Genomic DNA, 55,054 nt, shown 5'->3' with positions numbered 1-55,054 from the left:
TGCACACACTGGGCGGGCTTGGCAGCCTTGGCTTGCCTCTGCTCGATTCGCTCGTGCCGCTGGGCAAGCCGCGCCAGGCCGTGGCAGCCGACGCCGCCTTGCTCGACGCGCTGGTTGGCGACTACGCACTCGATGGCGGCATGACCATGCACCTCAGTCGCAAGGGGCAGGCGCTGGTGATCCAGGCGCAGGGCCAGCCTGCGTTCGAGATGGGCCACGACGACGCCGGCGATTTCTACCCGTTGCTGTTCGATGCATCGTTGACCCCGCAACGGCGCGCCGACGGCAGCTACGGGTTCCTCTGGCAACAGGCAGGCAGCGCGGCAAGTGCGCGCCGTCTCGATGCCGCGCCGGTACCGGAGCTGTCGAACGACGCGTTGCGTGCGTACGCCGGGGAGTACCCGTTGATGCCGTCGTTCGCGCTGACCGTCAGCGAGCGCGAGGGCAAGCTGTTCGGCCAGGCGACCGGGCAGGGCGCGTTCGAGCTGACACCGGCCGCGAAGGACGTCTTCGAGGCCGCGGCGTTCGGCATCGAGGTCCGCTTCGAGCGTGGCGACGACGACCGGGTCGTCGCGTTGCGCCTGCTGCAGGGGGGCAACACCCTGCGTGGCGAGCGTCGCTGAGCGATGGCGTAACGCGCTGTCGCAACGCGCGCTGTCGCCAGGGTCAGCGGCAACTGTCCGGCAGGGCTCCTGCGATCGTGCGGGTGGCAGCGCGCTGTCGTCGCCCGCACCGTGCAGGCGGGTGGGCGGCGTTGACCGGGTGTGCGCTGCGCGTTTGATCTGGCCGAGCGCGGAAGTCCGTTACCTCACGCCGCGCCGAACAGATCGACAGCCAACGCCCCTTCCAGCTCCAGCAGGAAGCGCTTGGTCGGCAGACCGCCGCCAAACCCGGTCAGGCTGCCGTCGGCGCCGATCACGCGATGGCAGGGCAGCACGATCGGTAGCGGGTTGCGCCCGTTGGCGGCACCGACCGCACGCATTGCACTGGGCCGTCCGACACGTGACGCCAACTGCGCGTAGCTCAGCGTTTCGCCGTACGCAATCGTGGTCAACGTGCGCCAGACCTCCCGCTGGAACGGCGTGCCGCGCGGCGCCAGCGGCAGGTCGAAAACGCGCCTGCCTTCATTGAAGTACTCGTCGAGTTGTTCGCGCGCGCGTTGCAGTACTTCGTGATCGCCGTGGCGCCAGTCGGCACCGCGGGGATAGGGGTGGCGCGGCGAAGTGAACTCGATCAGGTGCAGGCCGTCGTCGCTGGCGGCCAGCAGCAATGGCCCGACCGGGCTGGCGATGTGGGTGTGGATCATCGATCGTCTCCGCTGGGGCGCACGCGGCGCAAGGCGCACTTGTGGGGAGGGTGGCGACTCATGTCGCCGCCTTCGGCAAGGGCATGGAGTCGCGCCACAGGTGGATCACGGCGTACCCACGCCACGGACGCCAGGCCTGGGCGCGTTCGCGCAATGCCTTGGCCGTCAGTCGGCCGCCGTCTTCGGCGGCAGCGCGCTGCAGCACCAGGTCCTCGGCCGGGAACGCATCGGGATGGCCGAGCGCACGCAGGGCAATGTACTGCGCCGTCCAGGGGCCGATCCCGGGCAAGGCGACCCAGCGTGCGGCGAAGTCGTCGAGCGTGCGCTCCGGGGCGAAATCGACGGTGCCATCGAGCAATGCCCGCGCCACCGTCCGAACCGTGTCGGCGCGTGCCCGGGTCAGGCCAATCGTGGTGAGGTCGGCATCGGCCAGCGCCGCTGGCGTCGGGAACAGGTGCTCGAGTCCGGGCGCGAACGGGGTCGGCAGTGTCTCGCCAAAGCGTTGCGCGGTGCGGGTCGCCAGCGTGCGTGCGGCCGCCACGCTGACCTGCTGCCCGAGGATGGCGCGAACCGCGATCTCGAAGCCGTCCCAACCGCTGGGCAGGCGCAGGCCCGGGCGTGCGGCCACCAGCGCGGACAATTGCCGGTCGCCGGCGAAGCCTGCTGCAATGGCCTGCGGGTCGGCGTCCAGGTCGAACATGCGCCGAACGCGGTTGACGATCTCCAGCAGCCGCGACGCCGCGACCCCGTGCAGTTCGAGCTTCAGCGCCGCGTCTCCCGTGCCCCAGGCACTGACGCGCAACCAACCCGGCGCGGCCTGCGGGTGCCGTGCGTCCGGCCCGATCACGCGGGCGTAAGAACACGCATCGACCACTTCCACGCCCGGCAAGGCACGGCCGCGCAGGAAGGCCAGCATCGAATCGAAATCGTAGGGGGGCCGGTACCCCAGGCGCAGCGCCAGCACCTGCGCGTCGTCCACGCGCGGGCGTTTGCGCAGGTCGCGCGGTGCCATCCGGTACGCCTCGCGGAACGTGGTGTTGAAGCGGCGCAGGCTGCCGAATCCTGCCGCATGCGCGACTTCGGTGATCGGCAGCGCGGTTTCGGTCAGCAACTGCTTGGCGAACAGCAGCCGACGCGTGCCGTGCACTCCCAGTGGCGCTGCGCCCAGGCGCTCGACGAACAATCGCCGCAGCTGCCGTTCGCCAACGCCCACGCGCTCGGCCAGTGCCGCCAGCGGCTGCTCGGCCAGCGCACCGGCATCGATGAGTTTCAGCGCGCGTGCCACCACGGCATCGCCGCGTCGCCACGTGCCGTCGCCGGGCGCGAGCTCCGGTCGGCAGCGCAGGCAGGGGCGGAAGCCGGCGACCTCGGCCGCGGCCGCGTTCGGGTAATAGACGATGTTCTTGGGCTTCGGCGCGGGTGCTGGGCACACCGGCCGGCAATAGATGCCGGTGCTGGTGACGGCGGTGAAGAACAGCCCGTCGAAGCGCGCGTCGCGGCTCAGCCGTGCCTGTTCGCAGACCTGGATATCGGGATGGGTGCTGGCGGCGTCTGGCGTGTTCATGGCCGCAGGCTAGCACCGCGGCGAAGGTCGGACTCGCCGAATTCGGACATCAATGCGGCGCCCTTGTGGGAGGCCGTTCCGACGCGGCGCTCAATGCTCGGCGGCAGCTTCCCGCAGCGCCGGAAGCAACGCGGCCGCATCGCCATCGTTCGGCGACGGGTCGATGCCCAGCAGGCGCGCGAGCAATGGATACACGTCGACATTGTCGATCGGAGGCAGCACCGCGCCGCGTCGGATTGACGGGCCACGCGCGACGAACAGGGCGCGCATCCTCGGTGACGCCGGATCGAAACCGTGCGATCCAGTGACTGCGCGCGGTGTGCGTTGTTGCAGCTTCTGGCGTGGCACCGCGTCCCAGCCTTCGTCCATCTGGCAGACGATGGGCGGGACGCGGTCGTGTGTTCCGTACTGCCAGCGCGGCGGAAGGTCCTGCTTGCGCCAGCATTCGTAATGCTCGTGCCGTCCAAGCAGGCGGCTCTCGGCCGCTGCGGCGCGCCCGGGCAACGGCGCGAAGCCAATCGATTGCCCGTCCGACACCAGCGCGGCATCCGCGGCATCGACCATGCCCTCGGTCTCGATCGCGTTTCGCACCGTTGCCATGCCATGGTCGGACACCACCACCAGGTTCGTGTGCTCGAGCAGGCCGCGCGCGGCCAGACCCGCGCGCAGGCGGCCGATCGCAGCGTCGAGTTCGGCGATGGCGGCATCGACCTCGGGCGAATCCGGGCCGTGGTCGTGGCCCGCACGGTCGAGGGTTTCGAAGTACAGCGCGACCAGTCGCGGCCGCGTCGGTGCTGGCGCGTCGAGCCATTGCAGTGCGAGGTCGACACGCGCGGCGGGCGGAATCGTGTCGTCCCATGGCAGCCATCGGGTCGGTCGCACGCCGTTGATCGCCGCCTCGCCGCCGGGCCAGAAGATCACCGCGCTGGGCAATCCGACGGACTCCGCGCCGACCCAGATCGGCGTGCCACCCCACCAACGGCCATCGGACTTGGCCTGTGTGTCGGCCACGCGAAACCTGCCGAGCGCCTCGTCGCGCATCGTGTTGTGCACCACGCCGTGGTGGTCCGGCCGTAAGCCGGTCACCAGGGAGTAGTGGTTCGGAAACGTCAGCGCCGGATACGACGGCGTCATCCATTGCGCGCGCACGCCTTCGTCGGCGAGCCGCTGCAGGTTGGGGCTGACGCCGCGCTGCAGGTAGTCGGCGCGGAAGCCGTCGAGCGACAGCAGCACCAGCGTGGGCGGCTGCGCGGTCGACGGTTCGCCGGTGCTGCGGGTGTCCGGCGGGCGGGGCAGATGGTGGCAGGCGGTCGCGGCAAACAGCAGTGCGGTTGCGAGCAAGGCGTGCAGGAAAGTGTGGCGTGTCGGCATCGGGCGAATGATAGCCAGCGATGGTGTCGGTTCCGCGCATGACTTTTGTCGCTGGCGATGCGCCGCGCCGCGGTCGATAGTGCTGCGTGCCCCCAGGGAGCAAGCGCCATGCCGAACCATGCGAATGCCGCGCCCGTCCAAACCCACTCTCCGCATGCTCGATCCCCGCAGGCCCGCTCGCCGGCCGGGCGGCCGGCCTTGCGTGTGCTCATCGGCAGTGCTCTGGCGATGTCGCTGTCGGCAGCGCTTGCGGCAGAGGCGCCACCGCCCGCGCCGCAGGTGGTGCTCAGCGCGGACGAATGCGCGGTCTGGACGCGTGAGCTCGGCTTTGCCCGCTCGGTCGCCGAGAACGACGCGACGGCCTTTGCCGAGCATTTGCATGCGGACGCAACGTTCGGTGCCAGTCAGCCCGAGCCGACCCGAGGGCGTGACGCGGTTGCCAAGCGCTGGGCGCGCATCGTCGAAGGCAAGCGCGGGAAGTTGTCGTGGTACCCGACCCGGGTCACGATCGCGGGCAACGCCGGCGCGGTGGGCGAGATCGCGTGGTCGAGCGGCCCGTCGCTGTACGAGGATCTCACCGAAGGCGCCGACCCGCGTTACGCGATCGGTGCATTCCATTCGGTCTGGGTGCACGACGCCGACGGCGTTTGGCGCGTGTTGTTCGACGATGGCGTGGAGCAAGTACGGGCCAGCGAAGCCGACGTCGCCGCGTTTCACGCCGGCCGTCGCGAGACCTGCCCGTCTGGCTGACGTTGACATGAATGGGGGCGCGGCCCGTGATGCCCGGCCCAGCGCCTGGGCGTATGGTGAAGCTGCGGCCGTGCCCGCCGCGCCATCAGGTGAAGCCATGACTACCAAGCCTTTCCAGCGCCTGCGTCTGCATGGCGCAATCCTGCTGGGTCTGCTGCTCGCAGCCGGCCCGCTTGCTGCGCAGACGGCACCTCCCGCCGAGCCGGAGCTCGCTGCTCAGGCCGCGAACGAAGCACCCGTTGCCGACGCCAGCACCACCGGCGAAGGCGATGCGACTGCCAAGCCAGAAGTCGATCGCAACTGCCTGCGTCACACCGGTTCGCGCCTCATCCAGCGCGAGCAGAAGAAGGGCAAGCGCGGTTGCGCGCCGATGAACGGCCGCGTGTACACGAGAGAGGACATCGACCGCACCGGACGCACCGATATCGCCGACGCATTGCGCGTGCTGGATCCGGCGATCCACTGACGCCACCACCCGCGCGCTGTTTCGCACAACCGACGCCCGGCCTCGTGCCGGGCGTCGGCCGTTCTGGCGGACCGAATCGAACCAGGGCGGAAATCGCATCGCAGCATGCAAGTGCGCGCCTTGGCGGCGATGCGAATCCACGCGCCGTCGCGCGCGACGTCAGCAGCGCAGTCCGTCCAGCAGCCGTCCCAGCGACGCGTCGTAGAACGTGCGGAACGCCGCCTCGTCGTAGCTGAAACGGCCGGCGCGGTACAGCGAGATCAAGCCGTGCGTGTGGGCCCACAGTGTCATCGCCACGTCCCAGACGTCATCGCGGCGCAGCGCGCCTGCGTCCATCGCGTCGGCGACCGCATCGGCCACCACGTTGAGCGTCAGCGAGCGACGGTCGCGGAAATCCTCGGGGAACCGGCGTGCCTCATTTCGTTTGCTGGAGAACGCGTGGTCGAACAGGTGCGGGTGCGCCAGCGCGTAGTCCAGGTAGATGCGGTTCACGGCCATCAGCCGCGCGATTACGTCCTGTCCCTGGCTGCGGGCGGACCAGTGGTGGGCGATCTCGTGGAAGCTGTCGTCGCTGATGCGGCGCAGCAGGGCCTCGCGATTCTGGAAATGGCGATAGATCGCCATCGGCGTGATCCCGACCGCCTCGGCGACCCGACGCATGCTGACCGCATCCGCGCCGTCGCGCTCGAACAGGGACCGGGCAGCGCGCAGAATCCGGTCGGCAGTGGAGGTGGTCATGTGTACAGCGTATACGCCGAGACCCGATAGCGGGCAATCGCGCCACCAAACGCGTCTCCATCGACCGTAACCCACCGGTTCGCGCTGGCTGGAGGCAAAACCGCAGCGCGATAATTTCCCATCGCCCCGTCCTGTGCCAGGTAGCCGCCCATGTCCACCCGCATCGATCCGTCCCGCGTCATCCGCGCCCCGCGTGGCAACCAGCTCAACTGCAAGTCGTGGTTGAGCGAAGCCGCCTACCGGATGATCCAGAACAACCTCGACGCCGAAGTGGCCGAGGACCCGACCGCGCTGGTGGTGTACGGCGGCATCGGCCGTGCCGCGCGCGACTGGGAGAGTTTCGACGCAATTCTCAAGGCGTTGCGCGAGCTCGACGACAACGAAACGTTGCTGGTGCAGTCGGGCAAGCCGGTCGGCGTGTTTCCCACGCATGCCGATGCGCCGCGCGTGCTGATCGCAAACTCCAACCTGGTCCCGCACTGGGCGAACTGGGAGCACTTCAACGAGCTCGATAAGAAGGGCCTGATGATGTACGGCCAGATGACGGCCGGCTCGTGGATCTACATCGGCTCGCAGGGCATCGTGCAGGGCACGTACGAGACCTTCGTCGAAATGGGCCGTCAGCATTACGCCGGCAACCTCACGGGCAAGTGGATCCTGACCGCGGGCCTGGGCGGCATGGGCGGCGCGCAGCCGCTGGCCGCCACGCTGGCGGGCGCGTGCTCGCTGACCATCGAGTGCCAGCAGAAGAGCATCGACATGCGCCTGCGCACGCGCTACGTCGACGAGCAGGCCACCGACCTCGACGACGCGCTCGCGCGCATCGACAAGTACACCGAAGCCGGCGAGGCCAAGTCCATCGCGCTGCTGGGCAACGCTGCCGAGATCCTGCCCGAGCTGGTGCGTCGCGGTGTGCGTCCGGACGCGGTCACCGACCAGACCAGCGCGCACGACCCGGTGCACGGCTACCTGCCGATCGGCTGGACCGTCGAGCAGTGGCTGACCGAGCAGAAGCACAACCCCGAGCACGTGCGCGACATGGCCAAGAAGTCGATGCGCACGCACGTCGAGGCGATGCTGGCGTTCGAGGACATGGGCATCCCGACCTTCGACTACGGCAACAACATTCGCCAGATGGCGTTCGACGAAGGCTGCAAGAACGCGTTCGACTTCCCCGGTTTCGTGCCGGCGTACGTGCGCCCGCTGTTCTGTCGCGGCGTGGGCCCGTTCCGCTGGGTCGCACTGAGCGGTGACCCGGAGGACATCGCCAAGACCGACGCCAAGGTCAAGGAGCTGATCCCCGACGACAAGCACCTGCACCGCTGGCTGGACATGGCGGCCGAGCGCATCAGCTTCCAGGGCCTGCCCGCGCGCATCTGCTGGGTTGGCCTGGGGCTGCGCCACAAGCTGGGTCTGGCGTTCAACGAGATGGTGCGCAACGGCGAGCTCAAGGCGCCGATCGTGATCGGCCGCGACCACCTCGACAGTGGCAGCGTCGCCTCGCCCAACCGCGAAACCGAATCGATGCGCGACGGCTCCGACGCCGTGTCCGACTGGCCGCTGCTCAACGCGATGTTGAACGTTGCCGGCGGCGCCACCTGGGTGTCGCTGCACCATGGCGGCGGCGTTGGCATGGGGTACTCGCAGCACTCGGGCGTGGTCATCGTCTGCGACGGCACCCAGGAAGCTGACAAGCGCATTGCCCGCGTGCTGTGGAACGACCCCGGCACCGGCGTCATGCGCCACGCCGATGCGGGCTACGAGATTGCCAAGCAGTGCGCCCGCGAGCAGGGCCTGAAGTTGCCGATGCTGTGATCGCGGCGTACTACGCTTGAAGCACGAACGGCCCGGCATCCCCGGGCCGTTCTGCTTTCCGCCCGCACGACGATCGGACCTCATCAACGCGCACCGCATCGATCGCACGCAGCGCACGCAAATCATCGACGTTGTGGTGTGACGCGAACGGAGCGCTCCGCTACGCTGGCGCTCTCTCCGATTCGCACCGCACACGCGTCCCGATGCTCACCACCCTGGCGATCGCCAACTACCGCTCGTTGCGTGACCTCGCCGTGCCGATGGGATCGCTGAACCTGGTGACCGGGGCAAACGGCAGCGGCAAGTCGAACCTCTATCGCGCGCTGCGGTTGCTGGCCGAGACCGCGCAGGGCGGGGTGGTGCCCGCGCTGGCGCGCGAAGGCGGCCTGCAATCGACGCTGTGGGCGGGGCCGGAGAACATCACCCGGCGCATGCGCAGTGGCGAGGTTCCGGTGGAAGGCGGCGCGCGCCAGGAGGTGGTATCGCTGCGCCTGGGGTTCGCCGGCGAGGACTTCGGCTATGCGATCGATCTGGGGCTGCCATCGCCGCCGCGCGGCCTCCCGTCGGCGTTTTCGCTGGACCCGGAGATCAAGCGGTGATCTGGGGTGGACCGTTTCTGCGGTCGAGCAATGCGCTCATCGATCGCCGCGGACCGATGGTGCGTGCGCGCGATGGCCGCAGTTGGCGCGTCGTCTCCGAGCACCTGGCCACGTTCGATAGCATCTTCGGCCAGATCGCCGATCCGCGGGGCGCGCCGGAAGTGCTGATGCTGCGCGAGACGATCCGCGGCTGGCGCTTCTACGATCACTTCCGCTCCGACACCGATGCACCTGCGCGCCTGCCGCAGCTGGGCACCCGCACGCCGGTGCTGAGCCACGACGGCCGCGACCTGGCCGCGGCCTGGCAGACCATCGTCGAGATCGGCGACCCGCAGGCACTGCATGAGGCGGTCGTCGATGCGTTTCCGGGCGCGCAGGTCGATGTCGTCGGCAGATTGCTGCGCTCGAACAGCACGCGCACTGCAACACGATCCACCTCGAGAAACATCTCAGCCAGACATCGATCGCCGGCCAGGGCATGCTCGACGCACCCGCGTGGCACTGGCCTGTGCGATGAGGCGCGCGGCGCCTGCCCGGGCTACGATGAAGTCTGCGCTTGGAACCGACCGATAGAGCAATGAGCCACGCTTTGGACAACCCGGTATGGGAATCGTTGATCAGCCGACATGCCGCGCTGGCGCGACGCGCCGGCAACGCGGCGCGCTACCCGTCCGATACCGCGCCGTTCGTCGCGGTCGGCATTGCGGACAGTGCGGCGGCCGAGGAACTGGCGTCGCTGGTCGAGGTGGGCGAGTCGGTGCTGTTCGTTGGAATGACGCCGCCGTTGGGCACGGGCTGGAGCGTCGAGCCGGAGGTGCTGATCGCGCAGATGACGTGCGACGCGCGGCTGTCGGTCAATGACGGCCCGCCGATCGTCGAACTGCTTCCCGATCGTGTGGACGACATGCTGGCGCTGACCGCGCTGGTGTATCCGTTCTATTTCCGTCCGCGCACGGTGACGATGGGCCGCTATTTCGGCATCTACGACGGCGACACCCTGGCGGCAATGGCGGGCGAGCGCATGCGCTTTGATGGCCATCAGGAGATCAGCGCTGTCTGCACGCATCCCGACTACACCGGGCGCGGCCATGCGCAGCGGCTGGTGGCTGCGTTGACCAACGATATCCTGGACAGCGGACGGGTGCCGTTCCTGCACGTGGCCCACCAGAATGTCCGCGCGAAGGCGCTGTACGAACGGCTCGGCTACACGATGCGCGCGGAGATCCCGCTGGTGGCGGTGACGCGCCTGGGCGAAGGCGAGGGCTGAGGTCGTCGGAGGCCGTTCTGGCTCCACCGTGCGTCCATCTTCGTGCGACCCCGCGGTCGCCGCGTGATCTCGATTGACGCTGCGGCGGCGGGCGCGAAAGCAAAGGTGTTGCGAGCGCCCGTTTGTTGCGCCGCAGCGGCCGTCGTAACCTCAGCGCCGTGTCCGCACGGAGGCCGGCATGGCCAGAGTGGTGCTCGCATCGGCGTTGTCGCGCTGGTTGCCGCAGGCGGCGGGCCAGCCCACGGGCGAGGTCGAACTCGACATCGCGGGCGCAAACCTCGGCGACGTGCTCGAGGGCTTGTTCGCGCTGCATCCCAACCTGCGCGGGTATGTCGTCGACGAACACGGCGCAGTGCGCCATCACGTGGCGGTGTTCGTCGATGGCGATGTGATCCGCGACAAGCGCAACCTCACCCAGGTGCTCGGCGAACGCGCCGAGGTCTACGTCATGCAGGCGTTGTCCGGCGGGTGACCCGCGCGGGCGATCGAGGCGTCACAAGCGGCGGCGACGCAGCCAGCGCGAGCAGTCACCGCACGATCGATGGAAGCCACAGGAGTCCGACCATGTCCGAGCCGTCGCTGGTGGTATCGACCCGCAAGGGCCTGTTCGTGCTTGAGCACGGCCATGGTGCGTGGCGCATCGCGCGCACGGCCTTTCTCGGCGACAACGTCGCCCTGTCGCTGGCCGATCCGCGCGACGGCAGCTGGTACGCGGTGCTCGACCTGGGGCATTTCGGCAACAAGCTGCAACGATCGATCGACCAGGGCCGCACCTGGAACGAATGCGCGGTGCCAGCCTATGCCGAGGGCGACGAGGTCAGCACGGGAGATGGCAAGCCACCACAGGCGGCTACCTTGAAGCTGATCTGGTCGCTGGAGGCCGGTGGCGCGTCCGAGCCCGGGCGACTGTGGGCCGGCACGGTCCCCGGCGGGCTGTTCCGATCCGACGACCACGGCGCCAGCTGGCAGATCGTGCGTGCGCTGTGGGAGCACCCGACGCGGCGCGACTGGTTTGGTGGCGGCTACGATTTCCCGGGTATCCATTCGATCTGCATCGACCCGCGGGATCCGCGTTGCCTGCGCGTGGCGATCTCGACCGCAGGCGTCTGGCGCAGCGACGATGCCGGCGAGTCGTGGCGGCAGATCGCCGACGGCATGTTCGCCGAGTACATGCCCGACGATCAGCGACGCGATCCCAACGTCCAGGACGTGCATCGCCTCGTGCAATGCCGGGAGGTGCCCGACGCGCTGTGGGTGCAGCATCACAACGGCGTGTTCCGCAGCGTCGCCGGCGGTGGCGACTGGCAGGAAGTGGGCAACGTCCAGCCGTCGGTATTCGGTTTCGCGGTGGCGGTGCATCCGCGTGATCCGCAGCTGGCGTGGTTTGTGCCGGCGATCAAGGACGAGCGTCGCTACCCGGTAGACGGACAGCTGGTGGTTGCCCGCACGCGCGATGGTGGCGCGAGTTTCGACGTGCTGCGCAACGGCCTGCCGCAACACGATGCCTACGATCTCGTCTACCGCCACGGCCTGGCCGTCGACGGCAGCGGCGACCGGCTCGCGTTCGGGTCCACGACCGGTGGGTTGTGGACCAGCGACGACCAGGGCGATCGGTGGCTGGCGTTGAATGCGCGGTTACCACCGATCCATGCGGTGGCGTTTGCAGACCAGTGACGCCCCGGGGCGTCGTACGGCCCGCGTGAAGACCGCCAGGAACCGGGAGGCGTAAGGTGCGCAAACGGGGCCGATGTGGGTGGTTCGCGGGGGTGCGGGGGCTGTTTGAAGTTCGTGGGGCGGAGTTCTGACGCACGCAGGCGAGGCTGGCCGGGCGAGGCGCCGGACTACGTACGCTGGGAACGGCTGTGAATCTCTGGATACTGTCGCGGGGCTGCATGGCCGGTTCTCGGTCAACAGAACACTCGCAACACCAATAGGGGGAAATACTCATGACTCGCAACACCACCAAGTCGATCGCGCTGATCCTGGCCGGTCTCGTGCTGCTCGCCTTCAACGTCGGCGCCTTCGCACAGGCCACCCGCACCTGGGTCTCGGGTGTCGGTGACGACGTCAATCCGTGCAGTCGCACGGCACCTTGCAAGACCTTTGCCGGCGCCATCTCCAAGACCGCTGCCGGCGGTGTCATCAACACGCTTGATCCGGGTGGCTTTGGTGCCGTGACGATCACCAAGTCGATCACCATCTCGGGCGGTGGCGTGGCAGGCGGCGGTATCCTGGCCGCGGGCACCAACGGCATTACCGTCAACGCCGGCGCCACCGACGTGGTGGTAATCCGCAACCTGATGATCGATGGCGCCAAGACCGGCATCAACGGCATCCGCTTCCTCGCCGGTGGCAGCCTGCATGTCGAAAACGTCGAGATCATGGGCTTCACCAACCGCGGTATCGACTTCACACCCAGTGGGAACAGCCAGCTGTTCGTGACCAACAGCGACGTGCACAACAACGTCAGCGCGGCCTCCGGCACCGGCGGCATTCTCATTGCCCCGACGGGCACGGGTATCGCCACCGTGTCGATCGACAGCAGCCGTCTCAACGACAACGGCTTTGGCCTGCGCGTCAACACCCGCGCCATCGTGACGATCAGCGACAGCGTGGCATCGGGCAACTCCAATTTCGGCGTGGCTTCGGTCGCTGCGTCGGACTTCTCGGATATCTCGGTGGAAGACTGCCAGATCGCCAACAACGGCGCGGGCGCGTCCGTCGGTGCCGGCCTCCAGGCGGACGGCGCGAACGCAACGCTGCGCATCTCGGGCAATTTCGTCACCAACAACGAGAACGGCCTGCGCGCGGTGAACTCCGGCAAGATCCTCTCGTTCGGCAACAACGAAGTCACCGACAACGTCACCGACGGCAACCCCACCGGGCCGTTGACGACGCGCTGATTTCGCTTCGCTCCGCTACCACCCGTCACGGCCAGCCTCGCTGGCCGTGACTTTTTCCGGGCCGGCACGTACCGGCGATCGTTCTGCATTCGAATCGTCAACGCGACGGCCAGCGCAACGTGTAGCGTGTGCAGGTGATGCGGAGCCGGGATGCTTCGCGCCTGGAGAACGCCATGAGCGCAAACGAATCAACCACTCCGCGCGAGGCGGTGGTCCTGGCCCCCGGCGAGGGGCGGTCGTACCCGATGGGCCGCATCCAGGCGATCTTCAAGGCCGATGGCGACGAGACCGCATCGGGCTATTCGATTTCGGAATGGTGGCTGGAGCCCAACACGCAGGGCCCGGGTCCGCATTCGCACCCGGAAGATGACATCTTCTATGTCATCGAAGGCACCATGAGCGTGCTGGTCGGCGACGTGTGGACGCATGCCAGCAAGGGCGCTTTCATTCTCGTGCCCGGCGGTGTCATCCACGATTTCGAGAACCGCGGCAGTGTCCGCGCCGGTGTGCTCAACCTGTTCGTGCCCGGTACGTTCGAATCGCACATGCCGGCGATCGCGCAGTGGTATGCGCAGCATCCGGCCGGCGATGTCACCGTCGCCGCCACCGCGACGACGGCGTAGCACTCACCACGGCGAAACCCGCCGGTCCGACGGGTTCATCGGCTACGTCGGTCGCGCGAGACGCCCTGGTTGTGGTGGCCACTAGCGAGTGTCTGGACGCTCTGACGGTCGATCTGGGGGGCTGGCCGACCGGCAGCTGGCGCGAAACGGCGTGTACGCGCACCATCGGCACGTGCCCAGGCACGTCCCATCCGTCCGACCCAGGAGCGCATCGATGAAGCAGGCCCGTTACGGACGCCGCGGTCCGGTGCCGCAGGAACTCATCGAGGCCGTGCCGTTCGAGGCGCCGCCGTTGGCGGCGGGGCAAGTGCTGGTCGAAGTGCTGGCCGCACCGATCAACCCGTCCGACCTGCTTACCCTGACGGGCGATTACGGCATCCTGCCGCCGCTACCGGCAGTGGGCGGTAACGAAGGCGTCGGTCGCGTGGCGCAGGTCGGGCGCGATGTCGCGGACCTGGCGGTGGGGCAGACGGTGCTGCTGCCGATCGGCTCGGGAACCTGGGCGACGCACCTCGTCGCCGACGCCAGGGCCCTGATGCCGCTGCCCGATGGCGCCGACCCGAAGCAGTTGTCGATGCTCACCGTGAACCCGCCGACGGCTCGCCTGCTGCTGTCGGAGTTCGTCGATCTCGAGCCCGGTGCCTGGGTGATCCAGAACGCGGCGAACTCCGCTGTGGGCGGCTACCTGGTGCAGTTGGCCAAGGCGCGCGGGCTGCACACGGTCAATGTGGTGAGGCGCCAATCCGCGTTGGCGTCGGTGCTGGCGTTCGGCGGTGACCTGACGCTGGTCGACGGTGACGACCTGGCCGCGCGCGTGCGCGAGATCACCGACGGCGCGACGATCGCGTTGGGCATCGATGCGGTTGGCGGTCCGGCTACCGAACGCCTGGCGCAGGCGCTGTCGCCGGGCGGCACGATCGTCACTTACGGTGCGATGAGCGGCGAGCCGTGCACGGTGTCGCCGGCGTCGCTGATCTTTCGAGGCATCAGCCTGCGCGGCTTCTGGTTGGCGCAATGGTTCAAGACCGCTTCGCCGCAGACACGCGCAGCGTTGTTCGGCGAACTGGTCACGCTGATCGCAACGGACAGGCTGCACGCGCAGATTCAGGCGACCTACGGCATCGACCAGATCCGCGAGGCCGTCGCCGCGGCATCGATGGGCGAGCGGTCGGGCAAGATCGTGCTGCTGCCCAACGGTGAATGACCGGGTCGATCCCCGCTGCGCGCCGTCGACGCTGCGGTCGTGCTGTCGTGTCTTTCACTTGTGATGTAGGCCCGTCATGCCCGGTCCCACGAGATACCGCTTCGTCAACGCATTGCTTGCGGGGTTGTTCACGGCCCTGTTGGCCACGCTGCTCAAGGGGTTCCTGATCGGCCTGGAGCAGACCGACGCCGGCTGGGGCTGGCTGTCGGTGCCGATCGCCACGATCTCCGCGGTGCCGTTGTTGGTGCCGGACGTGTTGATGCTGGCGAACGGTCAGTACGCCAGCCTGGTCGTGCTGCCCTGGACCGTGTGGGGCCTGCTGATTGGCACCGTGATCGGTTACTTCGATCGCGGCGAAGGCGGGTTCGGCTGACCGGGCAGCGCCCGCAGCCACGGCACGTCAGCGCACGCTGGCCCGCGCCGGCGGCACATGGTCACCGGCGAGGGCGTGTTGCGGCGCCGCGGCCGCTCAGACGTCGACGAAGACCTTGAAGCCGCCCCAGATCATGCGCTTGGCGTCGAACGGCATGGCCTTGGGGTCCATCATGGCGGCCACCCTGGGGTCGGCCATGGCCTTCTTGTTGACGCTGTCACGATGTGCGCGCGACTTGTAGGCGATCCACGAAAAGACCACCGTCTCGCCGGCCTTGAGCTTGACGCTCTGCGGGAACGAGGTGTGCTTGCCGGGCTTGACGTCGTCTGCGACGCACTCCCGATACTCGAGCGCGCCGTGCTCGCGCCAGACCTTGCCCGCCTTGCGCGACATGCGGCGATAGGCCGCGAGTTGCTCGGTGGGAACCGGCACCACAAAACCATCGACGTAACTCATACGGCCTCCTTGGCGAGTGTCTAGGGCGTGTTAGCACGCGACCGCGCTGGCCCTCGATGCTATCAGCCCTCGGGAGCGTCGATGTGTGCCGCAACGCGCTGCGTTTCGCACTGTCGCGCCGTCGGGCCATTGCCCCGTCAGCCCGAACGGGAAGCAACCGCGCCACGCGTATGCTCGTCCGCGATTCGGCTGAACAACAAGGTTGGATGGAATGCCCAAGGCCGCCCGTGCGATGAAAAACGCGACGACCGCGATGCGAAGCCCTCATGCGAACGGCGCGCCGTTGCGAGCGCGCCGTGACGGCGACCGCCGCCTGCGGGCCTGCTCGACTGCCGTGGTGACGGCGCTGTTGCTCGCCGGGCCGGCGGGTATCGCGTGTGCCGGGGATGCCGAGACGCGCGGCTTCGACGTGCTGCACTACGACGCCCGCGTGCGGCCCGACATTGCCGCCGGCACCGTGGACGGCCGCGTGCAACTGCAGGTGCGGGCCAGCCGGGAAGCACTGGACGCCATCGAACTGGATCGCGATGGCCTGGTCATCGATGCGATCGACCTGGAGGGCAAGCCCCTTCGGTTCGAACAGATTGATCGCCGGGTGATCGTGCGCCTGCCCGAGCCGGTGACACGCGGCGAGGTGTTCCGGCTCGAACTGCACTACCACGGCGCGCCGCGATTCGGCATGCAGTTCCACCCACAGCGCGGCCAGGTGTACACGATCTTCTCGACCAGCCAATGGCTGCCGGTGGTGGACGCGCCCGACGAACGCGCAACGCTGGACCTGGCGGTGGAGCTGCCGGCGGATCTGCACGCGATCGGCAACGGCAGCCTGCGCGACTCGTCCGCGGGCGAGGCACGGAGTGCAGGACAACGCACCTGGCGGTGGCGCCTTGAAACGCCAATGCCGTCGTACACCTATGGCTTTGCCGCCGGGCGCTTCAACGAGGTGTTGTCACCGCACGCGGGTGTGCCGGAAGCGGACGCGGCACCGCGGCCACTGCTGCGCTACGTCGGCGACGGCTGGAGCGACGAGGAACTGCGCGGCGTGTTTGCCGACAGCGCGGGCATGCTGGCCTATTTCGCGCGGCGTGCGGGGGTGGCCTATCCCGGCACAGAGTACAGCCAGGGGTTGGTCGCCGAGACGATCGGGCAGGAACTGGCCGGACTGTCGCTGGTGTCGGACGCCTACGGCCGGGAGGTGCTGGCCGCCCAGGAGCGGCAAACCTTGATCGCACACGAGGCGGCACACCAGTGGTGGGGCAATCTGGTTACCTGTCGGGACTGGACGCACTTCTGGCTCAACGAAGGTTTCGCCACGTTCCTTGCCGCGACCTGGATGCAGCAGCGCTTTGGCGACCGGGCGTACGAGGAAGCCGTGGCACGCTGGCGTGCACGCGTGGAGAAGCTCGATGCCGACGGGCGCGATCGCGCGCTGGTGTTTGCGGACTGGAGTGCGCCCACCGGCGACGATCGCGCGGTGGTCTACACCAAGGGCGCGTACGTGCTGCACCTGCTGCGCACGGAGCTGGGCGAGGCGGCGTTCTGGAAAGGCATCGGCGACTACACCCGCAAGCACCAGGGCGGTTCGGTGGTCACCCGCGATTTCCAGCAGGCGATGGAGGCGTCGAGCGGTCGCGACCTCTCCGCCTTCTTCGAGCGCTGGGTCTACCGGGGCGGTGGCCTTCACGCGGAAGGCGCGCGTGGCGTGGCGTTGGGACGGTCTGCGCCGTGACCTCGCGCGCGACGGCGCGCATCGCCACCTAGGTCTGCAACTGTTCGAGGACGCGGCGGGCCTGGTTTGCCAATGCATCGCGCAAGGCGGCTGGCTCGCGTATGCGAAAGCCGATGGACAGGCGCATCAATTCGCGCGCAAACCAGTCCAGGTCGTCGACCTGGGCGTGCAGCACCACGCCATCGCCGGTCTGCTCGAACAATCCGACACCGGCAAACAACGCCGCGCGCGCCGTGGCCAGATCGGTGAGCAGCAGCACCTGGATCGCGTGCGCACGCGGCAAGGTCGCCATCGAGGAGGCGACGTGGGCGAGGGCATCGAAGTCGTCGGGCCGTGCGTAGCTTTCCGGCAGCTCCTGCACGGCCAGCACGCGGTCGAGACGGAACGAACGCAGCCCGCCGCGCAGGTGGCAATGGCCGACCGCGTACCAGCGTCCGCCGCGGTAGGCCAGGCCCCAGGTGTCGAACGCACGTTCGCTGTCTTCCTGCAGGGCCGAGCGGTATCGCAGGCGCACGCGTTGCCTGGCGCGGGCGGCCGCACTGAGCGCGACGAGGGTGGCGTTGTCGTTGGCGGGCGCGGCACGTGAAAGATCCAGCGTCACCGTTTCGTCCACTGCGCGCACGCGCCTGCGCAGCGACGCGGGCATCACGCGTTCCAGCTTGGACAGCGCGCTGGCGACGGCCGATTGCGCCTCGGCCAGGCCAAGGCTGCGCGCGGCCATCAGGCCCAACGCCAGGGCCAGCGCCTCGTCGTCGCTGAACATCATCGGTGGCAGCTTGAAGCCGGCCACCAGCGCGTAGCCGCCGTAGCGGCCGCGCTCGGTGGTGATCGGAATGCCGATGTCTTCCAGTCGCGCGATGTAGCGGCGCAGCGTCCGGTTGTCGACGCCGAGCCTCTGCGCGAGCTCGGTGCCCGACAGGCGGCCGTGCGCCTGCAGCAGCTCAAGCACGGCCAGTACGCGCGTGGTGGGGTGGTACATGCGGCCAGTGTAGGCCGATACAGGGCGAATTTTGACCTGATTGATCGCGAGGCTGGCGCCATCCACCACCCTCCGCCATCCCGGGATAGCGCTATGCACCGAGTCCAATCGCCGAATCGTCGCCACCTGTCCGGACCCGCCGGGCGGGGTGCGGCCCTGCTGTCGTGCCTGTTCGCCGCCACCGCGCCGCTGGCCGGTCACGCCCAGGACGCCTCCCACCCAACGCCGTCCGGAACGCCCGCCGCCATGATCAGCAGTCCAACCACGACCCGTCACGACGGCGCCCGCGAATTCGATTTCGTCGCCGGCCGCTGGTACGCCCACAGCAAGCGCCTGGTGAACCCGCTGGGCGGGGCACCACAGTGGGAGGAGTTCGATTCGATCCACGACGGCGTGGTGCTGCCCGGCGGCATCGGATCGGCCGACGACTACCGCATCGTCGGGCGGCCGGAGTTCCATGGCCTGGCGCTGCAGTTGCACGATCCCACGACCGGGCAATGGCGCCTGTACTGGTACCGGAAGGGCGTGCTGACGGCGCCGCTATTGGGACGGTTCGACAACGGCGTGGGCGTGTTCGAGGGCGACGACGAGCACGAAGGTCGACCGATCCGCACGCGCTATACCTGGTCCGGCATCAGCGCCGAATCCGCGCGCTGGGAGCAGGCGTTCTCGGCCGATGGCGGGGCCACCTGGGAGACCAACTGGGTGATGGATTACCGGCGCAGCGCGCCGCCCTCGGGGAAATGAGGCGATGGACTACGCGACGCAACTCTGGTTGTTCTTCGCACTGGTGTTTGCGGTGGTGATCCTGCCCGGTCTCGACATGGCCTTCGTGTTGGCCAGTGCGCTGACCGGTGGGCGGCGTAGCGGCCTGGCCGCGGTTGCCGGGCTGGTGGCGGCCGGCGGATGCCACGTGCTGGCCGGTGCGCTGGGCATCGGCATGCTGATGAAGGTGATGCCGGCGGCGTTCAACGCCGTGCTGTTGGTCGGGGCGGTGTACGTGGCGTGGATCGGCTGGTCGCTGCTGCGCAGCCGTGGCGGATTCGGGGCGGTCGACGACATCGCCTCGCGCAGCCTGTGGGCGACGTTCCGACAGGCGGCGCTGACCAACCTGCTCAACCCGAAGGCCTACATGTTCATGCTGGCGGTATTCCCGCAGTTCCTGCGCACCGAGTTCGGCGCAATCGCGCCCCAGGCGGTGGTCCTGGGCGTGATCATCGCCGCGACGCAGGCCGGCGTGTACGGCGCGATCGCACTGGTGGCCGCCGATGCGCGTGGCTGGTTGCAGTCGCGTCCGGCGGCCGGGCTGGTGGTCAACCGCGGTGTCGGCGTGGTGCTGATCGCCGCGGCGGCAATCACTGGCCTGCAGGGCTGGCGGATGCTCTGACCGTGACGTGCGCGGTGGCCATCAGCCCACGGCGACGACGTGGATCTCGATGCCGTCGAGCGTCACCACCTGGCCTGCGTGGATCTTGCAGGTCTTGCGCAGTTCCAGCGCGCCATCGACCGCGACGGCGCCGCTGGCCACGATCGCCTTGCCGGCGCCGCCGCTGTCACACAGCCCCACCAGTTTCAGCAACTGGTTGAGTTCGACGAAATCGCGGTCGAGTTCGAATTCGAGGGTCTGCATGGCGAGGGCGGCGCGAAAGGGCGGGCAGGATCGCAGCGCCGGGTGGCTCAGGCAAGGGCGAGGGCAACCGGGGCGTAGTCCGTGCCCTGGGCGGCCAGCGCGCGCTTCTTTGCCGGTGTCAGCTGCTTGATCGCATACTCGGCGCGGCTGGCAGCGGCGCGGTCGGCGTATTCGAACTGGGCGAGCAGGCGCACCGGCGGGTGCGAGCGCGTGTATCGGGCGCCCTTGCCAGCCACGTGCTGGTCGTAGCGGCGTTGCACGTCGGTGCTGATGCCGGTGTAGACGCTGCCGTCGCGGCATTCGATCAGATAGAGGAACCAGGGTCGCATCGGCGCCAGCCTAGCCCAGGCATGGCCATTTCTGCGCGTGATGATGCCGCCCCATGGGAGGGTGGGCGGCGCCGGTGTCCTGTTCACGTTCACGCGCTGGTGCCGCGCGCAGGCGCAGCATTTACCGGGCAATGGAGACCAGGTGACGCCGCGAGGCCCTCTCAGGCTGCAACTTGTTCCGGGCGGCCAAATCCCGCTGGAAACGCCACGATGCGATGCAGCAAGCGTTTCAGCCCAACGGCGTGACGGATTTGTGAACCCGTCGCTTCCATACGCATGCGAACGTCATTGCGGTGCCGCGGGTCGACTCCGACAATGCTCCCGTCCTTCCGGAGATGTGCCTTGAGTTCTGTCGAACAACCAAAGAAGACCGTCAGCACTGCGCGCCACCTCGCCGCCCAGTTCGCCAAGCCGCATTTCGGCCGCGCGTTGTGGCAGGTGATCAACACGATGCTGCCGTTCGCGCTGCTGTGGGTGCTGATGGCATGGAGCGTGGTGGGTGAGTGGGGTTACGGCTGGACGCTGCTGCTGGCGCTGCCGACCGCGGGCCTGTACGTGCGCGCCTTCATCATCCAGCACGACTGCGGGCACGGTTCGTTCTTCGCCGACCAGCGCCTCAACGACCTGGTGGGCCGCTGCCTCGGCGTCGTCACCCTGTTTCCGTATGGCTACTGGAAGAAGACCCACGCGATCCACCACGGCACCTCGGGCAACCTCGACCGCCGCGAGATGGGCGACATCGAAACCCTGACCGTCGCCGAGTACCAGTCGCGCTCGTGGCTCGGCCGGTTTGGCTACCGCCTGTACCGCAGCACCCCGGTGCTGCTGGGCGTCGGCCCGCTGTACCAGTTCGTGCTCAAGCACCGCTTCCCGTTCGACCTGCCCTTCACCTGGAAGAAGGAATGGGCCAGCGTCCTGCTCAACAACCTCGTGCTGCTGATCGCCGGCGGCCTGCTCGCCTGGGCGATCGGCTGGCACACGGTGCTGATGGTGCACCTGCCGATCGTGCTGATCGCCGGCGCCGTCGGCGTTTGGCTGTTCTACGTGCAGCACACGTTCGAGACCGCGTACTGGGTCCGCAAGGAGCAGTGGGATTCCAACCAGGCCGCCGTTGCCGGCAGCTCGTACTTCGACCTGCCGCGCGTGATCCACTGGTTCACCGGCAACATCGGTTACCACCACATCCACCATCTCGCCAGCCGCATTCCCAACTACCGGCTGCGCGAGGCGTTCGAATCCAGCCCGGTGCTGCAGGCCGCACCGCGCCTGACGTTCTGGACCAGCCTCAAGAGCGCACGCCTGAAGCTGTGGGATGAAGACCTGCAGCGCATGGTCGGCTTTCCCAAGCGCGCACGCGTCTGATCTGCCGCTTGAGTTGATGTGAAGAAAGCGGGCTTCGGCCCGCTTTCTGTTTGTGTGGGGCGGAAGAGTGGGCGCGTGCGATCACTGCATGCCGCGTCGTGCGGAAGGACGGTTGCGTAGGTCGATGCACTATCGCGGGCCGCGACGACTCGCGAAGAGAATCGGATGCGCCCGGGCCCGTCATTCCTTCTCGAACTGCCGGATCTCGTCGAGCACGCGCGAGAACCTGCGGATGCCGCCGCCGCTGAGGCTGTCATCGAGGCGACGCGCCAGGTGCGGGCGATCGGGATGGCGCGACCAGCGATGGAACCACCAGGTCCCCAGCAGGCCGGCGATACCGATCGCGGTGCCGGTACCCAGAAACGACACGACCCAGGCCTGTCCCTGTGCGTTGCCGCCGAGCACGGCCAGCACCAGCACCGGCAGCATCCACAGCAGCCACCACGGCAGGCCGGTGACCATGCCGCTGATGACATGAAAGCGCCGCAGCCGAGCCAGTTGCTTCTGGATCTCCAGTACCGGTGCGGCGTAGTCGATCCGCTGGATGTGCCCGAGCACGATGCCCGCCATGACGATGGTCAACACGCCATAGGCGTGGAGGATCAGTCCGGCCGCCAGCAGGATCGGCACGTCACGGTGTTGGGGCCAGATCGACACACCCATCAGCACGAACAGCAGGCCGAACAGCATCTGCGCGATCTGTCCCCAGAACAGCGGGCGCAGGCCGGCGCGGGCCTTGTCGAGCTTGCCGTCGATGTAGAGACGCAGGTTGAGCGCGTTGTGCCGTTCGAGCCGGCGGTCGAGCGTCTTCCAGGCCGCCTTGACGTCGTCGAGTTCCATGGTTGTTCCTTCGTGATCGGGGGCAGGGCAGGACGCGGGCGCCGGGTCAGGCCAGTTCCTGTCGGATGCGCTGCTTGAGGCGGCTGATCTTGGTGGCGACGTTGGTTTCGCTGATGCCCAGGATTTCGGCGATCTCGCGATAGCTGTGTTCTTCGAGGTAGAGCAGCAAAAGCGCACGGTTGAAGTGGTCGAGCGCGGCGATGAAGCGCTGCAACGCGCGCACCTGGTCGTCGACCTCGAAGCCGTCGCCATCGTCGCCGACCGGCTCGTGCACGGCGTCGTCCAACGGCACCGCATGGCGGCGACGCCGCCCATCGCCGCGCGCATGCGAGATCGCCACGTTCAGCGCGATCCGGTACATCCAGGTTGGAAATGCGCGTTGCGGGTCGTAGCCCGGGTACGCACGCCACAGCTGCGTGGCGATTTCCTGTGCCAGTTCGTCGCGGTCGTCCGGGTTTCGGCAATAGGTGTTGGCGACCTTGAACACGATCCCGCGGTGCGCTTCCAGCAGCGCGCCGAAACGTTGCCGGGTGGCCCGTGCCTGTTGCGCCGTGCTGTCCAAGGCCAGCTGCTCCATGTCCCGCCCGTTCCGGTTGTCGTAGTCGAACACATGATTCGCAGGCAGGGGCGGATCGTCACACGCGGGCGTCAGGGGTCGGTTGCACTGCCTGGGTTTGGTTGTTGACACAAGCTAATTAAGCAATTAACAATATTGTTAATTAAAAAGTGCCCATCAACCAACGGAGCAATCACATGAACCTGCAGATCAGCTACATCGCGTACCTGGCAATCTCGATCGCGATGACCATCTGGGTGGCACGCACCCTGTCGCGCACGGGCGAGGTGTTCCTGGTCAAGTGCTTCGGACAGGACGAGCACCTGGCGAAGTCGACCAACCACCTGCTGGTGGTGGGCTTCTATCTGATCAACATCGGCTTCATCGCCGTGCGCCTCGACGGTTGGAACCTCATTGGCGCGACGCAGAATGCCCTGCCGTACGTGGGCAGCAAGATCGGCGTGTCGGTGCTGGTGCTTGGCGCGATGCACTTCTTCAACATGATGATGATCGCGCGCTACGGCCGGACGGTGTCGGGCTGGGTCAACGACGCGACCCGCGACGCGGCGATTCCGCCGCTGCCGCGCCATTGAGGGCGCGACGGTGCTGATTCGAACCCTGTGGGCAAGCATCGCGGCGGTGCTGTCGGTGGTGTTGGTGATGGTGGTGCTGTGGGTTGGGGCGGGCGCGGTAGCCGGCCCCGCGAGCTTGCCCAGTGCCGATGCGTGGCGCAGCCTGTTCGCCTTCAGCCTGATCGTAGCGGTGGTGGCAGCAGCGGGCGTGGTGCTGCTGGGGGTTCCGGTGTTTGCCGTGCTGTGGCGATTCCGCCGCGCCCACGGCTGGCGCCTGGCCGCTGCCGGCTACCTCTCCGGTACGTTGCCCGTGCTGGTGATGGCGGTGCTGAATGCCCCGATCGGCAGCGGCACCACCTACACGACGGGTTGGCATGGCATGGAGGTCACCCTGCTCGAGCGTGGCACCCCGACGGTCTGGTGGTGGCTGCAGAACATCGAGTCGGCCAGCTTCGCCGGTGCGCTGGCCACCGTGGCGGCGCTGGTGTTCGGCTTCGCCTGGCATCGGCTGCCGGGGCGGCGCGGAGGCTATGATGATTGACACCCACACTCGCCGCGCAAGCGCCAAGCCGTTCCGACGATGAAGCAGGACAAGATCTTCGAAGCACTGGCATCGGGGCCGCGCCGGCAGATCCTGGCGTACCTGTCCGAGCAGGAACTGCCGGCGGGCGATATCGCCGCGCGTTTCGCGATGAGCGCGCCGGCGGTATCGCGGCACCTGACGGTCCTGGTCAACGCGGGCCTGATCAGCAGCGAGCGCCGCGGTCAGTTCGTGGTCTACAAGCTGGTGCCCGACAACCTGGTCAACACCCTGACCCAGTTCGCGTTCGAGATCTGCCCGGTGGGGGCTCCGCTCAAGCGCGAAAGCCGCACGGCCAAGAAGGCCGCCGCCAAGCCCCGCGGCTGAGGCGACAAACCCTTTGCGGCCCGTTGGCCGCTTGCGGGCTTCAGCTCCGAAGAGCGCCGCCAGGGAGTGCCACCGCCAGGGCAACCAGTTCCCGGCAATCCCAGTGGCTGCGTCCCGGTTCGACGCGCAAGGCCCGCGGGTTCACGCCCGTGCGGCGATTGCTGCGATCATGTCGCATGACCGAGAACACCCCAGACACCGCCGCAGCCGCCACGGCCGACCTTTCCTTTGCTTCGCTGAACCTGCCGCCGGCCCTGTTGCAGGGCATCGACGCGCTGGGCTATCAGCGGCTCACGCCGGTGCAGGCGCGGGCGTTGCCGCTGGTGTTGGCCGGGCGCGACCTGATCGCGCAGGCCCCCACCGGGAGCGGCAAGACGGCCGCGTTCGGACTCGGCCTGCTGCAACGCCTCGACCCGCTGCTGATCAAGACCCAGGCGCTGGTGCTGTGCCCGACGCGCGAGCTGGCCGACCAGGTCGGCAAGCAGTTGCGCAAGCTTGCCGTCGGCATCCCCAACCTCAAGATCTCCGTGCTGTGCGGCGGCATGCCGCTGGGGCCGCAGCTGGCGTCGCTGGAGACGCACGACCCGCAGGTCGTGGTCGGCACGCCCGGCCGCATCCAGGAGTTGCTGCGCAAGAAGGCGCTGCACTTGAGCGGCGTGCGCACGCTGGTGCTCGACGAGGCAGACCGCATGCTCGACATGGGGTTCGAGGAGCCCATCCGCGAGATCATCGGCAAGACCCCGAAGACCCGCCAGGGCCTGCTTTTCTCGGCGACGTTCCCCGACGCCATCCGGAAGATCGGCAACGACATGCTGCGCGATCCGGCCGAAGTGACCGTGGAGGCCGCGGCCGGGCAGTTGCCGGTCGAGCAGCTGTTCTTCGAGGTCGAGCCCAATCGCAAGGCGCCGCTGCTGGCAGCGCTGCTGCTGGAGTACCGGCCGGAATCGTGCGTGGTGTTCTGCAACATGCGCCGCGACACCGAGGAGCTGGTTGGCTCGCTCGAACACTACGGCTTCAGCGCGCTGGCCCTGCATGGCGACATGGAACAGCGCGACCGGGACGAGGTGCTGGTGCGCTTTGCCAACCGCAGTTGCACCGTGCTGGTGGCCAGCGACGTGGCCGCGCGCGGCCTCGACGTCGCCGACCTCGCCGCGGTGGTCAACTTCGAACTGCCTACCGATCCGGACGTGTACGTGCACCGCATCGGACGCACCGGCCGCGCCGGGAAGGGCGGCGTGGTGCTGAGCCTGGTGGCGCCGCGCGAGGTGTCGCGCGCGCAGCAGATCGAGACCGAGCAGGGCGGGCGCCTGTTGTGGAAGCGCGCCACGCCACTGGCGGGCAAGGGCGGCAACGTGCCCGTGGCGGCGATGGTGACCCTGCGCATCGACGCCGGCAAGACCGACAAGCTGCGCCCCGGCGACATCGTCGGTGCGCTGACCGGCGACGCCGGGCTCAAGGTCGAGGCGATCGGCAAGATCGACGTGTTCGCGACGCGCTCGTATGTCGCGATCGCGCGCGGCCAGGCAAACGCCGCGCTCGCGCGCCTGCGCGAAGGCCGCATCAAGGGTCGCAAGTTCCGGGTCAACCGGATCTAGCGGGTCGCCCCGGCCGTCCGGAGCCGGCCCGCACGCCGTGCCGCGGCGGCGGCTCAGCGTCCGTTGGCGCTGTACTTGCCCGGGCCAAGCAGGGCGATGGCGACGGCGGTCACCAGGAACATCGCCTGCAGTTCGATCGCCCAACCGCCCTGGCCGTTGAACCGGCCCAGTTCGCCCATGTGCACCAGCGCGATCGCCACCAGCATGTTGATCGCGATCGCCACGCCGCCGATGCGCGCGTGGTAGCCGGCCAACAGCATCAGCGGAGCGATCACCTCGCCGATCACCACGCCGTAGGCGAGCCAGCCGGGAAGTCCGTGCGCCTGCACCATGCCCTCGATGCCGGCGATGCCGCCGCGCAGCTTGGCCACGCCGTGCAGCAGGATCAGCGCGCCCAGGACGATGCGCAGGAACAGTTTGGCGAGGTCCTGCTGGACGCTGGAATCCATGGTGTCTCCGGGTGGTCGATGGCGGCAACGAGCCGGAAGGATAGGCCGCCGGAACGGGCTTGTCTGCCGGCGCGGTGAAAGGTCGATCGAGGGCTGGGCGTCGATCCAGCATTCGGCGCAATGCGCTTCGCTTATTGGCGTCCTGCGAGTGCGCCGTGCGGCCTTGCCGCGCGGTTCCGCTGTGCGCCGCGCGCATCCGGTGGGCCAGGGCCCACCCTACGGTCACAGGATTACGTTGGTGCGTAGGTCGGGCGGCTGTAGGTCGGGCTCAAGCCCGACGCCATTTGCCCGGGTACGGCCGTAGCAACCCGCCGAGAGATCACGCCTAGTCGGCCACGCCCTTGGCCTCCGAGGTGCCCAGCACCTCGGGATGCTGCAGTGGTCGCGGGTTGCCGATCAGCGGGTACACGAACACCGCTGCGAGGATGATCGCCACGCCCACGTAGAACTGCGGCGTCAGCTCGCGCTGCTCGCCCAGCAGGGCGATGGCCAGCACGATCGCGTAGACGGGTTCGAGGTTGATCGCCAGCTGCGCGGCGAACGCGCTCATGTGCCGCAGCGCGACCAGCGACAATGCGAAGGGCAGCAACGTGCAAACCAGCGACAACGCCAGCAGGTAGGCGGCATCGCGCGCACCGGGAAGGACCAGCAGATCGCCGGCAAACGCGTCCGCCAGCAGCGGAACGTGTGACATCAGTGGCGCGAGCAGGGTCAGCGCCAGCGTGCCGGCGCCCAGCTCGATGGCGGTCACGGTGAGCGGATCGCCGTGCTCGACCAGGCGCTTGTTCAACGAACCGAACAATCCCACCAGCATTGCCGAAACGGCGCCGACCGCGATGCCGACGCGCATCGACGGATCGACGCCACCGACCACCAGCGCCACGCCCGGCAGCACCGCGATGCCCAGCGCGAGGTCCCGCCGCGAGAAGCGCGTGTGCGCCAGCCACGGTTCGGCCATCGCCGTGAACACCGTCGCCAAGGCGATGCAGGTCGCGCCGATCGAGGCGTTGGCCAGCTTGATCGCGCCATAGAACGTCAGCCAATGCAGGGCCACCAGCACGCCGATCCCGGCATAGGCCATCAGCAAGCGCCCCGACATCGCACGCAGCCCGCGCCAGACCCGCGGCAGCATCGCCAGCACCGCCACCACGATCAGCATCCGCCACCACACCAGCGGCAAGGCCGGCATCGTGATCAGCTTGCCCAGAATCGCAGTGAAACCCCACAGCAGCACGCAGAAGTGGATCTGCAGGTAGGCCTTGCGGCTTTCGGACATGGGCATCGATCGGGCATTCCGGGGCAGGGGAAACCGGTGTGGCGCCGGCGGCGGTCGCGGCGCGGTCGCTGGCGAAGTGTCCGGCATACGGTACGCGCAGGTGGCCTGGGCCGTCGCGTTGCGCGCGGGCCGCGTGTCCGGGCGCGTGTGCGGTTTTCAGTCCTTCTCCACCGCCATCAGCCAGTCCAGCACCTGTTTCGCCGCGGGCCGCAGGCGACGGTGAGCCGGGTGCACGACGTAGTAACCCCAGCGCGCCTTCAGCACCGGACCGGGGAGTTGATGCAGGCGGCCGTCGCCGAGGTAGGGCCTGGCGATGCGCGCACGCGCCAGCGCCGCGCCCAGGCCGTGCGTCGCAGCGGCCAGGGCATCGGTGGCGTCGCTGAAACTGTGGCGCTCGTCGAGCCGGACCCCATGCACGCCGGCCGCTCGGAACCAATCGTGCCAGCCCTGCCGGGACAGGTCGGAAACGAGCGGCAAGTGCGCCACATCGGCGGCGTCGCGCACCGCGTCGACACCGGGCAACGACGTCGATGCCACCGCGAACAGACTGTCGTCCATGAGGTGGTGCGCGGTCAGTCCGGGCCAGTTGCCGGGGCCGTGGCGGATGCCGAGGTCCGGTCCGCCGTCGTCGAAGCGGGTCAGTGCGATCTCGGTGTCGACATTGAGCCGCAACCCCGGGTGCAGCGCGGTCAATTGCGGCAGGCGCGGAATCAGCCAGCTGTAGGCCAGCGAGTGCAGGGTGGTGACGCGCACGCGTTCGCGGTCATCGCTGGCCGCGCTCAGGCTGCGCAGGACATCGTCCATGTCCGCCATGGCGCTGCCCGCGGCGTCGGCCAGCTGGCGACCCTCGGCTGTGAGCGACACGCCGCGCGCGTGACGCTGGAACAACGGCACGGCCAGGCGTGACTCGAGCTTGCGTACGTGGTGGCTGACCGCGCTGGCGGTCAGGTGCAGCTCCTCGGCCGCGTGGGCGAAGTTCTGGTGACGCGCTGCCGCCTCGAACGCCGCCAGCGCCGGCAGCCAGTCCGCACGCAATGCCATAAGAGCCTCAAATATGGTTTGTGTCTGACGCCGAAAGTATGCGCTTGTAACGGCCGCGGTAGAACGGAGAATTGCCCGAAGACAACAGTCAGACTCGTGTGAAGGCGCATGGATACCCCGAACCCGCTGTCGATCCTCCCCCAGGTCAACGCGTTGCAGGTCGACCAGATCGAGGCTGTCGAGGTTGGCCCCGGCTGCACCCGACGCACCCTGCCGGGCAATCCCGGCGTGCGCGCCTGGCTGGTCGAAATGGCCCCGGGCAGCCAATGGCCGCATGCGGACCACCACGACACCGGCCAGATGTTCTACGTGCTCAGTGGCGAGGTCATCGAGGACGATGGCGCTCTCCACGGGCCCGGCACCTGGGTGTGGTTTGCGCCCGACACCCGGCACCGCCCCCGCAGTGAAACCGGTGTGCGCCTGCTGGGCATGAACGTCGCGCAGGCAGGATTCATCGCTTCCGGCGGCAGCCCCGATGCCCTGCTGCATTCCTACCACCCGACCCAGGGTTGATCCGGTCATTCCGGTAACACCTTCGCTCCCTCAGGACCCGTCGATGAACAGTGTCGCCCACGCCACCGTGTTACCCGCCAGTCGCGAAAGCAGCTGGCGCACGCCACTAGAACTCGCCGTGCTCGGCGCGATCTGGGGCGCTTCGTTCCTGTTCATGCGCATCGCCGCGAAGGACTTCGGGTCCTCTGCGCTGGTGGAGATCCGACTGGCGCTGGGTGCGCTGGTCCTGATGCCATTCCTGTGGCGCGCCCGCGCGGTGATGGTGCCCCGGTTGTGGCCCAAGCTGGCGCTGATCGGCGTGCTGAACTCGGCGATTCCATTCGTGCTGTTCGCCTGGGCCGCGCAGAACGCACCGGCCGGCGTGGGCGGCATCACCAATGCGATGACGGTGCTGTTCACCGCGCTGGTCGGGATGCTGTTCTTCAAGGAATCCATTGGCCTGCGTCGCGGCGTGGCATTGCTGGTCGGCTTTGCCGGCGTGGTGGTGCTGGCCAGCGGCAAGACCGCCGGCGCGAGCATTGGCTGGGCGGTAGTCGCCGGCTGCACCGCGGCGTTCCTGTACGGCGTCGGTGCGCACCTCGTGCGTCGTCACTTCACGGGCTTGCCGCCCGCCGCGGTGGCGGCGGCGACCCTGGGCGCCTCGGCGCTGTTGGTGTTGCCGTTCGCGTTGGCGCATTGGCCGAGCGAGCCGATTCCGATGCGTTCCTGGGGTGCGGCCGCGATGCTCGGCGTGCTCTGCACCGGCATTGCGTACGCGCTGTACTACCGTTTGATCCAGCGCATAGGCGCCGGCCGCGCGGCCACCGTGACCTACCTCGTGCCGCTGTTCGCGGTGGCCTGGGCCTGGTTGCTGCTGGACGAGCCGTTGACGCTGACGATGGGCATTTCCGGTGCATTGATTCTGGGCAGCGTGGCCATGAGCCAGAGGGCCGGCAAATGAGCGCGACGTCTGCAACGAACGACAAGCGCGTGGTGTTCGATTTCGAGATCGACTTCAGCAACGGCGGCGGCATACAGGGCCAGCAGTTCCGCCTGGACATCGAAGGCGACGACATCGACGACGACGCGCTGGCCGATTACATCGTCCACGACCTGCGCCTGCTGATGGTCGGGGCGGTGCGGATACTCAACAAGCGCATCATCGTCGAGGCGCACAAGCGCACGTAGTTGCTGCGCGCGGGCGCGGCGTTCAACGACGACGCCTACCCGAGGCGGTCTGCTGGAGTGGCGTGCACGGCAACGTGCACGCCGCGTCGCCAGGCGCATTCAAGCTCGTGCGGGGCGTCGTTACCGGGTGTCCTGTCGCAATTGTTCGATCAGCGCCATCGCCGCGGCCGGGTTGCGTTCCTTGGCAGACGCGATGAAGAACACGAACACATCGCGAGCCGGCGTCGCCGGTGCGGGCCCGGCATCGAGGCGCGGCAGATCGTCCGGCTCGCCACCTGCCGACCACTGGCGCGCGCGATCGGCCCAGCGCTGGAGTTCGTCGTCGGGGTAGCCGCTGTCGATGTCCGCGCGCGATTGCATCAACCGGGCATAGACGAAATCGGCAGTGAGGTCGGCGAACGACGGGTGCTCGGGCGAGTCGGTGAACACCGTCGCCATGCCGTGTTGGCGCGCCATGGCCAGGTAGTCGGCGTCGACGAAGGCAAGGTCGCGCACGTCGAGCACATGGCGAAGCGCACGGCCGTCCAGCGTGCGCGGCAACAGCGCCAGGAACGCCGCAAAGTCGGCGCGATCGATGGACGGTCCGCGATCGAACTGCCAAACCAGCGGACCCAGGCGATCGCCGAGCGAGGCGAGGTCGCCGACGAAGGCGTCGATCGCGCCACCGGCCTTGGCCAGCACGCGCGATCGCATGATGCGTTCGGGCGCCTTCAGCGAGAACACGAAACCGTCGGGCACCTGCGCGGCCCATTGCGCGTACGTCGCCGGTTTCTGTGCGCCGTAGAAGGTGCCGTTGACCTCGATGGCGCTGAGTCGGCGGCTTGCGTACTCGAGCTCGCGGCGTTGCACCAACCCGGCCGGATAGAAATTCTTCCGCCACGGTGCATAGGTCCAGCCGCCGACACCGACGCGGATACCGTCGATTGCCGGGGTGCCGTCGTCGCGCGCGACGTCGACGCCGACGGACGGCGATGGGGATGTCGCGGGCGACTTGCGTGTGGGTGTCATGGGCTCGGGCTCAGGCGTCGGTCCAGGGGTTGTAGCTGCCGAACCACCACAGGTGGCCTTCCGGATCCCGGCAGGCATAGCCACGACCGCCGTAGTCCTGGTCGGCGAGGGCGATCTCGACGACGGCGCCGGCCGCGGTGGCGCGTGCGAAGTGCGCATCGGCGTCGGCGACGATCACGCAGCAGCTCTGCGTCTGGCGCCCGCCGATCTCGTCGGGTTGCGCCATGCGCTCGCCCCATTCGCCGCCAGCGTCGACCGATCCCAGCATGATCATGCCGCCTTCGCCGAACGTGAGCTGGGCGTGGTGCACGGTGTTGCCGTCGGCGTAGACCGCGTGGCGTTCGAAGCCGAATGCCGTGCACAACCATTCGATTGCGGCGAGCGCATCGCGGTAGCGCAGGCAGGGGATCACAGTCGACGCGGTGCGGTTCATGGCGTGTCCCTCGAATGGTGCCGATGGCGTGCGCATCAGCGTGTCGCGGCGTCGGTTACGACAGCGTGGCGATGCCGGGTTTCGGCCGCGCAGGTGACGTGTATCCTCGCATCGAAGACCGGTCGCTCGCATGGAATCGGCACTGACAAGCAACCAGGGAGCGTGCAAATGACCACCCACACCGGCGGCTGCCATTGCGGCCGCATCGCCTTCATGGTCGATGGCGAGATCGGATCGGCATACGACTGCAATTGTTCGATGTGCCTCAAGCGTGGCGGATTGCTGTGGTTCGTTCCGCGCGAGACGTTCACGCTGACCACGCCCGAAGCCGACCTGGGCACGTACCGCTTCAACACCCACCGGCTGACCCACCACCATTGCCCGGCCTGCGGTATCGCAACCTTCAGCGAAGGTGTTGGCCCTGATGGCAAGCCGATGGCGGCGATCAACCTGCGCTGCCTCGATGGCATCGACGTGGACGCGTTGACGGTGGTGAAGATCGACGGACGCAGCTTCTGAAACGACTCCGGCGCCTTGCGGCGCCGGTTCGGGGAATGTGTCTTGCCGGCCCGCGACACGCAGCGGGCCGGTGGTTCACTTGATCGGCTGATCCAGCATCAGCTCGCGCGCGAAGCGCACCGGCGGCGAGCCGTACGACAGCACCTTGTCGTGGTAGGCCTTGATGTCGAACGCCTTGCCATCGCGCTTCTCCACTTCGCGGCGCAGATCCAGGTGCTCGCTGTAGCCGACGAAATACGTGGGCAGCTGCGCCGAGGTCAGTTGCGCCCGCACCCACTTACCGGCCGCTTCGCGCTCCTGCTGGAACGTGGTCTGCGTCATCAGCTTCATCGCGTCGTCCTGGCTCATGCCGTCGACGTGAATCGCCTGATCGAGGATGGCGTTGGCCATCGCGCGCAGCGCCCACTTGCGCTGGATCAGCTGCATCAACGGATCGTTGTTCATGTAGCCCGCGTCGGCCAGCACCTTCTCGGCGTACATCGCCCAGCCTTCGATGAACGAGCCCGAGCCCAGCACGGCGCGCAGCGTCGAGGGATGCTTGTTGGAGTGCGCGATCTGCAGGTAATGGCCCGGCATCGCCTCGTGGATGCTGAGCTCGTGGATCGAGCGGGTGTTGTACTCGCGCAGGAACGAGTCCACTTGTTCAGGCGTCCACGCATCGGGAATCGGCGACACCGCGTAGAAGGTGTCCAGGCCCTTGTCGAGCGCGCCGGGCGAATCGCAGTACGCGACCGCAACGCCACGCTGGAACTCGGGCATCAGGATCACCTGCACCGGCGTGTCCGGTACCGACACGAGGTTCTTCTCGCGCACGAACGCCGTTGCCTCGGTGGTGGACTGCTTGGCCAGCTCGACGACCTTGTCGCGCGCCGGACGGTCGGCATAGGCCAGCTCCAGTGCCGCCTCGATCACCGCCTGCTGCTGCGCGTCGTTGGGCTGCAGCGGCATCGGGTTGGGGGCGTTGGGGCGTTCGGACAGCAGCTTGCGGGCGATCTCGTACATCTCGCGGCGGGTCTCGCCGATGGCCGCCTCGGCGCGCGTGCGGATTTCGGTGCGCGTCAGCGGCGAGTTCAGCGCGAAGGCCAGCTTCTCGTCGTACAGGGTCTGGCCGAGGCGGAAGTTGCCCTTGGCGTTGGGCACCAGCGTTTCGTCGAGCCACTTCTGCTGGTCGGCGACGGCGGTGCGCAGCGTTGCGATGGCCGCGTCCAGGCGTTTGCGTTCGGCGCCGGATAGCGACTTCGCGTTGGGCGCTACCAGCTCGTCGATCAGGCTCAACAGGCCGCTGTTCTGCTTGGCAACGGTCTCGGCGTGGATCTTCGGTACGCGATTGGGGTCGAGGTTCTCGCGCATCTGCGCGAACAGCGTCGGCAGCTTCTCCATGCGCTGGGTCACGGACTTCAGGCGTTGCGGCATCGGCGCGAAGTCGCGTGCCATCAAGGTGTAGATCGCGCTGCCGGCGGTGCCGGTGTAAAGCTGCGGATCCCAGGCCCAGGACTGCAGGGTTTCGACCGTCCAGATGTCGTAGCGCACCTGGTTGCGCAGGATCGCCGCGTCGACCTGGTTCTCGCGCGACAGCGAGGACACATCCAGGGTGTCGAGCTCGGCGAGGATCTTCCTGCTGAAGTCGATCATCTTCTGCCGGCCGGCGGCACTGAAGTCGTCGAGCGCGGTGTCGTTGCGGTGGTCGCCGGTCTGGGTGGAGGTCACCGGCTGCAACTGCAACCAGCCGTCGAGCCAGCGCTGGGAGAGATCGGCGAAGCGCGCGTCGGTCTGGCTGCTGGCCGCGCTGGTCGCGGCGGGCTGGTTGCCGGTCGGTGCCGGGGTGGCCTGTGGTTGGCAGGCGGCCAGCGTGATGGTCAGCAGAGCCGCGGCAAGCGGGGTGGCACGCAGGGACATGTGACGATTCCGTTCATGCGGCCGCGGCCGCGATGCGCGCAGGATATCGCCTCGACCGCCCCCCTGGCATGGGCCGAAGGCTGGGTGGGGAGCCTGCGTTGGGGGTTCTGGTGGGTGCGCGTGAGGCCGGCCGCGAAGCCGCGGCGTTGGCGGGGTGGCCGCGTGCGAATTGCCGAGATGGCGCGTCTTCGTGGAGCGCTCAGCTCGCGTCCGGTGATGTCCCCGACGGCGCGCCGGGCGGCACACCCGCGATGCGCTGCGGATGGCTGTAGATGTTGAGCCCATCGCCGCGCGCGAAGGCTGCCAGTGTGATGCCAGCGGCCTGCGCGGTGCGGATGGCCAGGTCGGTGGGCGCGGAGATCGCGACCACGATGCCGAACCCGGCGACGGCGGCCTTGTGCACGATTTCGTAGGACGCACGCGAGGTCACCAGCAACACACCGGCGGCGGGATCGCCCGGGGGCGCGGAGCGGGCCAGGGCACCGATCAGTTTGTCGAGTGCGTTATGGCGGCCGACGTCTTCGCGAACCACCAGGGTGCTGGCGATGCGCGCACCGTCGTCGGCGCCGACGCGCGCCGTGCCGGTTGCGCGCGCAGGCAACGGCAGGAACGCCGCCGCGTGCACACCACCGCTGCGCGCGTTGATCGGCTGGCACTGCGCCAGTTCGCGCAGTGCGGTGGTGATCGTCGCCAGCTCGGGGCGCTGCTCGCAGGCGACCTGGGGCACCGGGCGCAGTGCATCGCGCAGGCTCTCGATCCCGCACAGGCCGCAGCCGCTGGCGCCAGCCAGGCTGCGGCGACGTTGCAGCAATGCATCGTGGCGTTGCTGCGGGATCGCCGCGTGCAGGGTGATGCCATCGGCGCTGTCGACGCGGTCGACCAGGCGAAACTCGGCGGCATTGGCGACGATGCCCTCGCTCAGTGCGAAGCCGAGCGCGAAATCGTCGAGATGGTTCGGACTGGCCATCATCACCGCGAACGCCGAACCGTTGTAGAGCAACGCCACGGGGGCCTCGATCACCACCTCGTCGTCGTTGCCGCGTTGCACCGGGGCGCCGTCGGCCCGGACGCGCTGGGCCTGCACGCCGGCGAGGGCGCGCGAGGTGTCGTTGCGATCGTCCGGATCGGTGCGCATGGCGTCGCGATTTCCGGTCAGCCCGGAGCGCACAGCACGCGGCCGCGTTCGGTGAGGAACAGCAGCGTGCGTTCGCCGTCGCGGCGCTGTTCGATCAGGTCCAGTCCGCCGAGTTGGGGGTTGTCACCAAGCGCGGTGAGCAGGCGCTGCAACTGGCTGATCTCGAGCCCGAGCCGCTTGGCGACGCGATGGATCGACTGGCCGTCCTCGACCGCCAGAAGCTGCAGCAATGCCAATGCCGGGTCGACATCGAAGTCCGGCGATTCCGGATCGAAGTGGTCTGCTGGGTTGTTGTGGGTGGACATCGTCGGTCTCCCGGCCATCAGCGCGCTTCGACTTCGGCGCTGCGCGTCAGTCGCACCGGAATGGATTTTGACGCCGGCGTGCGCGCGCGCTCGGCGTGGCTGCCCAGCGGCACCAGCGCGTTGGTCTCCGGGAAGTACGCGGCCAGGCAGCCAGCCGGGATGTCGTACTCGACCAGGCGGAAGCCCTCGACACGGCGCTCGCCGTCGGGCCACACCGAGGTGATGTCGACCAGGTCGCCATCGTCGTAGCCCAGGCGGGCAAGGTCGCCAGTGGAGATGAAGCACACGCGGCGCAGGCCGTGCACGCCGCGATAGCGATCGTCGTTGCCGTAGATGGTGGTGTTGTACTGATCGTGCGCACGCACGGTCATCAGGGTGAACATTGCCGGAGGTGTTGTTGCCGTCGACTCGTGCGCGCCGGTTACCGGTCCCGCTAGCGCGGGCAGGGCGTCGTCGAGCGGATGCACGTAGAAGCCGGCCTTGCCGCTGGCGGTCGGGAACACGCGGTCGCGACACGGGTGGTGCAGGTGGAAGCCGCCGGGCACGCGCACGCGCTGGTTGAAGTCGCCAAAGCCATCGACCACCTCGGCGATGCGTTCGCGGATGCGGTCGTAATCGGCCAGCATCTCCAGCCACGGCGTGCGGCTGGCGGGAAGCGCGGCGGTCGCCAGGCGCGCGACGATCGCCGGCTCGGACAGCAGTTGCGGCGATGCCGGCGGGTTCATGCCCGACGACAGGTGCACCATGCTCATCGAGTCCTCGACCGTGACCGCCTGCAAACCGCCTGCCTGCAGGTCGATCTCGGTACGCCCCAGACACGGCAGGATCAGCGCGTCATGGCCGTGGACCAGGTGCGAACGGTTGAGCTTGGTGCTGACCTGCACCGTCAGCGCGCAGCGGCGGAGGGCGGCATGCACGCGCTCGCTGTCCGGCGTGGCGGTGGCGAAGTTGCCGCCCATCGCGAAAAACACCTTGCCTCGACCGTCATGCATCGCCTCGATGGCGGCGATGGTGTCGTAGCCTTCGGCGCGCGGTGACGCGATATCGAACGCGGCGTCGAGGCGATCGAGGAATGCGGCCGGCATCTTTTCGTAGATGCCCATCGTGCGGTCGCCCTGCACATTGGAGTGGCCGCGCACCGGGCACGGCCCGGCGCCGGGTCGGCCGATGTTGCCGCGCAGCAGCAACAGGTTCATCAGCATCTGGATCGTCGCCACACTGCGCCTGTGCTGGGTGATGCCCATGCCCCAGCACAGGATCGTGGCGCGACTGTCGAGGTAGACCTGCGCGGCTTCTTCCAGCTGCGCGCGATCGAGCCCGGATTCGTGCTGCAGCTCGTCCCAGCCGGTGGCGCGCAACGACGCGGCGAACGGCTCGTACCCGTGCGTGTAACGGGCGATGAAGTCGCGGTCGACGCCGTCGCGCTCGATCACGAACTTGGCGATGGCGGTCGCAACCGCCAGGTCACCGCCGATGCGCGGTTGCAGGTACAGGCTGGCCAGCGGCGTGCTGCCGCCGGTCATCATCTCGACCGTGGACTGCGGGTTGGTGAAGCGTTCGAGGCCGCGCTCGCGCAACGGATTGCACGCGACGATGCGGCAACCGCGTCGGGCCGCGGCGCGCAACTCGCCGAGCATGCGCGGGTGGTTGGTGCCCGGGTTCTGGCCGAACACCAGGATGGCGTCGCAGTGCTCGAAGTCCTCGAGCGTGACCGAACCCTTGCCGCTGCCGATCTGTTCGGTGAGCGCCACGCCCGACGGTTCGTGGCACATGTTGGAGCAGTCGGGCAAGTTGTTGGTGCCGAACTCGCGCACGAACAACTGGTACAGGAACGCGGCCTCGTTGGACGTGCGCCCGGAGGTATAGAAGATCGCCTCGTCCGGCGAATCCAGCGCCCACAGGGCGGCGGCGATGCGTGCAAACGCCTCGTCCCAGCCGATCGGCTGGTAGCGGTCGCTGCCCGCGTCGTAGGCCATCGGCTCGGTCAGCCGGCCCTGGGCTTCGAGGAAGTGGTCGTCCTGCGCGGCCAACCACGTGACCTGGTGCTGGGCGAAGAACTCGCGTGTCACGCGCTTGCTGGTGGCTTCGTTGGCGACCGCCTTGACGCCGTTCTCGCAGAACTCGAACGTCGAATGCGGATTGCGGTCGGGCCAGGCGCAGCCCGGGCAGTCGAAGCCGCTCGGCTGGTTGGCGCGCAGCAGCGTGTTCGCGCCCTTGACCAGCACCTCCTGTTCACGCAACGCCTGCCACGAACCCTTCAGCGCGTCCCAGCCGCCGGCAGGCTTGTCGTAGGGTTCGATGCGCTTTTCGTCGGACACGGCCGCCACCGCTGCGGTCTGGGTATCCGGACATCATAGCCAGCCACGGGCGCGGGGCGCGGGTGTGGTCGGGATACGGTGCGGGCTCCCGCGACGAACGCTCGGTCACGGCGTTCTGGCATGGTTCGTGCCGCTTGTGGGTGATCGGTGGCATCGCTACCGTGGCCTCTTTCCGATGGAGCGGTGCCGATGCGTTGCAGGAGCTGGTGGTTGGCGTTGGCGATGGCAGCCGCGGTGGCGGGTTGCGCGAAGCAGCCAAGCGGAGAGTCCGCGGCAACGGCAGCCGACGCCGGTCCGGCGAAGGCCGAGGGGCCGCGCGCGGCCAACCCGCTGCAGGTCATGCTTGCCTACGAACACCGGGCGGTGGTGGAGCTGTCGGCAGACCGCATCGCCGCCCAGGCGACGGCCGTGCAGAAGGCCTGCAATAACGGGAAGTTCGGCGCGTGCGTGGTGCTTGGCGTCACCCAGCAGGGTGGGGATTCGCCCGAGGCACAGATCGAGATGCGCGCCGTGCCGGAGGCGATCGAGCCGCTGGTGACGATGGCCGGCGTCGGAGGCGAACTGGGCAGCCGCAGCACGCAGGCGCAGGACCTTGCTCAGGCCATCACCGACAACCGGCTGACGGAGCAGCGACTGCGCAATGAGCACACGCGTCTGCTCGAGTTGCAGGCACGGCCGGGAATCAAGATCGAGGACCTGATGTCGCTGTCGGAGCGGATGGCGCAACTGGAAGCGCAGCTGGCCGCGACGACCCAGGAGGGCGCGCAGCACCAGCGTCGCATCCAGACCCAGAAGCTCACGATCGTGTTGACCATGCCGGGCTCGCAGCAGGGTGGCAGCGTGATCGGCGAAGCGATCGACGACTTCGCCGAGATCTTTGCCACGGTGGTGGCCGTGTTGATCCGGGTGCTTGCCGGCGTGCTGCCGATCGCCGTGGTCGGGATCGGCGGGCTGTGGTTGTTCAAGCTGTGGCGCAGGCGCCGCGGCCGCAACACTGCAAACAAGGCCGGCCCCACGCCGTAGCCATCCGCCGTGATTGACGGCCCGGGGGGCGCGGGCTGGGCGAATGAGCCTACCGCGCCCGCGCGCAATCGCGCGGGCGCTGTCGGGCGCGAGCGACCCGTGTCGGCCGCGGCCTCAGCGCTCTTCCTCGACCTCGAATTCGACCAGCACGTCCAGATCGAAGGCGAGCGCCTCGACCGCCTCGCGAACCTTCTCGGCAGTCGACGGGTTGGGGGCGTCGATCTCGATCTCGTGGACCTCGCCGCCGGCGTTGTCGCTGCGCAGGCCAGCCGAGCTGGAATCGACGTCGTCCATGTGTGGCATCAGGTCGGCGACCTCTTCCACGTGCTCGACGCCATCGATGCTCGTGAGCAGGTTGCCGATCGCGCGGACGTGGTCTTCGCTGCCGGTTATGCGCAGGCGCAACAGGGGCATGGCGGCATTCTCTTTGCGTGTGTGCGGTGAGCCTAGGTGCGGGGGGGAAAAGAATGCGTGAGGGCGGCGCCCGCCCTCATTCACCCGTGCACGCAGATCGGCTAGGGTGGCGGCATGCACAAACCTGACCGGCCAGAAGCCACGCGTCCCACGCGCGGCGCACGCGAAGACGGCGTCAGCCTGCGTCCGCTGGAGCGCAGCGACCTGGGCTTCGTGCACCTGCTCAACAACAACCGCACGATCATGGGTTACTGGTTCGAGGAGCCGTACGAGTCGTACGTCGAACTGGAAGAGCTGTACCGCAAGCACATCCACGACCAGTCCGAGCGTCGCTTCATCATCGAGGACGACAACCACGAACGGGTCGGCCTGGTCGAGCTGGTCGAGATCGACCACCTGCACCGGCGCGCCGAGTTCCTGATCATGATCTCGCCCGAGCAGCAGGGCCGCGGTTACGCCAAGGTGGCCACCCGCCTGGCGATCAACTACGCGTTCCGCGTGCTCAACCTCTACAAGCTGTACCTGGTGGTGGACGTCGACAACGCCCGCGCGATCAAGGTCTACGAAGGCGCGGGCTTCCAGCGCGAAGGCATCTTGGTCGATGAGTTCTTCAGCGACGGGCGCTATCGCAGCGTCGTGCGCATGTGCCTGTTCCAGCACCAGGCGCTGGCCGCGAAACCCGCCGGGGAATAGGCGGGTCGCCGGCGTGGCGCCGCGGCCGCCGGTTTGGCGGCGTGCCCCCATTTCCCAAGCGTGACGACCGCCCCGGACCCCGGCTTTCCCTTCCCGCCGGTTTGCGCGTTCGGGCGCTGGCCCATGGACGCCCGCCCGCGCCGCATCGTAGGCTCGGCCGGGTTATGGGGGATCCACCACTTGGGGAAGGGGAAAGGCATGGCTTGTTTTGCTGGGCGCAACACACTGGGTCGCGCGATCGCGCTGGCCCTGGCACTGCCGCTGGCTGCGACCGCGCTGAACGCGCAGGCACAGGACGCGGAGACCACCGGCACCGAGGGTGCCAAGCAACTCGATTCGATCAGCGTGCTCGGCTCGCGACGCGTCGACCGCTCGTCGGAAACCAGCACGCCGGTGCCGGTCGACGTCATTCCGATGGCCGAGCAGGCCGAGTCGGGTGCGCAGTTCGACCTCGCCCAGTCGCTGCAGTACGCAGCACCTTCATTCAATTCGACACGCCAGACCGGTGCGGACGGCGCCGATCTGGTCGACGGCGCCGCGCTGCGCGGCCTGGGGTCCGACCAGACCCTGGTGCTGGTCAACGGCAAGCGCCATCACACCGTGTCGCTGGTCAACATCTACGGCGCCCGCAACCGCGGAAACACCGGCACCGATCTCAACGCGATCCCGCTGCTGGCCATCGACCGCGTCGAGGTGCTGCGTGACGGCGCGGCGGCCCAGTACGGCTCCGATGCGATTGCCGGCGTGATGAATATCGCGCTCAAGCGTCGACCGGGTTGCGAGGCCGTGTTCGGCTACGGCGAGTACTCGCGCGGCGACGGCGAGAACTGGCTGGCGTCCAGCTACTGCGGCGTGGAGTTCTCGATGGGCGGCGGCCTGTCGGTCACCGGCGAGTGGCAGGATCGTGGCCGCTCCGATCGCTCCGAGCCCAAGGGCAGCCCGCGCATCATCGGCGACAGCGAAGTGCAGAACCGCTCACTGTTCCTCAACGGCGACCTGCCGCTGGGCGAGGCGGCCGATCTCTACTTCACCGCCGGCATGCAGAACCGCGACGCGTCTTCGGCCGCGTTCGCGCGCGGCGGCATCGGCAGCGACGACATTCCCTCGCGCAACTCGCCGGCGATGTACCCGGACGGCTTCGTGCCGTTCATCGATGGCGTGCTCAACGATCGCTACACCATCGTCGGCGCGCGCGGCGACGTGGGCAACTGGCACTTCGACCTGTCGCATACGTTCGGCTACAACGAGCTGCGCTATCAGATCAACGGCACGCTCAACGCCTCGATCGCCAACCTCGACCTGCTCAACGGCGGCGCGGGCATCAGCCCGACCAGTTTCGATGCCGGCGGTTTCTCGTTCCAGCAGAACACCACCAACCTCGATGTGTCGCGTTATTTCGACAGCGTGCTGAGCGGCTTCAACGTCGCCTTCGGCCTGGAGCAGCGCGAAGAGCGCTACCGCATCCGCGCCGGCGAGGCGGGCTCCTACCTGGATTACGACGGTGCCGGCGTGGGCGGCAACCCGGGCAGCCAGGGCTTCCCCGGCTTCCAGCCCAGCGACGTGACCGACAGCAAGCGCGACAGCTGGGCGGCGTATGCCGATGTCGAAATCGACTTCACCGAGCGGCTGATGATGGCCGCGGCGGTGCGTTACGAGGACTACAGCGACTTCGGCCAAACCACCAACGGCAAACTTGCGATGGCGTTCCGCGCCACCGACGACCTGCTGCTGCGTGGCTCGGTCAGCACCGGCTTCCGTGCGCCGTCGCTGCAGCAGAAGTACTTCTCCTCGACCATCACCGACTTCATCAGCGGCGAACCGGTCGACGTGGTCATCGCCTCCAACGGTAGCGCGCTGGCGCAGGCCGCGGGCATCCCGAACCTGACCGAGGAAACGTCCACCGGCGCCACGCTGGGCGTCACCTGGACGCCGCGCGAAAACCTGTCGTTGACCCTCGATGCCTACCGCATCGACATCGACGATCGCATCGTGCTCAGCGGCGACTTCGACAACACCGACCCGTTGATCGGGCCGATCCTGGACGACCTGGGCGTCGGCCTGGCGCGGTTCTTCTTCAACTCCGTCGACACCCGCACGCAGGGCGTGGACCTGACCGTGTCGCACGACATGGACCTGTGGGGCGGCAAGCTGAAGAGCTACCTGGGCGCCAACTACAGCAAGACCGAGGTGACCCAGGTCAACACGCCGCCGGCGCTGGCGGGCCGAGAGGAAACGCTGCTGTCCGAGCGCGACCGTTTGTTTGTCGAGAACGGCGCGCCGCGCAGCAAGGCCGTGCTCGGCTTCGACTACGCCTACGGCGCGTGGGAGGGCGGGATCAAGGTGATCCACTTCGGCGAGCAGACGCTGGGCACGTTCTCGGGCACCGCCGCTGGCGTGCCGAACCAGCACTACGCCGCCAAGACCTCGGCCGACGTGAGCCTGGGCTACAACTTCAGCGAGAAGGCCAAGTTCACGATCGGCGCGGCCAACGTGTTCGATGTGTTCCCGACCCGTCAGAACCCCGACGAGACCGACAACGGCCACGTGTTCGAGAGCGTGCAGTTCGGCCTCAACGGCGCGGCGTACTTCGCGCGTCTGTGGCTGAAGTTCTAAGCGTGACCGCGTGACTGCCGCATCGTGGGCGAGATCGCCCGCGATGCGGCGACGCGCTGAAGGGCAGACGCCCGCGTTTGAAGGGACGCGGGCGTCTGTCTTTCCGTCGGGCCACTGGCGGCATCAAGCGCGTCCTGCGCGATCGTTCGCCGCCGGGCTTCTGGTCGTCGCGGTTACGGGGTAGGACGCCGCGCTGCTGCGGATGCGCTTGCCACCGGCATGCAGTCGGGCATCACCGACCCGGCCTGGTGGCTGACGCAGGGACGGAAGACCGCGGGCAGGCCCGCCATCTCGCGGACCTTGCCGGCGGCCACCACGAACTGCGCGAACGCCGGTGCCGTGCAGGCGGGCATCGTGGACGCGGGATTGCCGGCCGCGCATCCTCCCTGCGGCGCCTCGACGCGGAACAGGCGGTAGTGGCAGTTGCCGCTGGCGCTGGTGATGCATTCGAACCAGGCCATGCCGGTCGTCACGCGGGTTTCGCTGTGGACGATGTCGACGCCGTCGACGGTGGCGCGGCTGACGATGGTGTTGCCGCCGCGCATGTCGCAACCGAACAACGCGAGCAGGAAATAGATCATCGCAATAACGCTACGCATGGATCACCTGTAGGGAGTGGGCGCCGGGGCGCGGTGCATGCTCGGTGGTGCCTGCTTACATGTTGCGGAACAGCGCCATGAACGATTGGCTGACGGTCAGCGCTTCCGGGCGTTGGCGGAGTCGGACGACGCCCTTGCCGGTGTCGTCGCGCGCGATCGACGCGATGGCCTTCATGTTCACGATCGTCGAGCGGTGGATCTGCTTGAACACCGCCGGGTCCAGCACGCGCAGCAGGTCGCGGATCGGCGTGCGCAGCAGCGCTTCGCCGTCGCCGGTCACCACCGTGGTGTACTTGTTGTCGGCGCGGAAGTAGGCGACGTCTTCGACCAGGATCAGCCGCGTGTCGCGGCCGGCACTGGCGGTGATCCAGGTCAGTGGTGTCTGCGCCTGCGCCTGCGTGCGCGGCAGGTTCACGCCAAGCTGCCCGATCAGCGCCGCCAGGGCGGCGGCATCGGTCTGTCCTGCCGCGGCGCGTGCCTTCAGCCGGCGCACGGTGGCGGCAAGACGGTCGGCGGCGATCGGCTTGAGCAGGTAGTCGATCGCGCCGCGTTCGAAGGCATCGATGGCGTACTGGTCGTACGCGGTGACAAACACCACCTGCGTGTCCGGACTTGCCTCGGCGGCGGCGCTGGCGACTTCCAGTCCGGTCAGTCCGGGCATGCGGATGTCGAGGAAGGCGACGTCGGGACGGTGCTCGTCGATCGCTTCCAGCGCACTGGCGCCGTCCTCGCACTGCGCCACCACGTCCAGCTCCGGCCAGGCAATGCGCAACGCATCCAGCAACGCTTGACGCAGCAGCGCCTCATCTTCGGCGACGATGCACTTAGGCACGACGCACCGCCTGATCCTGGGAGTGCTTCTGTGAGTGTTCCTGCAACTCCTGTGCGGGAACGCAGATGGTGGACGCCACGCCATTGGGGAAGTTGGCGACGATGGACAGCGACGCCTCCGCGCCGTACAGCAGTCGCAGGCGCTCCCTGACGTTCTTGAGGCCGATGCCGGTCCCGCCGATGCCGGAGTTGAGGCCCAGGCCATCGTCGGCCACGGTGACTGACAGCTGCGTTTCGTTGGAGCGCGCGAGTATCCACACCGTGCCACCGCCGGGCTTGGGTTCCAGGCCATGCTTGATGGCGTTCTCGACCAGCGTCTGCAGCATCATCGGCGGCAGCGGCGTCGACAGCAGCTCGGTGGGCACGTCGATCTGCAGCGCCAGGCGCGGGCCCATGCGGATGCGGAGGATCTCCAGGTAGGCACGCGAGCGGTCGAGCTCATCGCCCAGCGTCGACAGCGACTCGTCGGTGCGGGGCAGCGAATGGCGCAGGTACTGGATCAGGTGGCCGAGCATTTCGTCGGCCTTGGCCGGCTCGCTGCGCGTGAGGTACTGCGCGCTGGCCAGCGTGTTGTAGAGGAAGTGCGGCTCCACCTGCGCATGCAGGAGGCTGAGCCTAGCCACGGTGAGTTCCTTCTCGGTGACGGTCTGCGCGACGGCGGTCTGTTCGCCACGACGCCGATCGGCCACGCGCCGTGCGATGGCGCGCGTGATGGCCTCGGCGTTCTCGAGATTGGTGCCGTCGTCGACGCGGAGCCAGTCGGTCCACGCCGCGCTCTCGGGTTCGAACACCAGCATGACGCCGCCGGTGCCATCGCGTGGCGTCACGGTGGCGAGGATCTGGTTGCGGGGCACCGGAAACCAGTTCAACGGGTTGTACGGGCCGGGCGCCTTACTGCCGTAGGGGTCGAGGCGTTCGACCTTGGCGCGAATCTGCAGGCTGTCGCGTGCGCTCTCGATGTCATGGACGCGCGGCAGTTCGCGGATCGCCGCCTCCAGCAGGTCGAACGCCTCGCCCGCTTCGAGCGGGATCTCGATCTGGCGGCGATGGCGATTGCCCAGCACTTCGGCGTTGAGGCTGGCGTTGTTGGTGAGCAGGCGCACGCGCCACATGTGCGAGACGGCGCGCGTGATGACGAAGCCGATGGCCAGCATTCCCGCCACGGCGACCGGCCAGGAGTCCAGGCCAATCCCTTCCCACAGCATGCTCAGCACGACAACCAGCCAGAACCACGCGAACACGAGGCGGGCCACGAACAGGAATCGGGTGATCACGTGAGAGTTCCGCTGGTGTTGGGATCGGCGCCGAGAATAGTGGGCGCGGGCCCGGAAATCCCAGCCGCGGCGACGAAACGCGCATGGCGGCGATGAACCGGGCCGGGGGCGGGGTGGAAACGGGGGCGACGGCCCGTCCGGACGGGCATTTTCGATGTCGTCTCGATGCTACGGCGCCGCTGGCCGTTGCGATGCATCGGCATGCTCGCCGCCATCGGCGTGGGCCGGCTAGCGGGCGCCCTCGGGCAACGGGCGTTGGCCGGGCGCGGCGCGGCTCAGGCGCCTGTGTCTTCGTTGGCCAGCGCGCGACACAGCTCGGCGGTGGCGTCGTCGACGGGGAAGCAGCTTTCGATGTGCAACTCGTCGACGGTGACGTCGCGCGACGTGCCGAAGGTGGTGATCGTCGAGAAGAAGTGCAGTTGCCGTTCGCCGCTGCGCAGCACCGTTGTCAGCAGTGGCGCGGGCACCGTGCCGAGCTCGCGCCTGCGCCATCGCGACGGCACGTCGGGATAGGCCAGCGCCTCCTCGAGCAGGGCACGTGCCGCGTGGTCGTTGGGGTTGGCCGCCACTTCGTCGTGCAGATGGCGGATGAGGTCGCCGGCGACGTCCTCCCAGTTCACCACGGCCGGGCGCAGGTCGGCCGGGTCGAAGATCTGCCGGATCATGTTGGCGTGCGCACTGGTGCGGCCTTCCATCACCAGACGGTTGACGCGCGCCGCGGCGCGGTTGGCCATCAGCACATCCCAGCGCCGATTGAGGACAAACGCCGGGTAGGGCTCCTGTTGCTGGAGGATGAACTCGATCGCACGACGCACCTGGGCAAGCGCCGGGGTGTCGAGTGATGTTTCCGGGTAGTGCGCGGCGTAGCCGGCGGCCACCAGCAGTGCGTTGCGTTCGCGCAGCGGCATGTCCAGCGCATCGGCCAAGCGCGCGAGCAGCTCGCGGCTGGGCGTCGCCTTGCCGGTTTCGACGCAGCTCAGGTGCCGCGTCGATATCCCGGCATCGAGTGCGAGATCGAGCTGGCTCCATCGCCGCGCCGCGCGCCACTCGCGTAGCAGCGCGCCGACGCGGGCCACGGCGGTGACGGGTGGGGTGGTTGAGTGGCCGATGCGCATGTCCATGCGGCGATGGTAAGGCCGGGTGGTGCGGCGAAACCATGACCTGTCGGATCATGCCGGCATGACCTGACACGTCATTGATCGTCTGCCGGCGTGCACCGATTCTTTCACCACAGCAACGGGCTGGCATTGGCACGGAGACGGACATGCAACGCAGGCAGTTCATGGCAATGGCGGGTGGGGCGATGGCGGGCGGCGTGCTTGCCGCGTGGCTGCCGCAGGTAGCGGGCGCGGCATCGACGGCGGCGGCAACCACGCCGGTCGCGGCGGGCGCGATGGACGCCGCGGCGTTCCACGCGTCGCGTCGCTTCGCGCAGACCGCGTTCGGTCGCATCGCCTATGTCGAGCGCGGTGCGGGCGAGGTGGCGCTGTTCCTGCACGGCTTCCCGCTCAACAGCTTCCAGTGGCGTGGCGCCCTGGATCGCCTGTCGGCGTATCGACGGTGCATTGCGCCGGACTTCATGGCCCTGGGCTACAGCGAGATCGCCGACGACCAGGACGTCTCGCCCGACGCCCAGGTCGAGATGCTGGTGGCGCTGCTGGACAAGCTCTCGATCGCGACGGTGGATCTGGTGGCCAGCGACAGCGGTGGCGCGGTTGCGCAACTGTTCGTGACCCGGCATCGCGAGCGCGTTCGCACACTGCTGCTCACCAACTGCGACGAGGCGCAGGACTGCCCGCCGCCGGCGTTGCTGCCGGTCATCGAGCTGTCCAGGAAGGGGCAGTTCGTCGACCAGTGGCTGGGGCGTTGGCATGCCGACAAGGCGCTGGCGCGCTCGCCCGAGGGCATTGGCGGCATGTGCTACTTCGACCCGCGCAATCCGACCGACGAAGCCATCGACTGCTACTTCGCCCCGTTGCTGGCGTCTCCGCAACGCAAGGCGCAGGTGCACGCGTACGCCGTCGCCCTGGAGCGCAACTCGCTGCTGGGCATCGAGCCGGCACTGAAGGCGTGCACGGTGCCCACGCGCATCGTGTGGGGCATGGGCGACACGATCTTTTCGCCGGCCGACCCCGATCGCCTCGACCGCAGCTTCGGCAACTCGCGTGGCGTCCGACGGCTGGAAGGCAGCAAGCTGTTCTGGCCGGAAGAACGCCCCGACGTGGTGGCCGAGGAAGCACGCGCGCTGTGGGGTGTCTGATTCACCCACGAGCGTGCATCCGTTGGCCCGCCCGCAGCCGGCAATGCCGGGCCTGCGGGCGGTAGTGTGCGACAGACGTTTGGATCAGCCCGCGCGCCGCGCTCGCCACCGACGCGCCAGCTCGATGACCGCCGCAATGGCCAGCGTCAGCGTCAGCGTCGACAGGAATTGCACGCGCGAGCCCTTGTCCAGCAGAGTCAGCGCGAAGATCGCAACGAGGATCGCCAGGCCCAGCCAGGTCATGTAGGGGAAGGCCCACATGCGAAATGGCAGCGGCGTGCCGCGGCGGTCGGCGCGGCGACGCAGGATCAGCTGCGAGACCAGGGCGATGGTCCAGACCAGCAGGCAGGTCGATCCGACCAGGTTCAACAGCACCGGCAACACCTTGTTCGGATACCACGATTCCAGCAGCGTGGCGAAGAAGCCGAATGCCACGCACGACAGCACCGCGATCACCGGCACCTGCCGGTGGTTGAGGCGCGACAGCACGCGCGGCGCCTCGCCGCGTTCGGCCAACGAGAAGATCATGCGCGAGGCGCCATAGAGGTTGGCGTTGAGCGCCGACAGCAGTGCGATCACCGCCACCAGCGTGATCGCGGTGGCCGCGCCGGGAATGTTGGCCGCCTGCAGCACCGCGGCGAACGGCGAGGCCAGCGACTCGCTGGTCCACGGCACCACGGCCACGATGACGCTCAACGAGCCGATGTAGAACACCATGATCCGCCAGACCACCGTGCGGATGGCCTGACTGATGCTGCGCTCCGGGTCGCGGGTTTCGGCCGCGGCCACCGCGACGATCTCGGTGCCGCCGAAAGCGAAGATCACCACCAGCAGGGCCGCGCCAATGCCGGCCAGTCCCTTGGGCGCGAAACCGCCGTGGGCGGTGAAGTTGGACAACCCCGGCGACGGCACGTTCGGCAGCAGGCCCAGCAGGAGCAGCGCGCCGACGATAAGGAACGCGATGATCGCCGCCACCTTGAGGATCGCGAACCAGAACTCGAACTCGCCGAAGTTCTTGACGCCCATCAGGTTGATCACCGTAAACACCACCATGAACACCAACGACATCGTCGCCACCGGCAACGCCGGCCAGACGGTTGCCAGCAGGCCGGCCGCGCCGACCGATTCGGCGGCGATCACGATCACCACCTGCGCCCACCACAGCCAGCCGACGGTCGCGCCGGCGGTCTTGCCCATCGCGTCGGCCGCATACACCGAGAACGCACCGCTGGACGGTTTGGCCGCGGCCATCTCACCCAGCGCGCGCATCACGATGATGACCAGCAACCCGGCCACCAGGTAGGACACCAGTACCGCCGGGCCGGCGGCCCGCACGCCGATGCCGGAACCGAGGAACAGGCCGGCACCGATCGCGGTGCCCAGGCCCATCATCACCAACTGCCGCGGCTTCATGCCATGGCTGAGACCACCTTGACTGGTGGCGGACGGATGGGCGGTGGGGGCGGACCGGTTGGCAGGAGCCGTCGGCGGCAATCGGGAAGCGGGCATCGTGTCGGCATCGGGACGGAAAACGGGTGGCCACAATACCGAGGTCGCGACGGCGACGTTCTGGGGCGACCTCGTGGGCCACTTCGTGAAGCTGGCACCCGCAGCCGGAGGCGGGTGACCAACGGCCGTGGGCGCGCGCCATCGCAGCGTGCACCATGCCCGTCATGACCCTCGGCGCCGAGCCCGCCCGCACCCCTTCGCGCCGCCACGCCGTGGTGGCGGTGAGCGTCGCCGCGGTTGCCTACGTGCTGGCTCTGGTGGCGTTGCAGGGCCGGCCGGACGCTTCGCTGTTCGAGCCGCTGTTCCTGCTGGCGGTGTTGGGCGTGGTGTTCCCGTTGCTGGCCTGGGTGCTGACGCGCAAGCCGCGTTCACTGCCATCGCCTGCGCCGGGCGAACCCGCGCAACTGCCGGCGATGCTGCTGTACCTGTTGGCGTTCTCGGTACTGGCGCTGGGGTGGGGATTCTCGGCCCTGCAGCAGGCATACCCGGACGAACCCGCGCAATCGGTGGTGCAGCTGCTGGTGAAGTTGGCGACGATGGTCGTACTGCCGGTCTGGCTGTTTGCGCGTTGGCGACAGCACCGGCCGGGGCCGTTGGGATGGAAGCGCCTCGTGTGGGTGTTCGCGTGGATGTCGCTGGCCTACCTGGCGTTGCAGGCGGTGTTCGGGCGAGGCCTGACGACACTGGCCGACCTGTCGCCGTCCGCCTCGACGCTGGCCTGGGCGATCCCGGCCTGCTGGCTGTGGCAGACGGTGGAGGCGGGCCTGGCCGAAGAGGTGCTTTTCCGCCGCGTGCTGCAGGAAAAGCTCGCGATCGCCTCGGGCTCGCCGGTAGCGGCCATCGCATGGGCATCGCTGCTGTTCGGCCTGGCGCACGCGCCCGGGCTATGGCTGCGTGGGGCAAGCATGATGGAAGGCGTCGCCGTGGCCACCCCCGGCTGGGCAGTGGCCTACTCGATCGTGATGATCGCCCCGGCAGGCATCGCCTTCGGCGTCCTGTGGGCCCGCACCCGATCGCTATGGCTGATCGTCCCCCTGCACGGCACGGTCGATCTGATCCCGCAGCTGGCGCCATTTATTCGTGCTTGGGGTGGTGGGTGAGGCGTCGATGGGGCGCGTCGCGGTGCCAACCGGCTGAGCGGTGGCCACTCGATCGTAATGGTCGCGCCGGCAGGCATCGCGTTCGCAATGCGAAAGTCGGAGTTAGATCGCCTCCGCTGTGCCAACAGATTCAAAGGTTTAGGTCGGGAATTCGTCGCCAACTTCGCGATCCCGGAGGCGCGTGGAGTAGTGATTCTTCTGGAGCTGACTTTGGCGTTCGCAACTTGCTGGGAGGCTAGCGCTTCTTCTCAACATTCACCCAAATGGTTCGATCTCGCGCTAAGCCAATCAACCAGATGAAGGCAATTCACCGGCCCCGAAGGCACATATTGAGCTGCGACCAATGACCGCTGAAAACAAAACATCGCGAAGCACCTATTCAACTATGCCGAAGGCTTTCAAGGAATTCATGGAAGCGTTTTCTGAGAAGATCGGCGAAGCGCAGAAGGCTGCGACTTCCTCCTTTGTTTCCAACGCAAATATACACAGGCTCCGTCATGGGGCATCTTGGAACATCGATCCTACCGGCTCTTCGGAGCGAGAATCTTTCGAAATCATCAGCGCTGAATTCGTCGTGAGGCTGTCCGATATCGCAAACAACGATATCAGCGCGCTTGCGAGAGCGATAAACGAAATCTCGGAGGCAATGCATGGCGCATTCGCAAAGCGAATGTATAGCGTGATAGGGCAAGCAGCCGAGTCGGTCGGCAACAGCGTTTCCGCCAAGGACCATGCATCACTCTCTGATGCGATGTATGCGGCGATTGAGAAGGTGCAGTTTGCATCTGACCGATTCGGTCGAGTCACGCCGCCGACAATGCATGTATCTCCAGAGACGGGTCGCCAACTAAATGAACTCGAAGCTAAATCAAGCCCTGAGACCAAAGCAAGATTTGAGGCGCTTCTAGCCGCGAAGACGCAGGCTGCCATCGACGCCGAAGTTGTAAGAAAAGGTAGATTCGTAGGGTATGGAGCAAGCGATGAGACTTCTGTTGGCGATCGGGTGTGACAAGTACGACTACACAAGCCCCCTTATTGGCGCGGAGCTAGACGCAACGCGAATATTCGAACGGCTGACTTCGCCTGCGATCGGCGCATATAACGTTGAGCATTCTCGCCTCGTTCTGTCGCCTAACTCCGACGAGATCCGGTATGCCTTGCGCGACCTTCTACTGGTTGGAGAGCCGATTGAAGAGTTAACAATTTACTTCGCCGGGCATGGCTGTATTGGGCCAGCGAGCTTCTACATGGCTTCTCGAGACACCCGACTTGACGCCCTTTCAATGACGGCATTCTCGCTAAGCGATGCCCTTAGGGCGGTTGTTGAATCTCGGGCCATCCATACGAACATCATTATCGATGCTTGTGAGAGCGGCGGACTCATCGAAGACCTAAACGTGATCCTCAAGGGGTCGTTGATCGGCGAAGCGGGGTCCCCGGGAATAACCCTATTTGCCGCCTCCGCAAGCAACGAGGACGCCGCGGAGAGCCCAGCCGGCGGTCTTGCTACCAGCACGTTGATTGACTGTATCGATGGAAAGATTGCCGTCAGGGATGACATTCCAACGCTGGAGCTTGTGGAAATTGGAAGAATCGTTGGAAACATTCTTGCCGGGGCTCAACAAACGCCGATCGTCTGGGGGCTGAATCTGCATGGCGCATCCCGATTCTGCGCAAACCCGCTCTACTCTCAGCACGACACTGATCTTCGACTAGCCCTTACTACAAGCACCACGAGTTCCCTTTCCATTAGCGGGGAGGCCGCTACGTCCTTGTGGCGGCTCTACTATTCGAACCCGGAAGAATGGCGCAGCGCCGACTACATCGGCACGCTAAGAGCGGCGCTTTGCAGCATCGAGGCAGACCAAGAAAGAGTTGGCGATCTCGCGTATCGCTTCTGCATGTCGACCCTGGCGCGTTTCGCGTCATCTGACGATGCGTTGCTTCCTATAAGGATTTACGCAGGCACACTTTGCGCCCTCCTTAAGTGGATGAGCCAGCAAAGCGTCGAGGCCGTCTCGTCACGCCTTGCCGGGCTCTTGATCGAGTCATGCCGTAGCATCTGCTCCCAGCTTCTAGTTGACCTAGAATCTGACGAATATGCGCTTCTCCACGGCAGCGGCGGCCTTCCTGACCTCTTCTATTTGCCGATTAGGACTCTGGAAACACTCGGTTGGCTATCGCTTTCGCTCTACGAGAGCGAGTCGCAGGAGCTTGCAGATTCTGCATCATCAAGTCAGTACATCTCAATCTGTCGCCGGCTCTTAGACACATACCCCGGTGGCTTCAGTGCCGTGAGCGAAGCACAAGCGCCATCACTTGCCGCCATAGTGCTGGCCACGGAGGCGGTTGGCGCCCGCGACATCAGTGAAGAGATCCTCGGCTACCTTATGCGGTCATCAATAGATTGCCGCGCGATGTTTGCCGACACAGCCATCGACGGCAAGGGCGCGTTTAGGTACATCTATGCTCGCGCAAGCGATCAACTGGATGAGTCTCTTGAGCTTTCCTCGAATCCGACGGAGCTATTGACCGTAATTCTCCGGCTGGGCCAGATCCTAGAAATTGACCATATATTTGATCAAGAGCTGTGGAGCTTTGACGACAGATCATGTCTAGCATTCGTGGCGGATTCGCTGTACGAATTTGGCGACAGGACGATACCTTCTGGAAACAATAAGATCTGGAAAATTGGCGAAAATCTCTTTCGCCTATCGGATCTTGGCGGCACTTGGACTCACCGTAGCCAGCGACTCAAGAGCAGTCTGGAACGCATTGGCATTCTCTGCTCCTGCCTGGCGCTTCAAGACAGGGTTCCTTGGCAACTCATTGACGATCTTTGGCCATCAATCGAGACATAATCATATTTTCGCGTATACGAGGGTGGGGAGTTCGATCCACCTGCGCTGCAACCAGAAATTTGAAGGGCTCCTAAAGGAGCCCTTCTTGTTTCAAGGTCGCTTACCCCGCTAGCAGCCCAGCGCCGGCATCAGTACACCTTTACACACATCATCGTCTGCGTGCGCCAGTCGAAGCGCTTGGTCTGGGCCTTGTCCGCAGTAGTGCTGCTCGCGGATGGCTTCTTGCTCGCGGAGGAAGCGGGCGGAGTATTCCTTGATCCTGGCGATCTCGGCGGCGGTCCGCTGATCGACCGATTGGCGCTGCAGTCGATCGTCCATCGACAGGGTGTCGGCCGGGCAAGGCGCAGTGGCCGCAGGCCAAAGCAGACATAGACTCAGTACAGCTGCTTCCTCAATGGGCGAATTGATCAGCGCATCTCGCGAAAGCGTTCGACGAGGAATTCCACGGTGGCGCGCACGCTCGGCAGTTGGCCGCGTCGATGCGGCATGACCAGGGTCGTGGTGACGCTGCCGGCGTTCCACTCCGGCAGTACGTGTTCAAGCTTTCCCGATTCGATCAGTTCACGGCACATGCGTTCGGGTAGGCATGTCATGCCGAGGCCGGCAGCTGCAGCGCCCAGCAGCACCGTGGATTCATTGGCGATCATTGCCACACGAGGCGACACCTGCGCCTGTCCCCCTGAGACGTCGAACAGCGTCCAGGTTGGCGTGGTGGCATTGGTCAGCAGGCCCTCGTGATGTTGCAGGTCGGCGGGAGACTGCGGCGTCTTGCGCTGCTCGAGGTAGGCGGGCGACGCCACCAGAATGATCGGCTCGACCATCAGTTGACGCTGCACCAGGCCCGAATCGGGCAACGGTGCGAAATGGCTGCGCACGGCGATATCGATGCCTTCCTGGTGCACGTCGACGAAGCGATCTGCCACGTCCAGGTGCAGTTGGAGCTTGGGATGAAGGCGCGCCAGTTGTGGAAGGAGTTCCGCCAGGTAGAGCTGCGCGACGGGAATCGAGGCCGTCATGCGCACCGTGCCGCTCGGCTCGGACTGTCGACGACGCACGATGGCTTCGGCGGCCTCGGCCTCGATCAACGCGGCGTGCGCATGTTCAAAGAAGTCGCGCCCCAGTTCGGTCAGGACGAAGCTGCGAGACGTGCGATGGATCAATCTCGCGGCCAACTCGTCTTCCAGCATGGCCACGCGCTTGCTGATGGTGGATTTGGGAATGCCCAGGCGCCGCGACGCGGCGGCAAAGCCGTTCTGCTCCACGGCCGCGACGAAGTACACCAGGTCGTTGAGGTTGAGCATGGCGGGCAAAGTCTGCGCATGTGGACGATAAGTCTCATTCTTTCCGTCTACACGGCCAATGTCCACGAATCTACCTTGTCCCCACGGCGAGCAACCGCTGCGCCGAACCCCAATCAAGGAGATTCATCATGACGACCCCGATCCTTTTCTATGGCGTGCCGTCGGGCTGCTCTTTCGGTTCCATCGTGGCGCTGGAATGGTTGGGACAGCCCTACCAGCTCAGCCGCATTGAGATGCCCGAGCTCGTCACCAGCGACGAGTACCGACGCATCAACAACGTGGGTGAGACACCGACCCTGCGGACCGAAAGCGGCGAGTTCCTCAGCGAAAGCATGTCCATCCTCAACCACATCGCGGCACGCGGCATCGACCGCAAGCTGGGTTTCGCGCAAGGGACACCCGAGTTCGACCGGTTGAACCAAATGCTGGCCTTCCTCAACACCGCGTTCTTCAATTCCTACGTTCCGCTATGGCATGCGCTCGAGCACGGAAGCGACGGCGTGGAGAAACAGGTGCTGACCGATTTCGCCCGCGCCAAGGTGGAAAAGGTTCACGCAGACCTGTCCGCCATGCTCGGCGACA

The 55,054-nt window shown here is 67.3% G+C and carries 60 protein-coding genes (2 of these 60 running past the window's edge); 33 read left to right on the top strand and 27 right to left on the bottom strand.

Annotated features, from left to right (window positions below):
- On the top strand, positions 1-623 hold the end of the coding sequence (locus tag EER27_RS14335) for a serine hydrolase (protein WP_123088804.1). It extends 1,030 nt beyond the left edge of the window; only the last 623 of its 1,653 coding nucleotides appear in the window; the start codon falls outside the window, past its left edge; it ends in the stop codon at positions 621-623.
- A gap of 185 nt (positions 624-808) precedes the next feature.
- Here EER27_RS14335 and EER27_RS14330 read toward each other — a convergent pair whose 3' ends face one another.
- The 3 genes from EER27_RS14330 to EER27_RS14320 all read right to left on the bottom strand — a co-directional run bounded on the left by EER27_RS14330 (position 809) and on the right by EER27_RS14320 (position 4,241).
- Positions 809-1,306 (bottom strand): methylated-DNA--[protein]-cysteine S-methyltransferase, encoded by a 498-nt coding sequence (locus tag EER27_RS14330; RefSeq protein ID WP_123088803.1) that lies wholly within the window; start codon positions 1,304-1,306, stop codon positions 809-811.
- A 58-nt stretch (positions 1,307-1,364) separates the two neighbouring features.
- On the bottom strand, positions 1,365-2,870 hold the full coding sequence (locus tag EER27_RS14325; RefSeq protein WP_123088802.1) for a DNA-3-methyladenine glycosylase 2: 1,506 nt from the start codon (positions 2,868-2,870) through the stop codon (positions 1,365-1,367).
- A gap of 90 nt (positions 2,871-2,960) precedes the next feature.
- A complete protein-coding gene (locus EER27_RS14320) occupies positions 2,961-4,241 on the bottom strand; it encodes an alkaline phosphatase family protein (RefSeq protein WP_123088801.1) in 1,281 nt (426 codons plus the stop codon).
- Positions 4,242-4,445: 204 nt separating this feature from the next.
- Here EER27_RS14320 and EER27_RS14315 point away from each other — a divergent pair, with 204 nt between their 5' ends.
- Entirely contained in the window at positions 4,446-4,991 is a 546-nt protein-coding gene (locus EER27_RS14315; protein WP_223807358.1) for a YybH family protein, read from the top strand.
- 97 nt (positions 4,992-5,088) lie between these two features.
- Positions 5,089-5,457 (top strand): hypothetical protein, encoded by a 369-nt coding sequence (locus tag EER27_RS14310; protein ID WP_123088800.1) that lies wholly within the window; start codon positions 5,089-5,091, stop codon positions 5,455-5,457.
- A gap of 159 nt (positions 5,458-5,616) precedes the next feature.
- On the opposite strand, the gene EER27_RS14305 is transcribed toward EER27_RS14310, so the two are convergent.
- Positions 5,617-6,195: a TetR/AcrR family transcriptional regulator gene (locus EER27_RS14305; RefSeq protein ID WP_123088799.1), complete on the bottom strand. Its 579-nt coding sequence runs from the start codon at positions 6,193-6,195 to the stop codon at positions 5,617-5,619.
- A gap of 150 nt (positions 6,196-6,345) precedes the next feature.
- On the opposite strand from EER27_RS14305, the gene hutU reads away from it, so the two are divergent.
- From hutU to EER27_RS14260, 10 genes are all read left to right on the top strand, one after another.
- Positions 6,346-8,010 (top strand): urocanate hydratase, encoded by a 1,665-nt coding sequence (hutU, locus tag EER27_RS14300; RefSeq protein ID WP_123088798.1) that lies wholly within the window; start codon positions 6,346-6,348, stop codon positions 8,008-8,010.
- A gap of 203 nt (positions 8,011-8,213) precedes the next feature.
- Complete coding sequence (locus EER27_RS17640; RefSeq protein WP_223807352.1) at positions 8,214-8,609, top strand: AAA family ATPase; 396 nt, start codon at positions 8,214-8,216, stop codon at positions 8,607-8,609.
- 59 nt (positions 8,610-8,668) lie between these two features.
- Entirely contained in the window at positions 8,669-9,190 is a 522-nt protein-coding gene (locus EER27_RS17635) for an AAA family ATPase (protein ID WP_223807351.1), read from the top strand.
- Complete coding sequence (locus tag EER27_RS14290) at positions 9,187-9,876, top strand: GNAT family N-acetyltransferase (protein ID WP_123088797.1); 690 nt, start codon at positions 9,187-9,189, stop codon at positions 9,874-9,876. Before EER27_RS17635 ends, EER27_RS14290 begins: the two co-directional genes overlap by 4 nt.
- Positions 9,877-10,054: 178 nt before the next feature.
- Complete coding sequence (locus tag EER27_RS14285; protein WP_123088796.1) at positions 10,055-10,348, top strand: MoaD/ThiS family protein; 294 nt, start codon at positions 10,055-10,057, stop codon at positions 10,346-10,348.
- 92 nt (positions 10,349-10,440) lie between these two features.
- A complete protein-coding gene (locus EER27_RS14280; RefSeq protein ID WP_123088795.1) occupies positions 10,441-11,550 on the top strand; it encodes a WD40/YVTN/BNR-like repeat-containing protein in 1,110 nt (369 codons plus the stop codon).
- A gap of 272 nt (positions 11,551-11,822) precedes the next feature.
- Positions 11,823-12,779: a right-handed parallel beta-helix repeat-containing protein gene (locus EER27_RS14275; protein ID WP_123088794.1), complete on the top strand. Its 957-nt coding sequence runs from the start codon at positions 11,823-11,825 to the stop codon at positions 12,777-12,779.
- 173 nt (positions 12,780-12,952) lie between these two features.
- Positions 12,953-13,402: a cupin domain-containing protein gene (locus EER27_RS14270; RefSeq protein ID WP_223807350.1), complete on the top strand. Its 450-nt coding sequence runs from the start codon at positions 12,953-12,955 to the stop codon at positions 13,400-13,402.
- Between the two features lie 214 nt (positions 13,403-13,616).
- Positions 13,617-14,606, top strand: coding sequence for a zinc-dependent alcohol dehydrogenase family protein (locus EER27_RS14265; protein WP_123088793.1), 990 nt, complete (start codon positions 13,617-13,619; stop codon positions 14,604-14,606).
- A 76-nt stretch (positions 14,607-14,682) separates the two neighbouring features.
- A complete protein-coding gene (locus EER27_RS14260) occupies positions 14,683-14,979 on the top strand; it encodes a hypothetical protein (RefSeq protein ID WP_148041039.1) in 297 nt (98 codons plus the stop codon).
- Between the two features lie 96 nt (positions 14,980-15,075).
- On the opposite strand, the gene EER27_RS14255 is transcribed toward EER27_RS14260, so the two are convergent.
- Positions 15,076-15,435 (bottom strand): DUF1428 domain-containing protein, encoded by a 360-nt coding sequence (locus EER27_RS14255; protein ID WP_123088791.1) that lies wholly within the window; start codon positions 15,433-15,435, stop codon positions 15,076-15,078.
- 337 nt (positions 15,436-15,772) lie between these two features.
- On the opposite strand from EER27_RS14255, the gene EER27_RS14250 reads away from it, so the two are divergent.
- The gene (locus EER27_RS14250; protein WP_223807349.1) at positions 15,773-17,164 is read left to right on the top strand and encodes a M1 family metallopeptidase; all 1,392 of its coding nucleotides are present in this window, start codon (positions 15,773-15,775) and stop codon (positions 17,162-17,164) included.
- A gap of 28 nt (positions 17,165-17,192) precedes the next feature.
- Here the strand turns inward: EER27_RS14250 and EER27_RS14245 are convergent, their stop codons facing one another.
- Positions 17,193-18,143: a helix-turn-helix transcriptional regulator gene (locus EER27_RS14245; RefSeq protein WP_123088790.1), complete on the bottom strand. Its 951-nt coding sequence runs from the start codon at positions 18,141-18,143 to the stop codon at positions 17,193-17,195.
- Positions 18,144-18,389: 246 nt separating this feature from the next.
- Between EER27_RS14245 and EER27_RS14240 the strand changes: the two genes are divergently transcribed.
- Together EER27_RS14240 and EER27_RS14235 are read left to right on the top strand one after the other, a co-directional pair.
- Complete coding sequence (locus tag EER27_RS14240; RefSeq protein WP_123088824.1) at positions 18,390-18,890, top strand: hypothetical protein; 501 nt, start codon at positions 18,390-18,392, stop codon at positions 18,888-18,890.
- Between the two features lie 4 nt (positions 18,891-18,894).
- Positions 18,895-19,530, top strand: a complete 636-nt coding sequence (locus tag EER27_RS14235) for a LysE family translocator (protein ID WP_123088789.1) — start codon at positions 18,895-18,897, stop codon at positions 19,528-19,530.
- 21 nt (positions 19,531-19,551) lie between these two features.
- On the opposite strand, the gene EER27_RS14230 is transcribed toward EER27_RS14235, so the two are convergent.
- On the bottom strand, positions 19,552-19,773 hold the full coding sequence (locus EER27_RS14230; protein WP_123088788.1) for an RNA-binding S4 domain-containing protein: 222 nt from the start codon (positions 19,771-19,773) through the stop codon (positions 19,552-19,554).
- A 47-nt stretch (positions 19,774-19,820) separates the two neighbouring features.
- A complete protein-coding gene (locus tag EER27_RS14225) occupies positions 19,821-20,111 on the bottom strand; it encodes a GIY-YIG nuclease family protein (protein ID WP_223807357.1) in 291 nt (96 codons plus the stop codon).
- 333 nt (positions 20,112-20,444) lie between these two features.
- Here EER27_RS14225 and EER27_RS14220 point away from each other — a divergent pair, with 333 nt between their 5' ends.
- Positions 20,445-21,464 carry a fatty acid desaturase gene (locus EER27_RS14220; RefSeq protein ID WP_190285816.1) on the top strand — a complete coding sequence of 340 codons (1,020 nt, stop codon included), beginning with the start codon at positions 20,445-20,447 and terminating at the stop codon, positions 21,462-21,464.
- A gap of 180 nt (positions 21,465-21,644) precedes the next feature.
- Here EER27_RS14220 and EER27_RS14215 read toward each other — a convergent pair whose 3' ends face one another.
- Together EER27_RS14215 and EER27_RS14210 are read right to left on the bottom strand one after the other, a co-directional pair.
- The gene (locus EER27_RS14215; RefSeq protein ID WP_123088785.1) at positions 21,645-22,304 is read right to left on the bottom strand and encodes a serine/threonine protein kinase; all 660 of its coding nucleotides are present in this window, start codon (positions 22,302-22,304) and stop codon (positions 21,645-21,647) included.
- A gap of 46 nt (positions 22,305-22,350) precedes the next feature.
- Positions 22,351-22,881, bottom strand: a complete 531-nt coding sequence (locus EER27_RS14210) for an RNA polymerase sigma factor (protein ID WP_123088823.1) — start codon at positions 22,879-22,881, stop codon at positions 22,351-22,353.
- A 176-nt stretch (positions 22,882-23,057) separates the two neighbouring features.
- Here EER27_RS14210 and EER27_RS14205 point away from each other — a divergent pair, with 176 nt between their 5' ends.
- The 4 genes from EER27_RS14205 (at position 23,058) to dbpA (ending at position 25,934) form a co-directional block, all read left to right on the top strand.
- Positions 23,058-23,453 carry a hypothetical protein gene (locus EER27_RS14205; RefSeq protein ID WP_123088784.1) on the top strand — a complete coding sequence of 132 codons (396 nt, stop codon included), beginning with the start codon at positions 23,058-23,060 and terminating at the stop codon, positions 23,451-23,453.
- Between the two features lie 10 nt (positions 23,454-23,463).
- Positions 23,464-23,973 carry a hypothetical protein gene (locus EER27_RS14200; protein ID WP_123088783.1) on the top strand — a complete coding sequence of 170 codons (510 nt, stop codon included), beginning with the start codon at positions 23,464-23,466 and terminating at the stop codon, positions 23,971-23,973.
- Between the two features lie 39 nt (positions 23,974-24,012).
- Entirely contained in the window at positions 24,013-24,339 is a 327-nt protein-coding gene (locus EER27_RS14195) for an ArsR/SmtB family transcription factor (protein ID WP_123088782.1), read from the top strand.
- 176 nt (positions 24,340-24,515) lie between these two features.
- A complete protein-coding gene (dbpA, locus tag EER27_RS14190; protein WP_123088781.1) occupies positions 24,516-25,934 on the top strand; it encodes an ATP-dependent RNA helicase DbpA in 1,419 nt (472 codons plus the stop codon).
- Between the two features lie 53 nt (positions 25,935-25,987).
- Here the strand turns inward: dbpA and EER27_RS14185 are convergent, their stop codons facing one another.
- From EER27_RS14185 to EER27_RS14175, 3 genes are all read right to left on the bottom strand, one after another.
- Complete coding sequence (locus tag EER27_RS14185) at positions 25,988-26,383, bottom strand: DoxX family protein (protein ID WP_123088780.1); 396 nt, start codon at positions 26,381-26,383, stop codon at positions 25,988-25,990.
- Positions 26,384-26,708: 325 nt separating this feature from the next.
- Positions 26,709-27,665 (bottom strand): DMT family transporter, encoded by a 957-nt coding sequence (locus EER27_RS14180; protein ID WP_123088779.1) that lies wholly within the window; start codon positions 27,663-27,665, stop codon positions 26,709-26,711.
- Between the two features lie 150 nt (positions 27,666-27,815).
- Positions 27,816-28,700 carry a LysR substrate-binding domain-containing protein gene (locus EER27_RS14175; protein WP_123088778.1) on the bottom strand — a complete coding sequence of 295 codons (885 nt, stop codon included), beginning with the start codon at positions 28,698-28,700 and terminating at the stop codon, positions 27,816-27,818.
- Between the two features lie 108 nt (positions 28,701-28,808).
- Between EER27_RS14175 and EER27_RS14170 the strand changes: the two genes are divergently transcribed.
- The 3 genes from EER27_RS14170 to EER27_RS14160 are packed head-to-tail and all read left to right on the top strand — an operon-like array spanning position 28,809 to position 30,380.
- A complete protein-coding gene (locus EER27_RS14170) occupies positions 28,809-29,213 on the top strand; it encodes a cupin domain-containing protein (RefSeq protein WP_123088777.1) in 405 nt (134 codons plus the stop codon).
- A gap of 43 nt (positions 29,214-29,256) precedes the next feature.
- A complete protein-coding gene (locus EER27_RS14165; RefSeq protein WP_123088776.1) occupies positions 29,257-30,153 on the top strand; it encodes a DMT family transporter in 897 nt (298 codons plus the stop codon).
- Positions 30,150-30,380: a cyclase gene (locus EER27_RS14160; protein WP_123088775.1), complete on the top strand. Its 231-nt coding sequence runs from the start codon at positions 30,150-30,152 to the stop codon at positions 30,378-30,380. The genes EER27_RS14165 and EER27_RS14160 overlap by 4 nt, the downstream gene beginning before the upstream one ends.
- A 120-nt stretch (positions 30,381-30,500) precedes the next feature.
- Here the strand turns inward: EER27_RS14160 and EER27_RS14155 are convergent, their stop codons facing one another.
- Both EER27_RS14155 and EER27_RS14150 read right to left on the bottom strand, forming a co-directional pair.
- Positions 30,501-31,388: a DUF72 domain-containing protein gene (locus EER27_RS14155; RefSeq protein WP_123088774.1), complete on the bottom strand. Its 888-nt coding sequence runs from the start codon at positions 31,386-31,388 to the stop codon at positions 30,501-30,503.
- A gap of 10 nt (positions 31,389-31,398) precedes the next feature.
- Positions 31,399-31,821: a VOC family protein gene (locus EER27_RS14150; RefSeq protein ID WP_123088822.1), complete on the bottom strand. Its 423-nt coding sequence runs from the start codon at positions 31,819-31,821 to the stop codon at positions 31,399-31,401.
- A gap of 168 nt (positions 31,822-31,989) precedes the next feature.
- Between EER27_RS14150 and EER27_RS14145 the strand changes: the two genes are divergently transcribed.
- The gene (locus EER27_RS14145; RefSeq protein ID WP_123088773.1) at positions 31,990-32,340 is read left to right on the top strand and encodes a GFA family protein; all 351 of its coding nucleotides are present in this window, start codon (positions 31,990-31,992) and stop codon (positions 32,338-32,340) included.
- 75 nt (positions 32,341-32,415) lie between these two features.
- Here the strand turns inward: EER27_RS14145 and EER27_RS14140 are convergent, their stop codons facing one another.
- The 4 genes from EER27_RS14140 to EER27_RS14125 form a co-directional block, all read right to left on the bottom strand.
- On the bottom strand, positions 32,416-34,230 hold the full coding sequence (locus EER27_RS14140; RefSeq protein ID WP_425480850.1) for a DUF885 domain-containing protein: 1,815 nt from the start codon (positions 34,228-34,230) through the stop codon (positions 32,416-32,418).
- 205 nt (positions 34,231-34,435) lie between these two features.
- Entirely contained in the window at positions 34,436-35,371 is a 936-nt protein-coding gene (fdhD, locus tag EER27_RS14135) for a formate dehydrogenase accessory sulfurtransferase FdhD (RefSeq protein ID WP_123088821.1), read from the bottom strand.
- A 17-nt stretch (positions 35,372-35,388) separates the two neighbouring features.
- On the bottom strand, positions 35,389-35,676 hold the full coding sequence (locus EER27_RS14130) for a hypothetical protein (protein ID WP_123088771.1): 288 nt from the start codon (positions 35,674-35,676) through the stop codon (positions 35,389-35,391).
- A gap of 17 nt (positions 35,677-35,693) precedes the next feature.
- Complete coding sequence (locus EER27_RS14125; RefSeq protein WP_123088820.1) at positions 35,694-37,994, bottom strand: FdhF/YdeP family oxidoreductase; 2,301 nt, start codon at positions 37,992-37,994, stop codon at positions 35,694-35,696.
- A 189-nt stretch (positions 37,995-38,183) separates the two neighbouring features.
- Between EER27_RS14125 and EER27_RS14120 the strand changes: the two genes are divergently transcribed.
- A complete protein-coding gene (locus tag EER27_RS14120; RefSeq protein ID WP_123088770.1) occupies positions 38,184-39,017 on the top strand; it encodes a DUF4349 domain-containing protein in 834 nt (277 codons plus the stop codon).
- A gap of 114 nt (positions 39,018-39,131) precedes the next feature.
- Here EER27_RS14120 and EER27_RS14115 read toward each other — a convergent pair whose 3' ends face one another.
- On the bottom strand, positions 39,132-39,431 hold the full coding sequence (locus EER27_RS14115; RefSeq protein ID WP_123088769.1) for a hypothetical protein: 300 nt from the start codon (positions 39,429-39,431) through the stop codon (positions 39,132-39,134).
- Positions 39,432-39,545: 114 nt separating this feature from the next.
- Here EER27_RS14115 and speG point away from each other — a divergent pair, with 114 nt between their 5' ends.
- Together speG and EER27_RS14105 are read left to right on the top strand one after the other, a co-directional pair.
- A complete protein-coding gene (gene speG, locus EER27_RS14110; protein ID WP_123088768.1) occupies positions 39,546-40,124 on the top strand; it encodes a spermidine N1-acetyltransferase in 579 nt (192 codons plus the stop codon).
- A gap of 198 nt (positions 40,125-40,322) precedes the next feature.
- Positions 40,323-42,737, top strand: coding sequence for a TonB-dependent receptor plug domain-containing protein (locus EER27_RS14105; protein ID WP_123088767.1), 2,415 nt, complete (start codon positions 40,323-40,325; stop codon positions 42,735-42,737).
- Positions 42,738-42,910: 173 nt separating this feature from the next.
- On the opposite strand, the gene EER27_RS14100 is transcribed toward EER27_RS14105, so the two are convergent.
- The 4 genes from EER27_RS14100 to EER27_RS14085 form a co-directional block, all read right to left on the bottom strand.
- On the bottom strand, positions 42,911-43,336 hold the full coding sequence (locus EER27_RS14100) for a hypothetical protein (protein WP_148041038.1): 426 nt from the start codon (positions 43,334-43,336) through the stop codon (positions 42,911-42,913).
- 55 nt (positions 43,337-43,391) lie between these two features.
- The gene (locus EER27_RS14095) at positions 43,392-44,168 is read right to left on the bottom strand and encodes a LytR/AlgR family response regulator transcription factor (RefSeq protein ID WP_123088765.1); all 777 of its coding nucleotides are present in this window, start codon (positions 44,166-44,168) and stop codon (positions 43,392-43,394) included.
- The gene (locus EER27_RS14090; RefSeq protein WP_425480848.1) at positions 44,161-45,441 is read right to left on the bottom strand and encodes a histidine kinase; all 1,281 of its coding nucleotides are present in this window, start codon (positions 45,439-45,441) and stop codon (positions 44,161-44,163) included. Before EER27_RS14090 ends, EER27_RS14095 begins: the two co-directional genes overlap by 8 nt.
- Positions 45,442-45,716: 275 nt before the next feature.
- Positions 45,717-46,562, bottom strand: coding sequence for a helix-turn-helix domain-containing protein (locus tag EER27_RS14085; protein WP_223807348.1), 846 nt, complete (start codon positions 46,560-46,562; stop codon positions 45,717-45,719).
- Positions 46,563-46,705: 143 nt separating this feature from the next.
- Here EER27_RS14085 and EER27_RS14080 point away from each other — a divergent pair, with 143 nt between their 5' ends.
- Positions 46,706-47,701, top strand: coding sequence for an alpha/beta fold hydrolase (locus tag EER27_RS14080; protein WP_123088764.1), 996 nt, complete (start codon positions 46,706-46,708; stop codon positions 47,699-47,701).
- A gap of 84 nt (positions 47,702-47,785) precedes the next feature.
- On the opposite strand, the gene EER27_RS14075 is transcribed toward EER27_RS14080, so the two are convergent.
- A complete protein-coding gene (locus EER27_RS14075) occupies positions 47,786-49,210 on the bottom strand; it encodes an amino acid permease (RefSeq protein ID WP_123088763.1) in 1,425 nt (474 codons plus the stop codon).
- Positions 49,211-49,374: 164 nt separating this feature from the next.
- Between EER27_RS14075 and EER27_RS14070 the strand changes: the two genes are divergently transcribed.
- The 3 genes from EER27_RS14070 to EER27_RS14065 all read left to right on the top strand — a co-directional run bounded on the left by EER27_RS14070 (position 49,375) and on the right by EER27_RS14065 (position 53,171).
- Complete coding sequence (locus EER27_RS14070; protein ID WP_190285814.1) at positions 49,375-50,310, top strand: CPBP family intramembrane glutamic endopeptidase; 936 nt, start codon at positions 49,375-49,377, stop codon at positions 50,308-50,310.
- A gap of 343 nt (positions 50,311-50,653) precedes the next feature.
- The gene (locus EER27_RS16970; RefSeq protein WP_148041037.1) at positions 50,654-51,319 is read left to right on the top strand and encodes a hypothetical protein; all 666 of its coding nucleotides are present in this window, start codon (positions 50,654-50,656) and stop codon (positions 51,317-51,319) included.
- Positions 51,291-53,171, top strand: coding sequence for a caspase family protein (locus tag EER27_RS14065; protein WP_148041036.1), 1,881 nt, complete (start codon positions 51,291-51,293; stop codon positions 53,169-53,171). Before EER27_RS16970 ends, EER27_RS14065 begins: the two co-directional genes overlap by 29 nt.
- Positions 53,172-53,279: 108 nt before the next feature.
- Here EER27_RS14065 and EER27_RS14060 read toward each other — a convergent pair whose 3' ends face one another.
- Entirely contained in the window at positions 53,280-53,489 is a 210-nt protein-coding gene (locus EER27_RS14060) for a hypothetical protein (RefSeq protein WP_123088760.1), read from the bottom strand.
- 89 nt (positions 53,490-53,578) lie between these two features.
- Entirely contained in the window at positions 53,579-54,472 is an 894-nt protein-coding gene (locus EER27_RS14055; RefSeq protein ID WP_123088759.1) for a LysR substrate-binding domain-containing protein, read from the bottom strand.
- Positions 54,473-54,600: 128 nt separating this feature from the next.
- Between EER27_RS14055 and EER27_RS14050 the strand changes: the two genes are divergently transcribed.
- Positions 54,601-55,054: the 5' portion of a glutathione S-transferase family protein gene (locus tag EER27_RS14050; protein ID WP_123088758.1), read on the top strand. It continues 251 nt past the right edge of the window; the window shows 454 of its 705 coding nt (coding positions 1-454); its start codon is at positions 54,601-54,603; its stop codon lies off the right edge, out of view.

The organism is Montanilutibacter psychrotolerans, assembly GCF_003719825.1.
Classification (GTDB): Bacteria; Pseudomonadota; Gammaproteobacteria; order Xanthomonadales; family Xanthomonadaceae; genus Montanilutibacter; species Montanilutibacter psychrotolerans.
This window is presented reverse-complemented; position numbering and strand designations above follow the sequence as displayed.

Coding starts and splice junctions, on each gene's coding strand:
- EER27_RS14255 (WP_123088791.1), bottom strand. CDS start 15,435: ATGAGTTACGTCGATGGTTTTGTGGTGCCGGTTCCCACCGAGCAACTC.
- EER27_RS14285 (WP_123088796.1), top strand. CDS start 10,055: ATGGCCAGAGTGGTGCTCGCATCGGCGTTGTCGCGCTGGTTGCCGCAG.
- EER27_RS14230 (WP_123088788.1), bottom strand. CDS start 19,773: ATGCAGACCCTCGAATTCGAACTCGACCGCGATTTCGTCGAACTCAAC.
- EER27_RS14210 (WP_123088823.1), bottom strand. CDS start 22,881: ATGGAGCAGCTGGCCTTGGACAGCACGGCGCAACAGGCACGGGCCACC.
- EER27_RS14235 (WP_123088789.1), top strand. CDS start 18,895: ATGGACTACGCGACGCAACTCTGGTTGTTCTTCGCACTGGTGTTTGCG.
- fdhD (WP_123088821.1), bottom strand. CDS start 35,371: ATGCGCACCGATCCGGACGATCGCAACGACACCTCGCGCGCCCTCGCC.
- EER27_RS14085 (WP_223807348.1), bottom strand. CDS start 46,562: ATGGACATGCGCATCGGCCACTCAACCACCCCACCCGTCACCGCCGTG.
- EER27_RS14130 (WP_123088771.1), bottom strand. CDS start 35,676: ATGTCCACCCACAACAACCCAGCAGACCACTTCGATCCGGAATCGCCG.
- EER27_RS14270 (WP_223807350.1), top strand. CDS start 12,953: ATGAGCGCAAACGAATCAACCACTCCGCGCGAGGCGGTGGTCCTGGCC.
- speG (WP_123088768.1), top strand. CDS start 39,546: ATGCACAAACCTGACCGGCCAGAAGCCACGCGTCCCACGCGCGGCGCA.
- EER27_RS14175 (WP_123088778.1), bottom strand. CDS start 28,700: ATGGCATTGCGTGCGGACTGGCTGCCGGCGCTGGCGGCGTTCGAGGCG.
- EER27_RS14215 (WP_123088785.1), bottom strand. CDS start 22,304: ATGGAACTCGACGACGTCAAGGCGGCCTGGAAGACGCTCGACCGCCGG.
- EER27_RS14055 (WP_123088759.1), bottom strand. CDS start 54,472: ATGCTCAACCTCAACGACCTGGTGTACTTCGTCGCGGCCGTGGAGCAG.
- EER27_RS14155 (WP_123088774.1), bottom strand. CDS start 31,388: ATGACACCCACACGCAAGTCGCCCGCGACATCCCCATCGCCGTCCGTC.
- EER27_RS14180 (WP_123088779.1), bottom strand. CDS start 27,665: ATGCCCATGTCCGAAAGCCGCAAGGCCTACCTGCAGATCCACTTCTGC.
- EER27_RS14195 (WP_123088782.1), top strand. CDS start 24,013: ATGAAGCAGGACAAGATCTTCGAAGCACTGGCATCGGGGCCGCGCCGG.
- EER27_RS14260 (WP_148041039.1), top strand. CDS start 14,683: ATGCCCGGTCCCACGAGATACCGCTTCGTCAACGCATTGCTTGCGGGG.
- EER27_RS14080 (WP_123088764.1), top strand. CDS start 46,706: ATGCAACGCAGGCAGTTCATGGCAATGGCGGGTGGGGCGATGGCGGGC.
- EER27_RS14305 (WP_123088799.1), bottom strand. CDS start 6,195: ATGACCACCTCCACTGCCGACCGGATTCTGCGCGCTGCCCGGTCCCTG.
- EER27_RS14145 (WP_123088773.1), top strand. CDS start 31,990: ATGACCACCCACACCGGCGGCTGCCATTGCGGCCGCATCGCCTTCATG.
- EER27_RS14310 (WP_123088800.1), top strand. CDS start 5,089: ATGACTACCAAGCCTTTCCAGCGCCTGCGTCTGCATGGCGCAATCCTG.
- EER27_RS16970 (WP_148041037.1), top strand. CDS start 50,654: ATGACCGCTGAAAACAAAACATCGCGAAGCACCTATTCAACTATGCCG.
- EER27_RS14100 (WP_148041038.1), bottom strand. CDS start 43,336: ATGCGTAGCGTTATTGCGATGATCTATTTCCTGCTCGCGTTGTTCGGT.
- EER27_RS14240 (WP_123088824.1), top strand. CDS start 18,390: ATGATCAGCAGTCCAACCACGACCCGTCACGACGGCGCCCGCGAATTC.
- EER27_RS14280 (WP_123088795.1), top strand. CDS start 10,441: ATGTCCGAGCCGTCGCTGGTGGTATCGACCCGCAAGGGCCTGTTCGTG.
- EER27_RS14105 (WP_123088767.1), top strand. CDS start 40,323: ATGGCTTGTTTTGCTGGGCGCAACACACTGGGTCGCGCGATCGCGCTG.
- EER27_RS14115 (WP_123088769.1), bottom strand. CDS start 39,431: ATGCCCCTGTTGCGCCTGCGCATAACCGGCAGCGAAGACCACGTCCGC.
- EER27_RS14205 (WP_123088784.1), top strand. CDS start 23,058: ATGAACCTGCAGATCAGCTACATCGCGTACCTGGCAATCTCGATCGCG.
- EER27_RS14275 (WP_123088794.1), top strand. CDS start 11,823: ATGACTCGCAACACCACCAAGTCGATCGCGCTGATCCTGGCCGGTCTC.
- EER27_RS17640 (WP_223807352.1), top strand. CDS start 8,214: ATGCTCACCACCCTGGCGATCGCCAACTACCGCTCGTTGCGTGACCTC.
- dbpA (WP_123088781.1), top strand. CDS start 24,516: ATGACCGAGAACACCCCAGACACCGCCGCAGCCGCCACGGCCGACCTT.
- EER27_RS14075 (WP_123088763.1), bottom strand. CDS start 49,210: ATGCCCGCTTCCCGATTGCCGCCGACGGCTCCTGCCAACCGGTCCGCC.
- EER27_RS14245 (WP_123088790.1), bottom strand. CDS start 18,143: ATGTACCACCCCACCACGCGCGTACTGGCCGTGCTTGAGCTGCTGCAG.
- EER27_RS14320 (WP_123088801.1), bottom strand. CDS start 4,241: ATGCCGACACGCCACACTTTCCTGCACGCCTTGCTCGCAACCGCACTG.
- EER27_RS14120 (WP_123088770.1), top strand. CDS start 38,184: ATGCGTTGCAGGAGCTGGTGGTTGGCGTTGGCGATGGCAGCCGCGGTG.
- EER27_RS14070 (WP_190285814.1), top strand. CDS start 49,375: ATGACCCTCGGCGCCGAGCCCGCCCGCACCCCTTCGCGCCGCCACGCC.
- EER27_RS14165 (WP_123088776.1), top strand. CDS start 29,257: ATGAACAGTGTCGCCCACGCCACCGTGTTACCCGCCAGTCGCGAAAGC.
- EER27_RS14330 (WP_123088803.1), bottom strand. CDS start 1,306: ATGATCCACACCCACATCGCCAGCCCGGTCGGGCCATTGCTGCTGGCC.
- EER27_RS14185 (WP_123088780.1), bottom strand. CDS start 26,383: ATGGATTCCAGCGTCCAGCAGGACCTCGCCAAACTGTTCCTGCGCATC.
- EER27_RS14290 (WP_123088797.1), top strand. CDS start 9,187: ATGAGCCACGCTTTGGACAACCCGGTATGGGAATCGTTGATCAGCCGA.
- EER27_RS14060 (WP_123088760.1), bottom strand. CDS start 53,489: ATGGACGATCGACTGCAGCGCCAATCGGTCGATCAGCGGACCGCCGCC.
- EER27_RS14150 (WP_123088822.1), bottom strand. CDS start 31,821: ATGAACCGCACCGCGTCGACTGTGATCCCCTGCCTGCGCTACCGCGAT.
- hutU (WP_123088798.1), top strand. CDS start 6,346: ATGTCCACCCGCATCGATCCGTCCCGCGTCATCCGCGCCCCGCGTGGC.
- EER27_RS14170 (WP_123088777.1), top strand. CDS start 28,809: ATGGATACCCCGAACCCGCTGTCGATCCTCCCCCAGGTCAACGCGTTG.
- EER27_RS14065 (WP_148041036.1), top strand. CDS start 51,291: ATGAGACTTCTGTTGGCGATCGGGTGTGACAAGTACGACTACACAAGC.
- EER27_RS14160 (WP_123088775.1), top strand. CDS start 30,150: ATGAGCGCGACGTCTGCAACGAACGACAAGCGCGTGGTGTTCGATTTC.
- EER27_RS14325 (WP_123088802.1), bottom strand. CDS start 2,870: ATGAACACGCCAGACGCCGCCAGCACCCATCCCGATATCCAGGTCTGC.
- EER27_RS14265 (WP_123088793.1), top strand. CDS start 13,617: ATGAAGCAGGCCCGTTACGGACGCCGCGGTCCGGTGCCGCAGGAACTC.